Annotated in this window: 55 protein-coding genes; 42 read left to right on the top strand and 13 right to left on the bottom strand. The window is 45.7% G+C overall.

All coding sequences use genetic code 11. The annotated features are described in order from the left end of the window. Window positions 1-61: 61 nt before the first annotated feature. Window positions 62-997 (bottom strand): bile acid:sodium symporter family protein, encoded by a 936-nt coding sequence (locus NLX67_RS11195; protein WP_254311801.1) that lies wholly within the window; start codon window positions 995-997, stop codon window positions 62-64. A gap of 236 nt (window positions 998-1233) precedes the next feature. Here NLX67_RS11195 and NLX67_RS11190 point away from each other — a divergent pair, with 236 nt between their 5' ends. The 5 genes from NLX67_RS11190 (at window position 1234) to NLX67_RS11170 (ending at window position 5488) form a co-directional block, all read left to right on the top strand. Continuing rightward, window positions 1234-2010: a glycerol-3-phosphate acyltransferase gene (locus tag NLX67_RS11190; RefSeq protein WP_254311800.1), complete on the top strand. Its 777-nt coding sequence runs from the start codon at window positions 1234-1236 to the stop codon at window positions 2008-2010. Next, on the top strand, window positions 2007-2504 hold the full coding sequence (locus tag NLX67_RS11185) for a pyridoxal-phosphate-dependent aminotransferase family protein (protein WP_254311799.1): 498 nt from the start codon (window positions 2007-2009) through the stop codon (window positions 2502-2504). Before NLX67_RS11190 ends, NLX67_RS11185 begins: the two co-directional genes overlap by 4 nt. A gap of 846 nt (window positions 2505-3350) precedes the next feature. Then, window positions 3351-3806 (top strand): GNAT family N-acetyltransferase, encoded by a 456-nt coding sequence (locus NLX67_RS11180; protein WP_254311798.1) that lies wholly within the window; start codon window positions 3351-3353, stop codon window positions 3804-3806. An 86-nt stretch (window positions 3807-3892) separates the two neighbouring features. Beyond that, a complete protein-coding gene (pduL, locus tag NLX67_RS11175; RefSeq protein ID WP_254311797.1) occupies window positions 3893-4477 on the top strand; it encodes a phosphate propanoyltransferase in 585 nt (194 codons plus the stop codon). 210 nt (window positions 4478-4687) lie between these two features. Then, entirely contained in the window at window positions 4688-5488 is an 801-nt protein-coding gene (locus tag NLX67_RS11170) for a YihY/virulence factor BrkB family protein (protein ID WP_254311796.1), read from the top strand. A gap of 175 nt (window positions 5489-5663) precedes the next feature. On the opposite strand, the gene NLX67_RS11165 is transcribed toward NLX67_RS11170, so the two are convergent. Further along, the gene (locus NLX67_RS11165; protein ID WP_254311795.1) at window positions 5664-6221 is read right to left on the bottom strand and encodes a hypothetical protein; all 558 of its coding nucleotides are present in this window, start codon (window positions 6219-6221) and stop codon (window positions 5664-5666) included. Between the two features lie 47 nt (window positions 6222-6268). Here NLX67_RS11165 and NLX67_RS11160 point away from each other — a divergent pair, with 47 nt between their 5' ends. The 3 genes from NLX67_RS11160 to NLX67_RS11150 all read left to right on the top strand — a co-directional run bounded on the left by NLX67_RS11160 (window position 6269) and on the right by NLX67_RS11150 (window position 8666). Then, entirely contained in the window at window positions 6269-6778 is a 510-nt protein-coding gene (locus NLX67_RS11160) for a dihydrofolate reductase family protein (RefSeq protein ID WP_309143126.1), read from the top strand. Between the two features lie 4 nt (window positions 6779-6782). After that, window positions 6783-7784 carry a PQQ-dependent sugar dehydrogenase gene (locus NLX67_RS11155; protein WP_254311793.1) on the top strand — a complete coding sequence of 334 codons (1002 nt, stop codon included), beginning with the start codon at window positions 6783-6785 and terminating at the stop codon, window positions 7782-7784. A gap of 186 nt (window positions 7785-7970) precedes the next feature. Next, window positions 7971-8666 (top strand): DsbA family oxidoreductase, encoded by a 696-nt coding sequence (locus NLX67_RS11150; protein ID WP_254311792.1) that lies wholly within the window; start codon window positions 7971-7973, stop codon window positions 8664-8666. Between the two features lie 111 nt (window positions 8667-8777). Here the strand turns inward: NLX67_RS11150 and NLX67_RS23440 are convergent, their stop codons facing one another. After that, window positions 8778-9056, bottom strand: a complete 279-nt coding sequence (locus NLX67_RS23440) for an FAD-dependent oxidoreductase (protein ID WP_309143129.1) — start codon at window positions 9054-9056, stop codon at window positions 8778-8780. Window positions 9057-9131: 75 nt separating this feature from the next. Here NLX67_RS23440 and NLX67_RS11140 point away from each other — a divergent pair, with 75 nt between their 5' ends. Then, window positions 9132-9713, top strand: coding sequence for a metallophosphoesterase family protein (locus NLX67_RS11140; protein ID WP_254311791.1), 582 nt, complete (start codon window positions 9132-9134; stop codon window positions 9711-9713). 188 nt (window positions 9714-9901) lie between these two features. On the opposite strand, the gene NLX67_RS11135 is transcribed toward NLX67_RS11140, so the two are convergent. Continuing rightward, on the bottom strand, window positions 9902-11332 hold the full coding sequence (locus tag NLX67_RS11135; protein ID WP_254311790.1) for an amino acid permease: 1431 nt from the start codon (window positions 11330-11332) through the stop codon (window positions 9902-9904). Window positions 11333-11526: 194 nt separating this feature from the next. Beyond that, window positions 11527-12432 (bottom strand): AEC family transporter, encoded by a 906-nt coding sequence (locus tag NLX67_RS11130; RefSeq protein WP_046180143.1) that lies wholly within the window; start codon window positions 12430-12432, stop codon window positions 11527-11529. Window positions 12433-12631: 199 nt separating this feature from the next. On the opposite strand from NLX67_RS11130, the gene NLX67_RS11125 reads away from it, so the two are divergent. The 5 genes from NLX67_RS11125 (at window position 12632) to NLX67_RS11105 (ending at window position 16585) form a co-directional block, all read left to right on the top strand. Beyond that, window positions 12632-13246 carry an acetate uptake transporter gene (locus NLX67_RS11125; protein WP_254311789.1) on the top strand — a complete coding sequence of 205 codons (615 nt, stop codon included), beginning with the start codon at window positions 12632-12634 and terminating at the stop codon, window positions 13244-13246. Window positions 13247-13337: 91 nt separating this feature from the next. Further along, window positions 13338-14099 (top strand): threonine/serine exporter family protein, encoded by a 762-nt coding sequence (locus NLX67_RS11120; protein WP_375143373.1) that lies wholly within the window; start codon window positions 13338-13340, stop codon window positions 14097-14099. Between the two features lie 12 nt (window positions 14100-14111). Then, entirely contained in the window at window positions 14112-14555 is a 444-nt protein-coding gene (locus tag NLX67_RS11115; protein WP_046180145.1) for a threonine/serine exporter family protein, read from the top strand. A 24-nt stretch (window positions 14556-14579) separates the two neighbouring features. Continuing rightward, window positions 14580-15494, top strand: a complete 915-nt coding sequence (locus NLX67_RS11110; protein ID WP_046180146.1) for a DMT family transporter — start codon at window positions 14580-14582, stop codon at window positions 15492-15494. Window positions 15495-15760: 266 nt separating this feature from the next. After that, on the top strand, window positions 15761-16585 hold the full coding sequence (locus tag NLX67_RS11105) for an alpha/beta hydrolase (protein ID WP_254311788.1): 825 nt from the start codon (window positions 15761-15763) through the stop codon (window positions 16583-16585). 55 nt (window positions 16586-16640) lie between these two features. Here NLX67_RS11105 and NLX67_RS11100 read toward each other — a convergent pair whose 3' ends face one another. After that, the gene (locus NLX67_RS11100) at window positions 16641-17273 is read right to left on the bottom strand and encodes a hypothetical protein (protein ID WP_254311787.1); all 633 of its coding nucleotides are present in this window, start codon (window positions 17271-17273) and stop codon (window positions 16641-16643) included. 671 nt (window positions 17274-17944) lie between these two features. Here NLX67_RS11100 and NLX67_RS11095 point away from each other — a divergent pair. The 5 genes from NLX67_RS11095 (at window position 17945) to NLX67_RS11075 (ending at window position 25957) form a co-directional block, all read left to right on the top strand. After that, a complete protein-coding gene (locus NLX67_RS11095; RefSeq protein WP_254311786.1) occupies window positions 17945-20842 on the top strand; it encodes a DEAD/DEAH box helicase in 2898 nt (965 codons plus the stop codon). Between the two features lies 1 nt (window position 20843). Further along, entirely contained in the window at window positions 20844-21233 is a 390-nt protein-coding gene (mutT, locus tag NLX67_RS11090; protein ID WP_254311785.1) for an 8-oxo-dGTP diphosphatase MutT, read from the top strand. Window positions 21234-21451: 218 nt separating this feature from the next. Then, window positions 21452-21871: a VOC family protein gene (locus tag NLX67_RS11085; protein WP_254311784.1), complete on the top strand. Its 420-nt coding sequence runs from the start codon at window positions 21452-21454 to the stop codon at window positions 21869-21871. A gap of 625 nt (window positions 21872-22496) precedes the next feature. After that, on the top strand, window positions 22497-25595 hold the full coding sequence (locus NLX67_RS11080; RefSeq protein ID WP_254311783.1) for a PAS domain S-box protein: 3099 nt from the start codon (window positions 22497-22499) through the stop codon (window positions 25593-25595). Between the two features lie 197 nt (window positions 25596-25792). Next, entirely contained in the window at window positions 25793-25957 is a 165-nt protein-coding gene (locus NLX67_RS11075) for a hypothetical protein (protein WP_254311782.1), read from the top strand. Here NLX67_RS11075 and helD read toward each other — a convergent pair. Then, the gene (helD, locus tag NLX67_RS11070) at window positions 25936-28263 is read right to left on the bottom strand and encodes an RNA polymerase recycling motor HelD (RefSeq protein ID WP_254311781.1); all 2328 of its coding nucleotides are present in this window, start codon (window positions 28261-28263) and stop codon (window positions 25936-25938) included. The genes NLX67_RS11075 and helD overlap by 22 nt on opposite strands. 188 nt (window positions 28264-28451) lie before the next feature. Between helD and NLX67_RS11065 the strand changes: the two genes are divergently transcribed. Both NLX67_RS11065 and yidA read left to right on the top strand, forming a co-directional pair. Then, window positions 28452-29429 (top strand): aldo/keto reductase, encoded by a 978-nt coding sequence (locus NLX67_RS11065; protein WP_254311780.1) that lies wholly within the window; start codon window positions 28452-28454, stop codon window positions 29427-29429. 77 nt (window positions 29430-29506) lie between these two features. Beyond that, window positions 29507-30316 (top strand): sugar-phosphatase, encoded by an 810-nt coding sequence (yidA, locus tag NLX67_RS11060; RefSeq protein WP_046180153.1) that lies wholly within the window; start codon window positions 29507-29509, stop codon window positions 30314-30316. A 116-nt stretch (window positions 30317-30432) separates the two neighbouring features. On the opposite strand, the gene NLX67_RS11055 is transcribed toward yidA, so the two are convergent. After that, entirely contained in the window at window positions 30433-31299 is an 867-nt protein-coding gene (locus NLX67_RS11055; RefSeq protein WP_254311779.1) for an NAD(P)-dependent oxidoreductase, read from the bottom strand. A 121-nt stretch (window positions 31300-31420) separates the two neighbouring features. On the opposite strand from NLX67_RS11055, the gene NLX67_RS11050 reads away from it, so the two are divergent. The 6 genes from NLX67_RS11050 to NLX67_RS11025 all read left to right on the top strand — a co-directional run bounded on the left by NLX67_RS11050 (window position 31421) and on the right by NLX67_RS11025 (window position 39033). Beyond that, entirely contained in the window at window positions 31421-31765 is a 345-nt protein-coding gene (locus NLX67_RS11050) for a Na-translocating system protein MpsC family protein (protein ID WP_254311891.1), read from the top strand. 29 nt (window positions 31766-31794) lie between these two features. Then, window positions 31795-32571: a formate dehydrogenase accessory sulfurtransferase FdhD gene (gene fdhD / locus NLX67_RS11045; protein ID WP_375143372.1), complete on the top strand. Its 777-nt coding sequence runs from the start codon at window positions 31795-31797 to the stop codon at window positions 32569-32571. Between the two features lie 279 nt (window positions 32572-32850). Further along, window positions 32851-35808 (top strand): formate dehydrogenase subunit alpha, encoded by a 2958-nt coding sequence (gene fdhF / locus NLX67_RS11040; protein ID WP_256519785.1) that lies wholly within the window; start codon window positions 32851-32853, stop codon window positions 35806-35808. Next, complete coding sequence (locus NLX67_RS11035) at window positions 35801-36283, top strand: DUF1641 domain-containing protein (RefSeq protein ID WP_254311777.1); 483 nt, start codon at window positions 35801-35803, stop codon at window positions 36281-36283. The genes fdhF and NLX67_RS11035 overlap by 8 nt, the downstream gene beginning before the upstream one ends. Before the next feature lie 89 nt (window positions 36284-36372). Next, entirely contained in the window at window positions 36373-37638 is a 1266-nt protein-coding gene (locus NLX67_RS11030) for an L-lactate MFS transporter (RefSeq protein WP_254311776.1), read from the top strand. A 213-nt stretch (window positions 37639-37851) separates the two neighbouring features. Beyond that, window positions 37852-39033 (top strand): YeeE/YedE family protein, encoded by a 1182-nt coding sequence (locus NLX67_RS11025; RefSeq protein ID WP_309143128.1) that lies wholly within the window; start codon window positions 37852-37854, stop codon window positions 39031-39033. A gap of 49 nt (window positions 39034-39082) precedes the next feature. Here the strand turns inward: NLX67_RS11025 and NLX67_RS11020 are convergent, their stop codons facing one another. Beyond that, on the bottom strand, window positions 39083-39862 hold the full coding sequence (locus NLX67_RS11020; RefSeq protein ID WP_254311774.1) for a Cof-type HAD-IIB family hydrolase: 780 nt from the start codon (window positions 39860-39862) through the stop codon (window positions 39083-39085). 205 nt (window positions 39863-40067) lie between these two features. Between NLX67_RS11020 and NLX67_RS11015 the strand changes: the two genes are divergently transcribed. Further along, window positions 40068-40400 (top strand): bh protein, encoded by a 333-nt coding sequence (locus NLX67_RS11015; RefSeq protein ID WP_254311773.1) that lies wholly within the window; start codon window positions 40068-40070, stop codon window positions 40398-40400. A gap of 62 nt (window positions 40401-40462) precedes the next feature. Here NLX67_RS11015 and NLX67_RS11010 read toward each other — a convergent pair whose 3' ends face one another. Beyond that, complete coding sequence (locus NLX67_RS11010; protein ID WP_254311772.1) at window positions 40463-41335, bottom strand: cation diffusion facilitator family transporter; 873 nt, start codon at window positions 41333-41335, stop codon at window positions 40463-40465. 174 nt (window positions 41336-41509) lie between these two features. Between NLX67_RS11010 and NLX67_RS11005 the strand changes: the two genes are divergently transcribed. Continuing rightward, complete coding sequence (locus NLX67_RS11005) at window positions 41510-42316, top strand: ZIP family metal transporter (RefSeq protein WP_254311771.1); 807 nt, start codon at window positions 41510-41512, stop codon at window positions 42314-42316. A 345-nt stretch (window positions 42317-42661) separates the two neighbouring features. On the opposite strand, the gene NLX67_RS11000 is transcribed toward NLX67_RS11005, so the two are convergent. Beyond that, on the bottom strand, window positions 42662-43129 hold the full coding sequence (locus NLX67_RS11000) for a GyrI-like domain-containing protein (protein WP_046179115.1): 468 nt from the start codon (window positions 43127-43129) through the stop codon (window positions 42662-42664). 112 nt (window positions 43130-43241) lie between these two features. Here NLX67_RS11000 and NLX67_RS10995 point away from each other — a divergent pair, with 112 nt between their 5' ends. The 6 genes from NLX67_RS10995 to NLX67_RS10970 all read left to right on the top strand — a co-directional run bounded on the left by NLX67_RS10995 (window position 43242) and on the right by NLX67_RS10970 (window position 48666). Next, window positions 43242-44537, top strand: a complete 1296-nt coding sequence (locus NLX67_RS10995; protein ID WP_254311770.1) for an FAD-dependent oxidoreductase — start codon at window positions 43242-43244, stop codon at window positions 44535-44537. Between the two features lie 20 nt (window positions 44538-44557). After that, window positions 44558-45556 carry a class I SAM-dependent methyltransferase gene (locus tag NLX67_RS10990; protein WP_254311769.1) on the top strand — a complete coding sequence of 333 codons (999 nt, stop codon included), beginning with the start codon at window positions 44558-44560 and terminating at the stop codon, window positions 45554-45556. Window positions 45557-45594: 38 nt separating this feature from the next. Then, on the top strand, window positions 45595-46425 hold the full coding sequence (dat, locus tag NLX67_RS10985) for a D-amino-acid transaminase (protein ID WP_254311768.1): 831 nt from the start codon (window positions 45595-45597) through the stop codon (window positions 46423-46425). A 71-nt stretch (window positions 46426-46496) separates the two neighbouring features. After that, window positions 46497-46730 carry a hypothetical protein gene (locus NLX67_RS10980; protein ID WP_046179111.1) on the top strand — a complete coding sequence of 78 codons (234 nt, stop codon included), beginning with the start codon at window positions 46497-46499 and terminating at the stop codon, window positions 46728-46730. Continuing rightward, window positions 46717-47283 (top strand): hypothetical protein, encoded by a 567-nt coding sequence (locus NLX67_RS10975; RefSeq protein WP_254311767.1) that lies wholly within the window; start codon window positions 46717-46719, stop codon window positions 47281-47283. Before NLX67_RS10980 ends, NLX67_RS10975 begins: the two co-directional genes overlap by 14 nt. A 156-nt stretch (window positions 47284-47439) precedes the next feature. Further along, window positions 47440-48666: a Zn-dependent hydrolase gene (locus NLX67_RS10970; RefSeq protein WP_254311766.1), complete on the top strand. Its 1227-nt coding sequence runs from the start codon at window positions 47440-47442 to the stop codon at window positions 48664-48666. 121 nt (window positions 48667-48787) lie between these two features. Here the strand turns inward: NLX67_RS10970 and NLX67_RS10965 are convergent, their stop codons facing one another. Together NLX67_RS10965 and NLX67_RS10960 are read right to left on the bottom strand one after the other, a co-directional pair. Then, complete coding sequence (locus NLX67_RS10965; protein ID WP_046179108.1) at window positions 48788-49165, bottom strand: hypothetical protein; 378 nt, start codon at window positions 49163-49165, stop codon at window positions 48788-48790. Beyond that, on the bottom strand, window positions 49149-49658 hold the full coding sequence (locus NLX67_RS10960; RefSeq protein ID WP_254311765.1) for a hypothetical protein: 510 nt from the start codon (window positions 49656-49658) through the stop codon (window positions 49149-49151). Before NLX67_RS10960 ends, NLX67_RS10965 begins: the two co-directional genes overlap by 17 nt. A gap of 174 nt (window positions 49659-49832) precedes the next feature. Between NLX67_RS10960 and NLX67_RS10955 the strand changes: the two genes are divergently transcribed. The 7 genes from NLX67_RS10955 to NLX67_RS10925 all read left to right on the top strand — a co-directional run. Then, the gene (locus NLX67_RS10955; protein WP_254311889.1) at window positions 49833-51209 is read left to right on the top strand and encodes an NAD(P)-dependent oxidoreductase; all 1377 of its coding nucleotides are present in this window, start codon (window positions 49833-49835) and stop codon (window positions 51207-51209) included. A gap of 15 nt (window positions 51210-51224) precedes the next feature. Continuing rightward, window positions 51225-52487, top strand: coding sequence for an NAD-dependent dihydropyrimidine dehydrogenase subunit PreA (preA, locus tag NLX67_RS10950; RefSeq protein WP_254311764.1), 1263 nt, complete (start codon window positions 51225-51227; stop codon window positions 52485-52487). A gap of 19 nt (window positions 52488-52506) precedes the next feature. Then, on the top strand, window positions 52507-53919 hold the full coding sequence (gene hydA, locus NLX67_RS10945) for a dihydropyrimidinase (RefSeq protein WP_254311763.1): 1413 nt from the start codon (window positions 52507-52509) through the stop codon (window positions 53917-53919). A 26-nt stretch (window positions 53920-53945) separates the two neighbouring features. After that, the gene (locus NLX67_RS10940) at window positions 53946-55424 is read left to right on the top strand and encodes an NCS1 family transporter (protein ID WP_254311762.1); all 1479 of its coding nucleotides are present in this window, start codon (window positions 53946-53948) and stop codon (window positions 55422-55424) included. A 16-nt stretch (window positions 55425-55440) separates the two neighbouring features. Then, window positions 55441-55701 (top strand): hypothetical protein, encoded by a 261-nt coding sequence (locus NLX67_RS10935; protein WP_254311761.1) that lies wholly within the window; start codon window positions 55441-55443, stop codon window positions 55699-55701. After that, window positions 55655-56998, top strand: a complete 1344-nt coding sequence (locus NLX67_RS10930; RefSeq protein ID WP_254311888.1) for an aminotransferase — start codon at window positions 55655-55657, stop codon at window positions 56996-56998. The genes NLX67_RS10935 and NLX67_RS10930 overlap by 47 nt, the downstream gene beginning before the upstream one ends. A gap of 254 nt (window positions 56999-57252) precedes the next feature. After that, window positions 57253-57671 (top strand): beta/alpha barrel domain-containing protein (locus tag NLX67_RS10925; RefSeq protein WP_483863874.1); only part of this gene is annotated, 419 nt, incomplete at its 3' end.

Genomic DNA, 57671 nt, shown 5'->3' with positions numbered 1-57671 from the left:
GTTGACTTTGTCTACAAGCTGAAAGGGAGTTCTCAAAAATGAGAACTCCCTTTTTGGCATATTATCCTTTTCGGTCTGCTTTTCGCGCCCAGTAGGTTGCCAAAAGCGGGCCGGAAATGTTGTGCCAGAAGCTGAAAATCGCGCTTGGCACAGCAGCAAGCGGACTGAAGTGTGCTGCTGCAAGTGCTGCACCAAGTCCAGAGTTTTGCATGCCGACTTCGATAGCTAGTGCTTTTTTATCTTCATAAGGCAGTTTGAATAGTTTTCCTGCTAAGTACCCTAACAAATAGCCAAGACCATTATGTAAGATGACGACACCGAAAATAAGCAAGCCTGATTCAACAATTTTGTCTTTGCTGCCGGATACAACGGCTGCTACGATCAGTACAATTGCGATAACTGAAATAAGCGGCAGTACATCGACACTCTTTTTGACTTGTTCTTTAAAGAACATTTGCACAATTAAACCGAGGATAATTGGCAAAAGAACGATTTTGACAACTGACATGAACATAGCAGAAGCCGATACTTCCAGCCATTCGCTCGCAAGTAAGTAGATAAGCGCCGGCGTTAAAATCGGTGCGAGCAATGTTGAAACAGACGTAATCGCAACAGACAGGGCCGTATTCCCTTTGGCAAGAAAGGTCATAACATTCGATGCCGTACCGCCCGGGCAGCAGCCGACCAAAATCACACCTATCGCAATTTCGGGTTCTAGACGAAGCCCTTTTGCCAGAGCGAATGCAAGAGCAGGCATGACGATAAACTGTGCCATAACCCCGATTAATACTTTCAGCGGATGACGGCCGACTTCTTTAAAATCTTCCGCTGAAATGGTCATTCCCATCCCGAACATAATCACGCCGAGTAAAATAGAAATATAGGGCGCAATCCACGTGAACTGTGCGGGAAGAAAAAACGCGAATGCCGCAAAAACAAGCACCCAGATGGCGAATGTTTTACCGGCAAATTGACTGACCTTAATTAATGAATTCAATTTCATTTCACCTCCATTATAGTAGAATAGCATAAAATAAAACATATTTTCAGATTTTTTTGATTTGAGAGTATTTTTCTTCTGATTTAGAAAAAAATTTAGTCAAAGCTGGATGAAAATTGTCAAGGCGGTCATGCATGAAATCAAGTCAATATCATCGTGAAGTGCTAATATTGCATGATGGGTAAAAGAGGAAATTTAGTTATTAGATTCCAATTTGTTAAAGGAGATGAGATATGCTCATTGTTCTATTAAGCTATTTCGTCGGCAGTATACTTGGCGGAAAAATATACGGTCTCCTAATCCATCGTGACTTAGCAAAAGAAGGATCAGGGAATACGGGTGCACGTAACGCGATGCGTGCCAATCGTCCTTTTTCACTTGAACAAAAAGGAGTGTCACTGCCAGCAGGAGACTGGATTGAAGTGCGGCTGCTTGCGGTCAAGCCCGAGCACCGGAATACAAGGATATTCGCTGGTCTGATGCGGGCTGTTTTATTTGAGTCGGATGAACAAGGATTTCATGGCGTTTTAATCAGCGGAACGACGAGAGAACAAAAATTATACAGCCGTTTTGAGTTCTTGCAGTTTGCGGAGGCAATTGGTACAGAAGCCGCACGTTATATTCCGATGCAGTTGACCCGCGAGGTGTTTAAGCAATCACCTGTAGAAAAAATACTTAGGCCGAAGCTTTTACTTGCCGGACCGGTCGAGTTGTCTGATGCGGTCGCCGGTCAGCTCAGTGGAAAAGGCCTCGTTATTGAAGGGGGACATTTTGGAAAGCGCTTGGTGGATCATGCCAAACGGGAAAAACTGCATTTTGACGTCCTTACTGTAAAACCAGGAGAAGGTATTGATTGGACGTCGGTTAACTTTAAACAGATTGATTGGGTTTGGCTCGTTCATTGTGAAACATCGACAGGGGTACTGTACGATTTGGCTCCCCTGTACACGCTGAAAAAAAGTACGGTTTTACACTTGCTATTGATGCGATTAGTGCGGTTGGAACGATGATCCATAAGTACGAGGCTGACTATGTCACTTTTGTATCCGGGAAGGCACTGCGCGAAGTGACGGGTCTTGCTTTCGTTGGGACGAGCCGCCCGGCAGAGCGAAATGAACAGGTAGCGCGTGACCTCGACTTATCCCTGTACACACCGATTGCCTTCTCCCAGGCGTATCCGCTTATAAAGGCAATGGATGCGGCATTAACCGAGTTAACGGATGAACAGATTAAACTGCATGAAGAGAAAGTGATGGCCTTACTGGATGTGTTCCATGAAGCAGGAATTTCGTTAGTGGCTGAAAGTTCCGTACAGGCGCCTGGAATACTGAGTATCCAGCTGCGGAAGCATCTATTTAGTAGAAGAAAATATGATTCAAATATCAACGATGGGATGGACAACAAAAAAAGAATTGCGGCGGGCTGCGCGCTGCATTTCAGAATGGATCAAACAAAAACAAGTCTCTCGTGTATGAGAGACTTGTTTCAGAGTGTAGACAAATAAAGCCTTTTGTCAGCACATTTTATTTTTCTTCTTCATCCTTGTTCTTTGGTGATGGCGGTGTATAGCTTTCTGATTGGAGCCGAAATGCGGCGGGCTCGCGACTTCGCGTTCCGCGGGCATGCGCTGAGCTCGTTTCCGGCGCTGCGCGTCTCCACCGATCTCATCTGGCCTGCTAGTCCCGCAGGAGTCTTCGTCGCGAGCCCGACGCCGCTGTTTTTATAAGAGCAGCGCCGGTTCATGCGGGCATGCTCCGCTGGAGGCAGCGCCGAAACGGGACCGTTACGATGCCCAATCGTTTTTCACGAATAAACGCCAGCCAAAAAACGGCATGAAAGTTTGCTGCTCTTCCAAAAAACGGGGTGAAGCAAAACGGACGCAGACTCCTGCGGGAAGAGCAGTGAACGTGAGACCCCGCAGGAGCGGAAGCGACGAGGAGGCTCACGCACTGCCCGCGGAAAGCGAAGTCCTTTTTGCTTCACCTATCGGCCCTTTCAAAAAAAGACTGACGACTTTTTCGACAGTCTCAAACAAGTCTCTCGTGTATGAGAGACTTGTTTGAGACACCGATATTTCCCGAGAAATGTATAGTGAAACTCATGAATAATCCCGGTTATAGTACCGCTCACAAAATTAATTAAAAATAAATACCCCCAAACTTTGCTGATTTTTTATAGCGCTGGTGCCCTTTCAAAAATTAAAATCTATAGGGATGACGGGAAAATTAGAAGTCTTTTACCGTTTATTACGAACTATATTTCGCTGTTTAAAAAAGAGAGTAAATTCTGAAATTATCGGGAAAAGTGTGTATAATCGTTGTACAAAGAAGTTTGAAAGGGGTTACGGGGGATGATTGAACGGCTGCATCATGAAGAAGAAGCGACAGCGGCAGAAATTTTGGCTCTGCAAATTCCTGCTTATAAAGTGGAAGCGTCATTAATTGGATTTGACGGCATTCCACATTTAAACGACACAGTTGAAATGATTAAGAAAAGTGATGAAACGTTTATCGGGTTTTTAACAGAAGGCGAGCTGTGCGGATTTCTTTCCTATAAAGACGAAGGCGCCGCCGCTTTTATTCACCGGCTTGTTGTCCATCCGGGCCACTTCCACGAAGGCATCGCTTCGAAGCTGATCACGTTCTTTTTGCAGGAAGAATCGGCGGGGCGGGATGTAAAAGTGACAACTGGGGCGAAAAATGAGCCCGCACGCAATTTATACAAAAAATTTGGGTTTGAAGAATTGGACATGTTTTCGCCGGAGCCGGGCATTGATCTCGTTTTGTTGGAAAAAAATCATAATTAAACGTGTATTGCTCGTATTTTCACAATGAAATGGTGTAAAATAAAGCCGTATGAAATCTTTGTGATCAGAAAGGCTGGAAGATATAGATGTCATTAACCAATCATGGAACGATCCCTGTTGCTGTTTCCGCACGCCACGTGCACTTGTCACAGGAACATTTAGAAATTTTATTTGGAGCAGGCCACGAGCTTACAAAACGCGCTGACTTGTCACAGCCGGGCCAGTTTGCGGCGGAAGAAACCGTCACAATTGCCGGCAAAAAAAGTGAAATCGCCCGCGTCCGTGTTCTTGGCCCTTGCCGTCCGGCGACTCAAGTAGAAGTAAGCTGGACAGACGCAATGAAGCTGGGCGTCCGTCCGCCGCTCCGTGAATCAGGTGACATTAAAGGATCCGAAGCGGTAACAATCACAGGTCCTGCCGGTACGGTTGAACTTGAAGAAGGACTAATCATCGCACAGGCACATGTCCACATGACAACAGCTGACGCAAAAGAATACAACGTTGAAAGCGGCCAAATCGTTACTGTTGAAGTAGGCGGCGACCGCCCGATCGCATTCCGCAACGTTGTCATTCGTGTATCCGACAGCTACGCGCTTGAAATGCACATCGACACAGACGAAGCCAACGCCGGCTTTATTTCTCAAGGTGCAAAAGGTGACATTTGGGCATAAGTGTTAAAAAAGAAAGATGTCTTCCATGAGATGGGAGGCATCTTTTTTTCATTGGTTTAATGGATTCATGTACTAGAATGGCTGTACGCACATACTTCTTCATAGTATGAAATAAAATGAAGAGTTCTTTCTTCGTATGTATGCCGAATGTGCAGTGAAAGGCTTATATATTTGCAACAGCGGGGAAAATAACAAGAGGGAGGTGAAGTGATGGGTGCAGCCAAACAAATGCTGACCCGTTTTTTTGGGGAGCGTTTTTACGACCAGGCGGCGCAGACAGCGTACTACTTGCTGCTGTCCGCTATTCCATTTATTATTTTCATGCTTTCATTAATCAGCTTTTTTCCAGTCGATCAAGAAGCCATTCTGGAGTTTGTCCGCCCATATGCACCAGGGGAATCGTTCACGTTAATCGAAAAAAATGTGAATGCTGTACTGTCTGCGGGAAAAGGACAGGTGCTCTCGCTTAGTTTAGTGTCGACATTCTGGCTGTCATCAATGGCGGTACAGTCACTGGGCCGGTCATTAAATGATGCAAACGGCATTGAGCGGAATCTGCCTTTTTGGAAAGGGCTTTTGCGCGACTTTGGTGTGACGCTCATTTTTATGGTCATGGTGCCGCTGTCGCTCGTAATCCCACTAGTAGAAAGGGTTTTGCGGTGGGTTGCTGCCCATTCTGTTGCGATTGAGCATTGGTCCGAGTGGCTGGATATTTGGACGATCGCCCAATGGGGAATTGGTTCACTGTTTTTGTTTGTCTTTTTTATCGCCTTTTATAAAATCATTCCAAATGAGCGGCAAACGATTCAATTTGTCCTGCCGGGTGCTGTTTTTGCGGCGCTTGGCTGGCAGATTGTCTCCTGGCTGTTTGGCACATATGCGTCAGCATTCAGCTACACGCGTCTGTACGGCCAGCTCTCGGGGATTATCGTGCTGGTCCTTTGGTTTTACTTAACGGCTGTTGTCATATTGCTGGGTGGGCTGCTGAATGCGGAAAAAGGCCGGAAGTAGAAAGGGCTCTTGCCGCTGGCAGGAGCGGAAAATAAAATTTTGGGGCGGTTTCTACTTCGCCTGGGGCGGAAAATATTTATATCGGCCCAGGCACACAACATTCCGCCCCAAACTGCAATATTGCGGCCGGAAAATGAAAAAGGGCGGTCTCAAATGATAGTGAGACCGTCCTTCTTTACGTATTGTCGCTCAAAAATGAAATACACGTTAAGTAATTTCGATTCAAATACGTTTGCCTCATCATTTCTTTGCTCTCCGCAAATCCTTCTTTAAGCAGTTCCTCAAATTCTAAATCCGTTTCAAACGAATGAACGAGAAGCACGGACTGATCCGTCATGGGCAGCGCAATCCCCATTACATGCACGGTGCTCTCTTTTTCAACATGCCACTTCGACTGATCGCTCCAGCATGTATATAAACCATCCGGCGTCTGGTGCCCGGCGAAAACAAACGGCTGCTTCCATTTTTCTAGTGTATCACGGACAAAGGGTTTCGCTGTAAGGGTGAGCTGTTCTTCGATATAATGAAGCCATAAAGAATCGTTTTGAATGAAGGCATACCATTCGTCAATCGCGGATTCGACCGCATCGTGTGTTACATACGTGCTGAGAAGCGGAATCCACATATGGTAAAGCTGTTCGCGTTCATTCTGGTCCGCGTGCTGATCCATAAATCCCGCAAAGCCGCCGAGAATCGCAGCTAGTTCGCGTTCATGAAGAGAGGTAACAGTCAACGTAAAAATCCCCTTTTAGATTGATTATACGGGAGGCGATGAGGGAAATGGGCAAAAATGTTTTATATATTGCGGCGAGCCTTGATGGATATATCGCAAGAGAAGATGGCTCGGTCGACTGGCTGGATGATGTGGAAGGTGACGGGACCGACAACGGCTATCTCGCTTTCTATGAAACGATTGATTCGCTCCTAATGGGGCGGGGCACGTATGAAAAAGTACTGGAGCTGACCGATGATTTTCCGTATTCCGGGAAAAAGTGCTATGTGCTGTCACGAACGATGAAAGGCCGGACCGAAGAAATAGTGTTTACGGATGAACCGCTGCCGGATGTATTGGAGAAAGCGGAAGGAACGGTTTGGGTTGTTGGCGGCGGCCAGATCGTGAAAGAATGTCTTGCGTATGATCTGCTTGATGATGTACATATTGCCGTCATTCCGAAAGTCTTGGGCAGAGGCATCCCCTTATTTCCACCGGGAACAGAAGCGTCGTTCTCACTCGTTGATGTTGAAAAAATCGGGGACATTGTATCCATTCACTACAAACGAAAGGACTGACACGATGGTGAAAAAGTGGCTGGCAGCACTCGTATTATTGACAGGATGCGGTGTACAGGAGCCGGAACAGCCGGAAAGTGAAAGCATTCAAGCAAAGGCAGAAAATTTGGATATTCCATGGTCCATCGAGCAGAATGAAAACACTTTTTATATTTCTGAACGAACCGGTAAGATTGCCAAAGTGGAGGACGGCGAAGTGGAGCATCAGCCCGTTGATTTGACCGCTCCACTGTCAGAAGCGGCAGAAGCCGGGCTGCTTGGTTTTGTGTTAAAGCCGGATTTTAAAGAGTCCAATCAAGCGTATGCGTATTATATGTACGATAAAGAAGGGGAGCCATTTAATCGAATTGTTGTGCTGGAACTGAACGGAGATGAATGGCGTGAAACGAACATTATCTTAGACGGCATTCAATCCGGCAATGTCCACCATGGCGGCCGTCTGGAAATCGGGCCGGACAATAATCTGTATGCCACGATTGGTGATGCCTCCGATCCAGAAACAGCGCAGGAACCAGATTTATTAAACGGGAAAATTGTCCGGATTGATGAAGCAGGTAAGGCTTCTGTTTACAGTCTTGGCCACCGGAATCCGCAGGGCATTGCCTGGTCAGATGACGGAATGATGTATGCAGCTGAACATGGACAGTCCGCTAATGATGAAATCAATATCATTGAAGAAGGAAACAACTACGGCTGGCCGGACATTGAAGGGATGGAAGAAGCGGAAGGGCTTGTAGCACCGCTTGCCACATCCGGCAGCGACGAGACGTGGGCTCCGTCGGGCATGGCCTGGCATAAAGGGGAGTTGTACGCAGCGTCACTCCGAGGAGAAGCAGTGCTGAACATTGATCCCCAAACAGGTGAGGTCACAAAAGAAATAGAAGGCTATGGCCGCATCCGCGATGTATTTTCCGACGGAGACAGCTTATATTTTGTCACGAACAATACGGACGGACGCGGGAATCCAGCTGATGACGATGACAAACTGTACCGGATTGTAGAGTAAAAATCGCACCGGTTCGGGGCAGAGTTGCACGAAAATCGGCTGAAATTGCATGAAACAGAGAAACTCGCACCAAGCTGGGCCAAAATCACACGACATCACAAAAAGTCGCACTCGGTCCTCTTCATAGGCAGAATAGTTGCGGCTTGTCCTTTTTCCTCCTACTCTTAAAGAAAAGGAGTGGGGAAGATGAAAGTAGAAATTTGGTCAGATTTTGCGTGCCCGTTTTGCTACATCGGCAAGCGCCGGTTTGAAGAAGCCGCGGCGCAATTTGATGAGAATATTAAGGTGGAATTCCGCAGCTTTGAGCTAGATCCGCAAGCACCGAAAAAAGCGGATGAAGACGTTCACAGCATGCTGGCGAAAAAATATGGAATGACCCGCGAAAAAGCGAAAGCGATGAATGACCAGCTGACGGCGCAGGCAAAAGAAGTGGGCCTTGAATACAATATGGATACACTTATTTTGGCAAATACACACGATGCACACCGCTTGTCTCATTTTGCGAAAGAAAAAGGGAAAATGAATGAATTTACCGAGCGTGTATTAAAAGCCTATTTCACCGAATCGAAACACATTGCGGACTTTGATTTGCTGGCTGGCTGGGCGGAAGAGGCTGGACTTGTTAAGGAAGAAGCAATGGATGTCCTTAAAAGCGGCAAATACAGCGATCGCGTCCGTGCCGATCAAGAAGAAGCACGTGAAATCGGGGTAGAGGGCGTGCCATTTTTTGTTTTTAACGAAAAGTATGCAGTCTCCGGTGCGCAGTCTGTTGAAGCATTTAGCCAAGTGCTGGAAAAAGTTGCAGCAGACGAGCAGGTGACAGCCGGGAAAACAGAGTGGTGCCAGGAAGATGACTGTACGGATGTTGACAGCAAAGATTGAATTTGATAAAAAAAGAGTAACTGTTTCCAAAATGAACGTAAAACAGGATTGTTACTGGTAGGCAGGCAAAACCTGAATTTGTGCTGGGGTGTATATTACCAGCGGACAAATTCAGGTTTTTTTGTTTTGATAAGGCGGAGGTGTAGTGGGCCTGATGGAGATTAAAAAGGCATTTAACAATAATGTTGTGCTGATGCAAAATAACGAGGGACAGGAAATGGTTGCAATGGACTGTGCACAATGAATGCCGCTTGCCGTTGCGCCAATTGTGCCGCCGCCCCACTCTAAAGACGCCTCCAGTAATGTCACATCATGGCCGGTTTTTGCTAAAAGCGCTGCTGCTGTTAAACCGCCAATGCCGCCGCCGATAATAAGTGTGTGCACAAAAATCACCTCTTTTCTTTATTTTGTGAAAAGAACGATCGTTGTGCAATTTTGAATTTGTTTTGAAAGGAAGAACTTTAAATGAAATATGCGTTGCTAGGGGATCTGCATTCAAACGTGGAGGATACAAAAGCGGTGCTCGATCAGATCAATTGTTACGCACCAGATGCAAAAATAATCGGGCTTGGTGATTTATACGAATGCAACATTGGAAAACGGAAAGCGGAAACAGCGAGGGATCTTCCAATGAAAAAAGCAGCACATATGCCGAGAGGTTTTGCTTCATTATTAACATTTCCGTCTGTGCGAGGAAATCAGGAAGAGCGGATTATGCTCGTCACCGGCCGCGAAGACTTCGAGCATTTGCCGGAGAAAATGATCATTGATGGGGCGGTCATTATGCACGGCCATCAATGGAAATGGACGAAGGGCTGGCTTCCGGTTCTGCCGAAAACAGACCCGCCGCTCCTGATTTTCGGGCACAGCCATGTGGCAGGGCTGTACCGGAAAAAGAAGCGGCTGCCCATGGAATATGGGGAGCCGGTTTTGTTAAAGAAAAAACGATACGGTATTAACGCTGGCGCCGTCTGGGGCGCACGCGAATGGGTGCTGTATGATTCTGCTGCGCGGACCGTTACATTTATGAAAGCAGGATTAGCTTAATTGACTAGTATTTCAAAGGGCATTCATTTCTGAGCAGCCAATGAAGCTCATAAGAAAAGCTTTATCGTTTCGTTTGGTTTTGGCAGAAAGCTTTTCTAAATAACAAAAAAACACGCCAAAAGGTTTGGCGTGTTTTTTTGTTATGTGTCAATAAATCTTTTAAATTTCTGTGTTCATCCTGCAGGAAATTATAGCAGCATTCTTCTGTCAGAATTCAGCTGAATTTCTTGCTTTTCTTCCTCATTTTGCTTCCTTTTCTTAATTTTTAAATGATAGGCAGCATAACAAAGCAGCATAAACGGAATCCCGCAATAAAGTGCCATCCGTTGTTCGGCATTAAAAGCCATGCTTATCAAAACCGTACAATTTAACAGCAGGCCTAACAGCGGCAAAAATGGATAGAGAGGGGCTTTGAATTTTAAATCTTCTACTTTTCCGCCTTCACGAATATATTTTCTTCGAAAGGCAAGCTGTGAAGCACTAATCGCAATCCAGCCTACCTGCGCACCAAGCCCGGCGATAGAAAGAAGCCAGACAAACACGGTTTCCGCTGCAAAAAAGCCGGAAAGCAAAGACAAAAGGGCGATACCAAGTGTTAAAAGCAATGAATTCATAGGGACGCCCTTTTTATTGACTTTAGCCAAAGAAGAAACAGCCATTCCTTCTTTTGAAAGAGCATAAAGCGTACGGGATGCTGCATAAAGACCAGAATTTCCAACAGACAAAAGGGCGGTTAAAATAACAAAATTCATAATATCAGCAGCATAAGGAATACCGATGCTGTCAAACACTACTACAAAGGGGCTTTCCAGCACACCTGCCTTATCTGATGGGATCATGCCCGCCAATACAAAAATAGATAAAATAAAAAAGACAAGTGTACGCCAAACCGACTGCCTGATTGATCGTGGAATGGTTTTTTCCGGATTTTCGCTTTCCCCGGCTGCAATCCCGATTAATTCGGTTCCTTGAAAAGAAAAGTTGACGGCGATCATCGTAATAAGCAGCGCAGAAAGACCATTGGGCAGCAATCCATCTGACATGTAGTTAGAGAACAAAGGCGCTTCCTGGCCGTCTTTCATATCAATCAAGCCAAACATCGCGGCACCGCCAAGAATAATAAAGAGAATAATAGCCACAATTTTAATGCTGGAGAACCAAAATTCTGCTTCTCCAAACGCTTTAGCGGACAAAGCATTTAAGATAAATAAAATTCCGGCAAAAAGAGCGCACCAAATCCAGGTTGGTGTATCAGGAAACCATCTGCCCATTAATTGGCCAGCTGACAAAAATTCCAACGCTACGGTTACAGCCCATCCCAGCCAGTATATCCATCCAACTGTAAAGCCAGCAGCCGGCCCGATGAACTTAGTCGTATATGTTTGAAATGAGCCGGAAACCGGCATGGCAACAGCAAGCTCTCCTAAGCACACCATCGTTAAGTACATGACAAAGCCGCCGACCATAAAAGATAGGACAGCCCCTCCAGCTCCAGCTTGGCTGATCGTATAGCCGGATCCAAGAAAAAGTCCTGTCCCAATCACGCCGCCAAGCGAGATCATGAATAAATGCCTTGTTTTCATCGTTCGTTGAAGATCTTGATTACTAGGTCCTTGCATAAGATGTCCTCCTTTTATTTTTTGTATGAAATCGCTTTCAACCTAAACTTCCATTATATTTATCCTTGCAATTTTGATGCCAACTGATTATCTTCTTTTAAAAACCTAAGTTACAGGACTTGTCCTTTTTTGTAAATAAAAAAAGCAAAAAAAATTTGCTTTTTTAAAAAAAATTTTGCATTCATATGAAGAAATTAAATGCCGAGCCAAAACAAAACAAGCGGAATCGTCACAATGCTTAAAAGAGTTGTGATCAGCGTGGTAAACGAGACAAGATCGGGTTCTGTGCCGTATTGAATCGCAAACATGGTCGTATTTGCCGCGGCAGGCATCGCCGCCAAAAGGATCATAACGTCTTTTAGTAAATCATTCACCGGTATAAAGGCTACGATTGCTACAGCGAGAAGGGGCGACACAATCATCCGGATAACCGCAACCGCATTCACGTATTTATAAGCAACCCGTTTTGTCGCGATAACAGCCAGCTGCATGCCAAGAACAAGCATCACTGTTGGAATCGATGCATCGGCAACGAGACTGATCGCATCCATAAATGTAGGTGGGATATGAACGTTTAACAGCTGAAGCACAACCCCAAGGATCGCGCCATGCAAAACCGGCATGCGGGCTACACGGCGCAGCGACTGCTGGAGTGATGTTTCTTCTTCGCCGCCGAATGACGCCGCAAACAAGCCGATCGTGTTCATTAAAAAAGCTTGAAAGACCATAATAATAACGGCATAATCAAAACCGGCCGCACCAAATGCGAACAGTACTACCGGCGCTCCATAATTGCCGCTGTTCATAAACACGCCGCCGAGAATCATGGCGGACATCTTTTGACGCGTCGCTTTCATGAAAAAGCCGGTAATCAGCACAACAATGATCAACGCAAACGATAAAATAAGGCAAAAAACGGTTATGTATACATATTCCATCGTTAATTCATTTGCGTAGAACGTACGAAAAGCAAGAAAAGGCGACATTAAATAAAGCGCAGCCATGGAAATCGACTTAATATCGAACCCAATCCATTTTTGGCCAATATAACCGGTTAAAAAAATAAGAAATGCCGGTAAAACAATCATTAATAAATCCAAATCGAGGTCATCTCCGTCCTGCTTTTAACTATCTTTCTATCATACCAAAACTATTTTACACAAAACAGGTAGATTTCCAGGGGTTTCTATAGGTGAATGAAATAGATTCGTGTACAATCAATGTATGGATTTTCATAAACAGGATAAAATCGTTTGAACAAACCGACTAGTCGGTAAAAAATAAGTAGTGGAGGCATATATGAGTGAAACAAAAGAAGTAAAAGTTGTAACGGCGGATCCGTCGGCAATCGGGCTCTTTGGGTTAGCCATGGTCACACTCGTCGCTTCATCTCAAAAACTCGGCTGGACAGACGGCTTGTCCCTTGTTATTCCGTGGGCGATTTTTCTTGGCGGCATCGCCCAATTTTACGCGTCAATCTTGGATGCGAAGCTGAATAATACATTTGGTGCGTCCGCGTTTGCGGCGTATGGCTTGTTTTGGATGGGCGTCAGCTTGTCGTGGCTCATGAACCTGGGTGTGTTTGGCTCGATTCTGCAGGAGAACGCAGATATGCACCAGCTCGGTTTTGCGTTTGTTGGCTATCTTATTTTTACTCTGTTCATGACGATCGGCGCACTTGAAACGAATAAAGTGCTGTTTATCATTTTCTTTTTGATCGATTTTTTGTTTATCGGGCTGTCGCTCAGTTCGTTTGGCATTATGGAACACGCGATGCATCAGCTGGCGGCGTATTCAGAACTGCTGATTTCCCTTTTTTCTTTTTACGGTGCAGGCGCTGCTGTGCTGAACCAGCATTTCGGACGCGAATTTATTCCCGTCGGCAAACCGTTTGGTATTATCAGAAAAGGGTAAAGAATGACTCGCCGGTGTTTGGGCCGGCGGGCTTTTTTTTATGGAAAGAAACGGCTATAATGGGGGCATTGACAACGATTGGGGTGATTCGGTGGATGCCTTGCTTGAAAGACAGTATGACATCATGGACGTCAGCCTGCTCGCAGGGAAAATTATGTTAGAGAGCGGAGCGGAAACGTACCGGGTAGAGGATACGATGATGCGGATTGCGCTGTCGTATGGCATCGAAGAGTCACACAGCTTTGTGACACCAACCGGTATTATGTTTTCGATCGAAACAAAAGAACCGACGAAAACGAAGTTGATGCGGATTTCCAGCCGGACGACGGATTTATATAAAGTAAGCGCGGTTAACGCGGTCTCACGCCGAATCAGTGCAGGGGAGTTAACCGTTTCAGAGGCGTATAAAGAGCTGAAGTCCATTCAAAAAGCGCCGATGTTTTTTTCATTTTTGATCCAGATAGCGGCGGCGGCTTCAACGAGCGGCTGTTTTGTTATTTTACTGAAAGGGTCATGGGACAACGTTCTTCCAGCGATGCTGGCTGGGGCGCTTGCTTATTTTCTTGTTTTAAAAGTGGCGGAGATTGTGCCAACCATGTTTTTCTCGGAATTTATCGCAGCCCTCGCCGGCGGGACAGCTGCCTATTTTCTTTTTCAAATGGGGCTTGGAAGCGACTTGGACCGGATTATCGTTGGAACGCTCATTCCACTCGTACCAGGCTTGTTAATCACAAATGCTGTCCGCGATTTAATGGCGGGCCACTTTCTCTCAGGCCTCGCAAAAGGAGCAGAAGCGTTATTGACGTCCCTTGCGATCGGGACAGGGATCGCGGTTGTGATGACGCTTATTTAAGGGGGTGCACGCGTGACCATTTTAACGAATATGCTATTCAGCTTTTTGGCTGCCGCGAGCTTCGGTATCATGTTTAATGTGCCAAAAGACTTGTTGATCAAGTGCGGAACCGTTGGCATGGCTGGATGGATGATGTATTATTTTTTGTCCGAAAACAACGTGGATCCGCTCCCCTCGACCGTAGCGGCAGCTTTTACGATTGCATTGATCGGCCACGTGTACGCGAGAGTGTACAAAACACCGGTCATCATTTTTACAATCGCGGGCATTATTCCGCTCGTACCCGGCGGCACCGCTTACCGGGCGATGCGCTCTTTTGTGCAAAACGATTACAATACCGCGATCAATCTCGCGGCAAAAGCATTTATGATTTCGGGATCAATAGCGCTTGGGCTTATTTTATCCGACGTATTTTATCAATTGATTCTCCGAAGAAAAGCGCCTGCGGGAAAATAAGCAGGCAAAGAAAGAAGGGGCATTTTGCAAAAAATAAAGCCATATATTTTGCTGATTTTGGTGATGATGATTTGGGGCTTTAATGTGCCGCTGATCAAAATACTAGTCAGCACATTTGAACCGGTCACAATTACTGCATTTCGGATTTTTACCGCATCACTTGTTATTTTTCTGATTTTAGGAAAAATGGGAAAAGTACACTGGCCGGCTGTTTATCATTGGAAATATATTTTGGGCGGCGGGCTGTTTAACGTCTTTTTCCATCATTTATTTTTAGGATTGGGAGCCGCTGGAACAAGCGCTGTACACATGGGTATTATTCTTGGGCTTGGTCCGATTTTAACAGCGTTAATGTCTGTTGTGTTTTTCCGCCGGGGATTGTCCCTTCTTCGAGTTCTCGGTTTTGTTACTGGAACAGCGGGTGTTTTGGTCACTGTGCTTGGCGGCGGGGCTGGGTTAAGCGGATTTGTGCTCGGTGATTTATATATATTCTTATCGATTTCCGCGCAGGCATTCAGCTTTATTTTAGTCAGCCGGGCGGCACGCGACATGGACCCGCTCCTGTTAACGGGCTACATGCAGCTGTTTGGCTCATTTGGCTTGTTTCTTGCGAGCCTCATTACGGAACCGGCCGGCCTTGCGTCACTTGAAAACATAAATGTATATATGGTGATCGTTTTTATGCTGTCAGCTGTTGGCGCCACAGCCATCGGCCACTTAGTGTACAACAATACGATTACAAAAATCGGACCGGCTGAAGCAGCCATTTTTTTGAATTTAAGTACCTTTTTCTCGCTTGTTGGCTCAGCGGTTATTTTGGGTGAACCGATTTATTATTATCATTGGCTGGGGCTGCTGCTTATTGTGCCTGGTGTTTTGATGGGATCTGGGGCTTTAGAAGAAATGATTCGGAAGCGTCGACAGAAGACAGGCGTTTAGCCTGTCCAACCGTTTAGCGCATTTCCAAGATTTAGGCATATTTCCTGAAAGCAACGGCGTAATAAGCTGTTCAGATGGCGCGATTCAACTAGAATCGCGCATTCGCTAAAGAAATTTCTTTGTGAGATTATCTAAAAAAGGTTTTGTCTTAGAAAAATAGCCATGTTAAATTGTTTGCGTACTATGATGAAACAAAAAATGAGAGCGCTATTATTAAAGGGGTGTATATGTTAAAATTTAACTATAAACAGACGGGAGGGGTTTAGATGAAAAAAGAAATGATTATCCATTCATTTGATGGAACTGAACTGTACATGCAAAGAAATACACCTCAAAATCCGCACGCGGTGATGGTCATTGTTCACGGGCTGGGTGAGCATTCAGGCCGGTATGAGTATGTAACGGAAAAATTGAATGGATATGGCTACGCCGTCTACCGTTTTGACAACCGCGGTCATGGAAAATCCGGCGGCGCACGGGGCTATGTGGAGGATGCGTCCAAATTCGTTGATGATGCACATGAAGTCGTAAAGGCGGCCCGTCATGACTATCCGGGATTGCCGATTTTTATGCTTGGCCACAGCATGGGCGGATTTATTGCGGCGTCTTACGGTGTTCAATACAAAGAAACACTCGCCGGCCAAATTTTCTCGGGGCCTGTCATTCTGGAACTCCCGGCATTCGATGAGTTGAAAAAACTGGATATGGAAAAAGAGGCGCTGACGCGGATTCCGAACGGACTGGCTCACCTGATCTGCCGCAGTCCGGCTGTCGTCCAAGATTACGAGAACGACCCCTACAATTTAAAGGAATTCACGGCAAAACTGCTGACAGCTGTTTTTCACGATGGTGCACAAAATTTGCTCGAAAAGCTGCCTCAATACACATATCCTTGTTACATTTTACACGGTGAAGATGATCAAATCGTTCCAGCTGATTCAGGGCGTTACTTATATGATCACATCGCATCTGAAGATAAATCCATCTGTGTCATTCCACAGCTCTACCATGAAATTTTGAATGAAGAAAAAGAAAAAGACGAGATTTTACAAGAGATTTTTGAATGGGCAGAAGAACGCATTGATAAATAAATCGTTTTGCAGGCAGAATAGTCACCCGTTTTTGCTGAAAAGGCGGCTGTTCTGCCTATAATGTTTTAGCCGTTTCACAATGCTTTTCTTTTAAAAGCGGGCAGTACGGACATTTATCGCATCCGGGCACCTCTTTATAGAGGCAGCACGTGAGCCGACTAAAGTTCGCCATCGCATCTTCCGGCGTCTGTTTTTGCAAAAAGCGTTGGTACTGTTTCAAAAGCGGCAGATCACGCGTATCTTTTAGCACATGCACATACATCCAGAGCGCATAGCCAAAAATGTTTTCCCGGGAAATAATGGTTGGAAGTTTTGCGTTTTTCGTCATCAATGCAACAACTGGATCAACAAGACGCTGCAGAATTTTTTCTGCCCCTTCATCTCCGCAAGGCTCCCAATGATCATGTTTCAGCTGAAACAAAATCGGCCACGGTTCCCCGTCACTCATCACGATTTCTATCTCTTCCGGGCTGCCAGTCCATACACGCCGTTCCTTTGAAAAAATGGCCAAATGACCGGTGATAAAAAGTCCATACCGGCGCATAAACATTGAAGCGGCTGCCGGAAGAGATGCGGTGCCCAGTTCTTTTTCCGCTGAATGCGCCAGTAATTGTATATCCTCTGACCACTCCAAAACAGTTCCTATCGCTTCTTTTCCATCAGTAAACTTAAACATCGCCCGGTCCAATCCGACCACCTCCATAATTATTTATTATAAATGAAAATGATTATCAAAACCAACATAAGCATCAAGCCGTGCCTTGATGGTTTTTTTGTACATATTCTGAAAGAGAGTGGAGGTGGATACAGATGAAAAAAGGTGGATGCGGATGCAAAAAACAAGCCGGTTTTAATCCTGGTCAAAAGTCTGATAAGAAAAAGTCGACGAATTCAGCGACCCGGCCTGTGAAGCGGAAAGGGTAATAGAAGCGATAAAGAAAATGATGAAATAGTTGGTGTCAGTCCTCCGTTGTTTTAACGCAGTAAGGATTGGGGGACTGACACTTTTTTGAATGGACAAAAATTTGAATAAATAGGGATAAGCGGCGACGATTGGACACAAATTCTGGTGAGTGAACATAAATCAGGCTAAGTGGACATAAACTCTACACGTTTCTTTAAGAAGAAGTAATCTTATAGCTGTCTGTTCATTTTGTTACTTTTTTATCTTTGTTCTGATTTGCTTAGAAAAAGTGTCTGTCTTTTTCCTTTATGATAGGAAGAGAGAAATAGCAAAATATCGAACAAGCCCTACTCACCGATGTGAGAAATAGGCGATTTTTATGCAAATTTGCATGAATAAAGGCCTATCTTTATTAAAAGTGGTAATATGGTGGAAAAGAGAAATTTGGTGATAACATGGAAAACTTTATCGAAAACCTGCAAGGTTCTTTATACAAAGGCTTTATCAATCAAAATGAATTAAAGCCGGGCAACTTCAAGCCACAGCTCCTCATTAACAATGCGAAACGAAACGAAAATGTCCTTACCACTATTTTAGAAGAATTGGACAAAAGTCAGTCATTCCTTTTTTCAGTGGCGTTTATTACCGAAAGCGGGCTCGCAACATTAAAAGCGAAACTATTGGATTTGCATCAAAAAGGCATTCGTGGACGTATTTTAACATCGACTTTTTTGAATTTCAACCAGCCAAAAGTATTTAGCGAATTAATGAAAATCGAAAATATTGAAGTTCGAACGACCGATATAAAAGGATTTCATGCCAAAGGCTACATTTTCGACCATGGCCGTTCATTTTCGCTGATCGTTGGCAGTTCAAATTTAACAGCACACGCTTTAAAAGTAAATTATGAGTGGAACGTCAAGCTCACTTCACACGAAAATGGTGAAATCGTCCATCACTTTAAAGACCAATTTGAAAATGTGTGGGAAAAAGCGGAGACGTTAACTCAAGAATGGATTGACCGCTATGAAGTGACATACAGCGCAACGCATGAGCAGCGTGCGATGCAGCAAGTCATCGATCCGCCAACGAATTATGAGACAAATTCGATTCAAAAAGCGTTAGAAATTAAGCCGAATAAAATGCAGGAAACAGCTCTTCAACAAATTCAATCGCTTCGAAATGAACAAAAAAAAAAAGCATTAGTCATTTCTGCAACCGGTACAGGGAAAACGTATTTGTCGGCTTTCGACGTGCGCGCTTTTCGACCAAAGCGAATGCTGTTTGTGGTACACCGTGAACAAATTTTGCAAAAAGCGATGAAGGACTTCCAAACCATTTTAGGCGGAGCAGAAGACGACTTTGGAATTTTATCTGGTACATCAAAACAAGTTCAAGCGCGGTATTTATTTGCGACGATTCAAACAATATCGAAACGAGACGTCTTACAGCAATTTGATCGAGAAGCCTTTGATTACATTTTAATTGATGAAGTACATAAAGCGGGGGCTGAGTCGTACCTTCGTGTTATTAACCACTTCCAACCAGCTTTTTTAATGGGGATGACGGCGACACCGGAACGGACCGATGACTTTAATATTTACGAGTTGTTTGACTATAACATTGCATATGAAATTCGGTTGCAGGAAGCACTTGAAGAAGACATGCTTTGTCCGTTTCACTATTTCGGCGTCACGGATTTAGAGATCAATGGAGAAGTGATTGACGAAACGACGACGTTTATGCAACTCGTTTCTGAAAACCGAATCAATCATATTATTGATAAAATTGGTTACTATGGCTATTCGGGTAAAACAGTAAAAGGCCTTATGTTTTGCAGTCGAAAAGAAGAAGCGAAAGAATTGTCAGTGAAACTAAACGAGCGAGGGTATCGAACAGTTGCGTTGACTGGAGATGACGGGCAAGAAGAGCGCCTTCGCCGAGTAGAAGATCTTGAAAATGGGAAATTGGATTATATCTTAACCGTTGATATCTTCAATGAAGGAATCGACATTCCGTGTATTAATCAAGTTGTAATGCTTCGTCAAACGCAGTCTAGCATTGTCTTTATTCAGCAGCTCGGCCGCGGCTTGCGTAAGCACGACTCAAAAGAATTCGTCACGATTATAGATTTTATCGGCAATTACAAGAACAATTACATGATTCCAGTGGCACTTTCAGGGGATCAGTCTCAAAATAAAGATAACATCCGTCGGAAAACTGCTGAAACGAATTATATTAGCGGTGCTTCAACCATTAACTTTGAAGAAATCGCCCGGAAGCAGATTTTTAAAGCGATTAATAATAGCACATTAAACACTGCTAAATTATTAAAAGAGGCTTTTGTTAATTTGAAAAATAAAATAGGTCACGTACCACTTTTACATGATTTTGTAGCAAATCACTCCATTGATCCGATTGTGATCGCAGAAAAATACAATACGTATTACCATTTTTTAATCAGCATAAAAGAAAAAACACCTGTATTGTCTTTACACGAACAGCACGTATTAACGATGTTGTCACTTGAAGTGTTGAACGGAAAACGGCGACATGAAGTTCTTTTGTTGGATCAATTACTAGGGCAAAAACAAGTGAGCCATGATACATATTTGAGTATCTTACGTGAAAATGAGTGTACAGTAGACGACCAAACGATTGAATCCGTTCAGCGTATCGTTGATTTATCGTTCTTTAATCAAGCGACACAAAAAAAGTATGGTGATGAACCGATTGTAGTAGTTAAAGGCGATATTTATAAGCTGAATGAAAAAATTCAACAAAGCCTATCTGAGAATTTATTTTTTGAAACACTCATAAAAGATGTTATTGAAACAGCAAAAGAAAAAAATAAAGCTTATCTATGTGAGGAATCATTAACACTTTATCAAAAGTATTCCCGTAAAGATGTGTGTAAATTGTTGAATTGGAAAAGTGATGAAAGCTCTACAATTTATGGATATAAACCGAAATACGGTGCTTGTCCGATTTTTATTACGTATCATAAAAACGAAGAAGTAGAAGCCAGCGTCAATTATGGAGATGAATTTATTAGCCCAGAATTGTTAAAGTGGTTTACACGTAGTAATAGAACGCTAAAATCGACTGAAGTACAAAAAATTGTAGAAGCCAAGCAAGGTGGAATAGATATTCATATTTTCGTGAAAAAAGATGATGATGAAGGTACAGATTTTTATTATTTGGGCAAAGCACTTCCCGATCGAAAAACAGTTGAGCAAACGACCATGCAAGACAAACATCAAAAAGATATCCCTGTTGTTACAATGAGCATGGTCATGGAAAAGCCGATTGAGCATTCTCTTTATCATTATTTAACCGAAGGAGCCAATTAAGATGAAGAAAACAGTCCGCGTTGTTGGCGCAGTAATTGAAAATGAAAATAATGAGATTCTGTGCGCGTTACGTTCACCTGAAATGACGCTGCCGAACTTGTGGGAGTTTCCTGGTGGGAAAATTGAAGCAGGTGAAACACCGGAGCAAAGTTTAAAAAGAGAGATTCAAGAAGAGTTAGCTTGCGAGATTGAAGTTGGAAGTAAAATTGAAGAAGTGACGCATGAGTATGAGACGGTTATTGTTAATTTATTAACGTATCATTCTCGAATTATAAAAGGAGTTCCAACCGCTGAAGAACATGCGGAATTGCGATGGGTTCCGCGTGATCAATTAGATGAGTTAGAATGGGCTCCTGCAGACATTCCAACAATCCGCAAAATTTATTACTGAGTTTTTTATTTGAAGAATGACGAAGAAGAGAGGGCTAGCTGCACATATACTAGGAAAGCAGATGGCGAAATCGAAAAAGGTTTAAAAAGGTAAAAGCGCTCCAAACGGCGAATACTTTTCTACATAGATATTCAGATGTATCGAAATAATAGTGTATTTGCTGTTCCTGATTTTTTTGCAGGGATGTGACGAATAATAGAGAAGCAGGAGTGATGAAAATGGCTATTCAACCGTACCTTGTATTCGACGGAAATTGTGGAGACGTATTAGATTTTTATGAAAAGGTATTCCAGACGGGGCCTGCCAATCGGACGCGCTTTGGTGATTCACCGCCAAACCCGGATTATCCTCTGCCGGAAGAAGCGAAAGACCTCATGATGCATGCGAATCTAGAGGTGGAAGGCACGACACTGATGTTTTCGGATACGTTTCCAGGCATGCCGTATCAGCCGGGCAGTGCCATCACCCTGGCGCTGATCAGTTCGGATGCGGAAAAGCTTCGTGCTTACTTTGAGGGGCTGTCTGAGAACGGTGAAGTAATCATGCCGCTCCAAGAAACGTTTTGGAGCAAAGTGTATGGCCAGGTACGCGACCAGTTCGGCATCCAGTGGCAAATTAGCCACGAAGGACAGCAATAATAAACCAAAAAAGGTGCTTCGCTCAGGCGGACGCCTTTTTTAGTGTAATAAAGGCGAAAAATGAGATGGGACGTTGAAGTGGATGTATGGTCTTGAACGGAAGCCGCATCAAAGTGCCAAAAACCTTGAGAAAGCGTTAATGCGGCTGGAAGAAGCTTTAGCGGAGGATCAAGAGAATAGAAGATGAAGCAGAAACGCTTTTGAAGATCGACGTCGTTCGGTGGGAATCCGCAACCGATCAGCTGAAATCGGAAGTAAATCAGCGTCACGAGATTATCTGTACGAGTAACTTTAGCTGAAAATTCAATCTAAACCGTCCCAATCGCATTCCGAGCGGTTTTATGCTGTAATAGACACGTCGTCGGTTAGTCTAACGTTATGAAGACCGCTGCGATACTCATTCTGCGTTATTCCTTCGAATCACGCTTTTTACGGTACCTTTCAGCTATAAATTGTTGGTTTGTTTCCATTTTATTCATCAAATTATGTTATAATTAGCCTAATAAGATACCAAAAGGGTATGTATGTAAGCGTTTCCTTTTTATTCGGTAAAGTAGTGTAAGGATTCTGACCAATGTAATAAAGGGGATTCAATTGCCAGCCATTATTTCAAAGGAGGGACATTATGAAGGAATGGAGTAATAACAATAACAATGCGAAGACACACTCCGTCTCAACGGATGAAATGGCGTCTATCGTAAACTTACATACATCTATGATCAAATTGCTTGCAAGTGGGGATTCATTGCACACCGCCATGAGAACCCTGACAGTGAAACTGGAAGAGCACTTTAAACGGAAAACATACTGTGCCCTTATGATGACTGTTGAGGGAAATAGGCTTGCTGTAGAACATGCGCCGAATCTTCCTTCTGAATATCAGCAGGCGATTCATCTCATTAAATCAGGTCCAAAAGCCGGCTCGTGCGGGACAGCCGTTTATCGAAAAGAAACGGTTATTTCGTCTAATATTGAAAATGATCCGCTCTGGGACGATTTTCGTCAGGATGCCCTGCGTTTTGGACTGAGAGCTTGCTGGTCCATTCCTATTTTAACAAGTGGGCGTGTCGTCGGCACCTTTGCGGTTTATCATACAGAGATTTGTACGCCTGCAGCTCATGAAATCGAGGTGCTGGAAACATGTGCAAGTCTGGCTGGGCTTGCGATTGAACGGGACTTGCGAATAAAGCTGGAGCAGCAGCTGCAAGAAAGCGAACAGCGATTTAAATCACTGTTTGATTATTACCCTCATTCGATTTATGTCTTTTCATTAGAAGGGCATTTTATTGGATTCAATCAAGCAACGGAGCCGGTATCCGGATATAAAAAAGAGGAACTGCTTGGAAAAAGCTTTCTTCCGTTAATTGCCCATGAGGATAGAAAAAAAGTATTGCATCATTTTAATCAGGCAAAAAAGGGAATCGTCCAGCGTTACGAATGTAAAGTTAAACATAGAAGAGGGAATAATTTAATTATAAGCCTCACCAATATACCTATCACTGTGAATGATGAGATTGTGGGGGTGTATGGAATTGGCCGTGATATGACCCATGAGAAACAAGTGGAACAGGAACTGCATGCCCTCCATAAGGAAACGGAGCATGTATTTAAAAATCATCAGGGGTTCATTTTTAAGTATAAAAAAGAAAAGGACCAGTTTATTCATACATTTGGAGACGGCCAATTAGTTGAGAAATTCGGGTTGAAGATGGAAGAGATCACTGGGAAGTCGCTAAAGGGATTTTTGCCGGCGGAGATCGCTTCTCGAAAGGAAATCTATTATGAACAGGCATGGAATGGGAATGAGACGGGCTATGAAGGGGAGTTAAACGGTGTCCATTACATGGCAATGATGAAGCCGATTTTGATGGATGGACAAGTAGTCGAAGTGATCGTCACATGCAATGATATTACGGAACTGAAGAAAGCCCATGAAGAGCTGCGGGAGACGAAGGAGCTTCTTGAGTCTTTTGTGAACAACACAGCGGATGCGATCGCTACGATGAACGTCCACGGCGAGATAACGTATGTCAACCAAGCGTATGTGGATCTATTTGGCTGGCGGGAAGACGAGCTAATCGGCAAAGAGATTCCGAATGTGCCAGAGAATCAAAAGAAAGAATTCGACCGTTCTGTCCAGCTTACTTTTGCAGAAAAAAAGGTAAGCCGGTTCGATACGGAGCGGCTAAGTAAAGATGGACGATTCATTCCTGTTAGTGTGACGCAATCTCCGCTAAAAGATAAAAATGGTGCAGTAAATGGGGCATCCGCGATTATTCGTGATATTACTGAAAAAAAACGAATTGAACAAGAGCTGGAGGAAAACAAGCAGCGTTATGAGTCCCTTTACAGCGTCAATCCGGATATCGTCTGCAGTATGGATGTAGACGGTGCACTGCTAAATGCGAACCTTTCATTTTATAAGACATTAGGCTATACACCCGAGCAGGTGAAAGGGGCAAGCGGGGAAGTTTTCATAGAAGAGCATTTTCATAACAAAACAAAGCAATATTTTAAAAAGGCGTTACAGGGAAACCCGCAAACATACGAAACGACTGGTATTCATCAAAACGGCCAGGGAGTCATGCTGCAGGTAACCAATATGCCTATTGTCGTGAATGATCAAATTGTCGGTGTTCATGGGGTTGCCAAAGACATTACCGAAAGCAAGAAAGTGCAGCAGGAAATTCTGTCTTTAAAACAACAAATGGAACTGGTGCTAAATTCAATAGGGGATGGTATTTACGCCATAAATGTGAACCGGGAAATTACCATGATCAACCCGGCGGGAGCCAAAATGCTTGGTTATGACGTAAAGGAACTCATGGGGAAAAAACCAAAAGACACGTTCCGGCTCCGTAATGAGACCGAAATTTGTACGCTGCATCAAACGCTGCTTGATGGAAAGGCCCGGTATGTAACAGACGAAGTCTTTTTTAGAAGAGACGGAACAAATTTCCCTGCTGAGTTTATATCGTCCCCTATATGGGAAAATGGGGACATTTCGGGGGTAGTTGTGGCGTTTAGAGATATTTCTGAGAAAAAAATGGCTGAGGAATACGTCCTTAAATCAGTGAAATTAGAAATGGCCGGACAGCTTGCGGCGGGGGTGGCTCATGAAATTCGCAATCCGCTCACCTCCATTCAAGGGTTTATTCAATTACTGGAAGAAACGAAATTAAGTGAACCAGAATATTTCGCGATTATACGATCAGAATTCGAGCGGATTGAAGGGATTATTGGTGAATTCCTGACACTAGCCAAACCGCAGGCAGTGAACTTTCAAGGAAATGACGTCGGACATATTCTAAAACAAACCATCCATTTGATGAATGCACAAGCCATTATGCATGGTATTGAGGTCGTCTCCGTTATTGAGCCAGGGCTTCCTCTTTTTCAATCTGATCAACATCAGCTCAAACAGGTTTTTATTAATGTCATCAAAAATGCAATCGAGGCCACTACATCCAAAGGGCAATTGATGATTACCTGTAAAAAAACCAGCTCTCATCTTCACATCGAATTTCAAGATCAGGGAGAGGGAATCCCGCCGGAAAGGATCAAGCATCTCTTTGAACCCTTTTACTCCACGAAAGAAAAAGGGACGGGCTTAGGGCTGATGGTCAGCTACAAAATCATTGAAGAACATAAAGGAGTCATGCGGGTTGAAAGCGAGGAAGGAAAAGGAACCACTGTTCATATCCTTCTTCCTCTTTCAAGCTAGAAGCAAATCAGCCTGGATCATAAAGAAATGGCGCGTTTTCATTTGAAAACGCGCCATTTCAGCAGGCTAATACGCGGTTTTTTAAGTGAATTGAGCTGTCTCAAGGAGCTGTCTTTTAAGTAAGGAAGCTCCTGATTTAATTTTCCGGAAAATTAGTCTTTTAACTTGCGCTTCGTTCTTATTTTGAAGGGCTTTCTATGGGCGGTACGGTCACGATGCCGCTCCAGAAAACGTTTTGGAGCAAGCTGTATGGGATCTGTTTGGCATCGACTGGCAGATCAACTGCAGTGAACAATAAGGAAAAAGCGTGTCCCGGCCAGCAATGGCCGGGACACGCTTTTTATTTTTCAATCACCGTATAAGTTTCCGGCTGAGCAGGCTGCAGCAGGCGGGTTTCTTTTCCAAGCGAAAACAGATGAAGCTCATGCATGGCGCGGGTGCAGGCGGTATAAAACAAGTTTCGCTCTGACTCCCGGCTGTATACGTCTTCGGATACGTTGAAAAGGATCACGGCATCAAACTCGATCCCTTTCGCTAAATAAGCAGGAATAACGACGAGTCCCTGCTCAAACGTATATGTTTCTTGATCCAGTAATTGCGCAGAAATGTGTGGTGTCAGCCAGGCATGCACGTTTTGACTTTCCTGCATCGTTTTGCAGATGACGGCGATCGTTTGGCGACCGTCTGCTTCGAGCAATGATTTAATACGTTCCAACAGCTTCTGATGGAGGTCTTCTGTATGATCCGCATACGTTAGGGTAGGTTTTGAGCCTTCCCGGTTAAATGGTTCTATTTGGCTGCCACCTTCGATCAATTGCCGGGTAAATTCGACGATCGGGCGGGTGGAGCGGTAGCTGCGTGTGAGCGTAATTTTTTCGAATGATTCCTTTTGGCTTGGCGTGTCCGATAAAACGGATGACTCATTCGAGGACTGAACAAAGATGGATTGGTTCACGTCACCGAGCAGCGTCATTTTACTGTACGGAAACAGCGTTTTTAAATAAGCAAGCTGAAAAAGCGAGTAATCCTGTGCTTCATCAATAAAAACGTGGCGGATACGCGAAAAAGACTTTTTCCCTTTAAGCTGGTCTAGAAAATACAAATAAGCGGTTGCGTCTTCCCAGCAGAGTATATGCTGGTCCAAGGTTTTGAGTGTACTTTCGCAAACATAGGCCCATATATCGGAGGCAGGCTGTGTGTGTGTTTCAAATATCTTCCGGAAATTCGCTTTTTCATCCACAAAGCCGAGCCGCTTCATTTTGCTTCTTAACGGCTGAAAATATTTTCTGGCGACGCTTTGGCTTAAGATGCGCCATTCCAGGTCTGCATCGTTGAAGGTATCCTCTTTTTTTGCCTGCTTTTTCTGGCTTGCCCGGTACGCGTTTAAAAAATCTTCTTTATCTAAAAGCTCTACTTCATCACGCACCCATTCTTCGTTTTGTTCCAAACGTTCCAGTTTTTTAAGCTTTTTCAGCAGCCATTCCGAGACAAGCTCTAACCGGTTTGGCAGGAGAATAGAACGTTCTAATGTATAAAAGTACTGCCCGATTTCTTCGGAAGAAACGAGTATTTTATTCCGAAACACAATATCGTGAAAAACGAGGCCTTCCTGCGAAAGGGAAGCGAGAAAATCATCAATGCGTTTCTTAAAGTCCAGACCGCCTTTGAACTGAATGGCTGCTGTTCTAACAGAATCCTCAGGTTCTATACCTTTTAAAAGGAACTGTTCCAGCTGTTCAAACGGGCTTTGAACGGTGAAGGCATCACCGATCCGGTCCTCTACATATTCCTTGTACGTCGTCTGGAGAATATTTTCTTCTCCGAGCTCCGGAAGTACAGTGGATACGTAGCTGTTGAATAGGGGATTGGGCGAAAACAGGAGCATATTTTCCGCCTGCAGCGTCCGGCGGTTGGCGTACAGCAAAAAAGCAATCCGCTGAAGTGCCGCTGATGTTTTCCCGCTCCCAGCCGCACCTTGAACAATCAGCGTCTGGCTTCTTTGATTGCGGATAATTTGATTTTGTTCCCTTTGAATGGTGGCAACAATATTTTTCATTTGCGCACTTGATTTCCCGCCTAAGACTGCCTGCAAAATATGATCACCGATTGTTAAACTCGTGTCGAATTGACCGGTAATCTCGCCGTTTTGAATGATAAACTGCCTTTTTAAGGAAATATCTCCTTCTATCTGGCCTTCCATTGTATGATAAGCAGCAGGACCGGTTGTGTAATCGTAATACATGCTTGAAATAGGGGCCCGCCAGTCATAAATTAAAAAGTTCTCCTGCTCTTGGTCCATTAGAGATGCGATGCCAATATAAATTGGTTCCGGTTTCGGTTCACCGGATTCCTGAAAATCAATTCGGCCAAAATAAGGGGAACGGCGCAGCCGGTCAAGCTTTTTCAGTTCATTAAACAGCTGCCCATGGCTTCGTTCTCTTTCTTGAAGTAATTCGGCCTGCTGCTTGATGCCTGCTTGTGTTTCAATAACGTCATCGGGCTCATCCATATTGACCGTTACGTCTTCCCAAAAGTTATTGCGAAGACCAATAATACCTTCTTTTAAAGAGCCTGTTTTTTCTTTGATCTCTACTTGTTTTCGATCGATGATGTCAATCACTTCATTCACGCGCAGCTGTTCCTTTTGCTGTTCTGTTTCTTGATTCATGCTCCAAACACATCCTGTTTTTCAAAGTTTGGTATTCTATCCTTGTATATCACCTTTTAACGCTATACTCAAACAACGTATGCCCGAATCAAACATAGTATTTCCTAAAAAACCGTCCTAATCGCATTTAGGGCGTTTTTGTGATGTAATGGAAGAGAATGTACATACTGAATAAAGGAGAGGTTTTTTTGAAAACGTTACCGATTCAAAAACATGGATTAAACGCGAGCAGGCTTGTACTTGGCTGTATGGGGTTTGGCGGCGGTTGGAGCCGTGATGTGATTACAGAGGAGCAGGTGAAACAGGCGCACTGGGCGGTCGATGCGGCGATTGAGTCAGGCATCAATTTGTTTGACCATGCGGATATTTATGCGTATGGAAAAGCGGAGGAAGTGTTCGGGCGCGTGCTAAAAGAGCGGCCGTCGCTGCGGAATGAAATTTTGATCCAGTCGAAAACGGGGATTACGTTCCCGGATAAGGAAGCGGGCATGCCGACGCGGTACAATTTTTCAAAAGAATATATTTTAGCTGGGGTCGACGGCATTTTATCACGGCTCGGTGTGGAGCATTTAGATACGCTTTTGCTGCACCGTCCGGATGCCTTGATGGAGCCAGATGAAGTGGCGGAAGCATTTCATGAGCTGAAATCATCCGGGAAAGTACGTTATTTTGGGGTGTCGAATATGAGCGCGGGACAAATCAAGATGCTGCAAAGCGCGATCAGCGACCGGCTTGTCGTCAATCAGCTGGAGATGAGCCTGCATAAAATCGGCTGGCTCGAGTCCGGCGTGCATGTGAATCAGCCGGCGTTTCGCGAAACTGTCTTTCCAGAAGGAACGCTTGAATATTGCCGAATGGAAAATATTCAAATCCAAGCGTGGGGACCGCTTGCACAAGGCATCTATTCCGGCGCACCGCTTGAAGAACAGCCAGAGTCGGTGAAAGAAACGGCGGCACTTGTTAAAAGGATGGCGCAGGAAAAAGGGACAACGACCGAAGCCATTGTTCTGGCGTGGCTGATGAAGCACCCGGCAATGATTCAGCCGGTGATTGGCACGACCAGTCCAGACCGGATTCGCGCTTCCGCTAAAGCGGTAAACGTGGAGATGAGCCGTGATGAATGGTATACGCTTTATGTGTCATCGCGTGGTGTGAATTTGCCTTAAGCAGTCAGGACCATTTGCCGCTGTTCTGCTGTTCGTTTATGATAAGGAGTAGATTGGACAGACAGGAGAGTAGATGCATGTACAAACTAATTGCGATTGATATGGATGGAACACTTTTAAATGATCACCATGAAGTAACAGACGAGGTCCGGAATGCGCTGGATGAGGCACGGGACCGTGGTGTGAAAATTGTACTTTGTACGGGGCGGCCGCTTGCCGGAGTGCGCCGTTATTTGAAAGATCTTCGTCTTGAGGATGAAGAGGATTATGTGATTGCGTATAACGGTGCGATTGTACAAAATACGCATACGAACGAAGTAGTGTTTAAGCAGTCGCTTGGCTATGACGACTTTCGTTCCTTGCATGAACTAAGCTTGACGCTTGATACGCCGATGCACTTTTTTGATGCGGAGTATTTATATACAACGAATAAATTGATCAGCCCCTATACGGTACACGAGGCGTTTATTACGCAAATTCCGTTCCGCCACTGTACGGTAGATGAAGTGCCGGCGGATATTGCGATGCCGAAATTGATGTACATCGATGAACCGGAGCGTCTGGACCGGACGATTGCGGCCATTCCGGCTGAGATTAATGACAAATATATGATGGTGAAAAGCGCACCGTTTTATTTGGAAATTTTGCATAGAGAAGTAAGCAAAGGCAATGCAGTGAAACGGTTGTCTGAGAAGCTTGGCATTAAGCGCGAAGAAGTCATGACGATCGGCGACAACGGCAATGACTTGTCGATGATTCAATTTGCGGGCTGCGGCGTGGCAATGGAAAATGCGATTCCGATGGTGAAAGAAGCGGCGGATTATCATACAAAGTCGAATAATGAACACGGCGTGGCGCACGTGATTCGGGAATTGGTGCTTGTTTAAGGTCGAATAAAATAAGTGGACGGTCGAATTCTCGCATGTGACGGTCGGAAAAAAATTTTTTTCGACCATCATGCGCCGGAATTCGACCCTCCTTTCGTTTTTTTCGACCGTTAGCTTTAACCTTTCAGCAATAAGTAAATCGCCTGCGTGCCTTTGTCATCGTGGCCCTGCTCAGACAATTTTTCATAAAGGGATTTGGCAAGGGTAAGCCCCGGTGTGTTCATGCCCATTGCTTCCGCGGACTCGATAGCGATGTTCATGTCTTTAATAAAATGCTTAATGTAAAAACCGGGTTCAAAGTCGCCTTTGATCATGCGCGGAGCAAGGTTTGCGAGCGACCAGCTGCCAGCGGCGCCGCTGGCGATGCTGCCGAGTACCTGCTCCGGATCAAGACCCGCTTTTTCCGCATACACGATCGCTTCCGCTACACCCATCATATTGGACGCAATCGCGATTTGGTTACACATTTTCGTATGCTGGCCGGCGCCTGCTCTTCCCTGCAAAATAATGTTTCCGCCCATGACCTCAAGGATCGGCTTTACCGCATCAAAATCCTCTTTGGTGCCACCCGCCATAATCGTAAGCGTGCCGTTTTTCGCGCCGACATCACCGCCGGAAACCGGGGCATCCAGTACATGAATGTCCTTCTTTTTGCCTTCTTCGTAAAGCTTTTTCGCTAAAATCGGGCTGGATGTTGTCATGTCAATGGCGTAGGAGCCCGGCTTGGCGTTTGCGAGAATGCCTTTTTCGCCAAGGTATACGGCTTCAACATCACTCGGATAGCCGACGATCGTAATGATCACATCCGCTTCTTTTGCGACGTCTGCCGGTGTTTCTTTCCAAACGGCACCCGCCGCCAGTAAGTCTTCCGCTTTTGCTTTCGTCCGATTGTAGACGATGACCGGATAGCCCGCATACATCAAATGGCCGGCCATGCTTTTGCCCATGACACCTGTGCCGATAAATCCAACTGTTCTGCTCATATGTACCCGCCCCTTCCAAAGATTACTTGCTATTTAATTGTATCAAAAAATGTTTTCTCTTGTTTTTACTGCGTAATAATAGTGATACAATGCAAGTGTTGAGAGGGAAAAGGGGATGTCGATGTCTGCACAAGTGAATCGGTTTAATGATATTATTAGAAAGCTCAGAAAGCAGTTGTTTGGCAAAGGGCCCGACCGGCTGGAAACGGTGTTTATGCAAAATATGGCGGTGACGACACTGTATGGCAATTTGACTCCGACGGAAAAGTTCATTGCTGAAACAAATGAAGGAAAAGAGATGGTGCACACCGCCAGGACGCGATTAATTCAGGATGTGTATGCCAAATCGCTGCCGGAAGGGCTGGAAGAAGTCGTAGGGGCAAAATTTGTTTATTTATTTTCAGACATAAAAGTAGACGAAGATATCGCTGTGTCAGTGTTTGTGTTTGACCGGCCGATTGTGTGAAAGGAAGAATGACAGTGAAAGACGTACAGATTAAACGGAGTGTCATCCGTTTTCAAAATGGAAAAGCAAAGCCGGTGGAGGATCATATTGTGACCGAGCAGCCGGTGACAGTGAAAATAAATGGAGAAGAATTTGTGACGATGGTGTGCACGCCGGAGTACATAGAAGATATGGTTATTGGCTATTTGGCGTCTGAGGGGGTTATTCGCCGATATGAAGACATCCGCTATCTTCGGACAGATGACGAAGGGTTCGTTCACGTCGAACTGTCGCACATCAACCCATTTTTTCAAAAGCTTCAAAACAAGCGGTACATTACGTCGTGCTGCGGCATGAGCCGGCAGGGGTTTGTATTTGCGAACGACGCGCTGACAGCAAAAAAAATGCATGATATTCATGTTCGTATCACACCGGACGATTGTTTTTCGCTTATGTCGTCGATGCAGGACGAAGCGGCTGTTTTTCAGCGGACCGGTGGCGTTCATAATGCAGCATTATGTGATGAATCGGGTATTTTACTGAGCAGGATGGACATTGGCCGGCACAATGCGCTTGATAAATTATATGGGCATTGTTTGAAAAATGGGCTGTCGACAAAAGGAAAGATTATCGTATTCAGCGGCCGGATTTCGTCTGAGATTTTGCTGAAAGTGGCCAAAATCGGCTGTGAAATCGTTCTGTCGAAATCGGCGCCAACTGAATTTGCGCTTCAATCCGCCGAGGAGCTTGGCATTACAACAGTTGGATTTATACGGAACGGTTCGATGAATGTTTACACATGTCCAGAACGGATTGTATTGCCTTAAATGCACTATTCTGATAAAATAGGTAGCGCTTACATGAAAAGCAAAAAGGATGGAAAGAAAGCACGGCCTGTTTTCTTTTTATCAGTCATACTAATGGTGTTTGACATTTCTGCAAGTGATGCAGAAGGATTAGACAGCATTTAAAAAGCTTATGGGTATAAGCTTTTTAAATGCTGTCCTTTTTTGTTTCCTAAAAGAAGGAAAAGGGTAATGTGAAAAAGATATTTGCTAAAGTGTGAATATTCGACTTTTTATCCGAACAAGAAAGGGGTTTTTGCGTTGACGGAATACGTGGGGATTAAAGTGAATGGGCACAGCATGAGCATTCCTGGCGGCGTGTCAGTTATGCAGGCGTTGAAGGAGCAGGCGATTGATATTCCAAGCGTGTGCTATCATCCGGCGCTTGGAGCAATTGAAACGTGCGACACATGTATCGTACAGGTAAACGGGGAATTTGTCCGGTCGTGCTCAACGACCATTCAAGATGGGGATGTCATTGATGCTGCGTCACCGGATGTAAAGCAGGCGCAGGACATTGCGATGGACCGGATTTTATACAATCATGAGCTGTATTGTACGGTGTGTGATTACAATAATGGCCGCTGTGAAGTACATAACACGGTCAAACAAATGAAAATTGAGCATCAGAGCGAGCCGTTTACACCGAAGCCTCATGAAATTGACAATTCGAATCCGTTTTACCGGTATGATCCGGACCAGTGTATTTTATGCGGACGCTGCGTCGAAGCGTGCCAGGACGTGCAAGTAACAGAAACGCTGTCGATTGACTGGAGCTTAAAACGTCCTCGCGTCATTTGGGACAAGCATTCACCAATTAATGAATCTTCATGCGTATCATGCGGCCATTGCTCAACAGTCTGCCCATGTAACGCGATGATGGAAAAAGGCATGGAAGGCGAAGCAGGCTTTTTAACAGGAATTAAGAAACCGACGCTTCGGCCAATGATTGAACTGACCAAAAATATTGAAACCGGTTACAGTTCGATTTTAGCCATTTCAGATGTGGAAGCAGCCATGCGGGAATCACGCATTAAGAAAACAAAAACAGTCTGCACATATTGCGGCGTCGGCTGCAGCTTTGACGTTTGGACGAAAGACCGGAAAATTTTAAAAGTCGAACCGCAAATGGAAGCACCGGCAAACGGTATTTCCACGTGCATAAAAGGCAAGTTCGGCTGGGATTTCGTCAACAGCGAAGAGCGCCTGACGAAGCCGCTTATCCGGGAAGGCGATTCTTTCCGTGAAGCGGAATGGGAAGAAGCGCTCGCGTTGATTGAGGGGAAATTCAAAGAGGCGAAAGACACATACGGACCGGATTCAATGGCCTTTATTTCTTCGTCAAAATGTACAAATGAAGAATCCTATTTAATGCAAAAACTCGCCCGCGGCGTGATCGGCACGAATAATGTCGATAACTGCTCGCGTTATTGCCAGACACCGGCGACGGTAGGCTTATTCCGCACAGTCGGCTATGGCGGTGATTCCGGCTCGATTACGGATATTGAACAGGCAGGACTGATTATTGTAGTCGGATCAAATACATCGGAGTCCCATCCGGTACTAGCGACAAGAGTAAAACGGTCGCATAAATTAAATGGCCAAAAACTGATCGTGTCTGATTTGCGAAAGCATGAAATGGCGGACCGCGCTGATTTGTTTATTCAGCCAAAATCTGGAACCGACCTTGTCTGGCTGTCAGCAGTCACAAAATACATCATCGACCAAGGGTGGGCAGACGAGCAATTTTTAGCGAGCCGCGTGAATGGCGTCGATGATTACGCGAAAAGCCTCCAAAAGTACACGCTGGATTATGCTGAGAAAGTCACCGGGCTGCCGAAAGCAACGATGATTCGCGTGGCAGAAGCGGTACACGAATCACCGACTACGTGTGTTCTCTGGGCAATGGGTGTCACACAGCATTTAGGCGGCAGTGATACGAGTACAGCTATCTCCAACCTGCTGCTGGTTACCGGCAACTACGGGAAACCGGGGGCGGGCAGTTATCCGCTTCGTGGCCATAACAACGTACAGGGTGCGAGTGATTTTGGCAGCATGCCGGATCGGTTCCCAGGCTATGAAAAAGTGGCGGATGATGCGGTACGGGCTAAATATGAAAAGAGCTGGGGTGGGAAAATTCCGGCGGAACCAGGCTTAAACAACCACGAAATGGTATCCGGCATTCATGCGGGAGACGTGAAAGTGATGTACTTAAAAGGCGAAGACATGGGCTTAGTTGATTCGAACTTAAACTATGTTCAGGCTGCTTTTGAAAAACTTGATTTCTTTGTGGTTCAGGATATTTTCTTATCAAAAACAGCTCAATTTGCCGATGTGGTACTGCCGGCTTCCCCGTCGTTTGAAAAAGAAGGAACATTTACAAATACAGAGCGCCGCATTCAACGTTTGTATCAAGTGTTCGAGCCGCTTGGTGATTCAAAACCCGATTGGCAGATTATTATGGAAGTCGCCAACCGTCTTGGTGCCGGCTGGACATACAGTCATCCCGGCGAGATTATGGAAGAAGCGGTCAGCTTGATGCCATTGTACGCCGGTGTTACGTACGACCGTTTAGAAGGCTATAACAGCTTGCAATGGCCGGTTGCTCCGGATGGTACGGATTCACCGCTTCTGTTCCTGGATGAATTCCCGTTCCCGGACGGCAAAGCGCGCCTATTCCCGGTCGAATGGACAAAGCCGCTAGAATACGAGGAAGAATATGATCTTCACATAAACAACGGGCGTTTGCTCGAGCATTTCCATGAAGGCAACATGACATATAAATCAAAAGGTATTACTTCCAAAACACCAAGTGTCTTTTTGGAAGTCTCGCCGGAGCTTGCGGCAGAGCGCGGCTTAGAGGACGGCACTGTCGTACGGCTGACGTCACCATATGGAAGTGTCAAAGTGCCATGCCTTGTCACGGACCGGGTGAAAGGAAAAGAAGTATACTTGCCGATGAATGACTCGGATGAGGGTGCGATCAATTATTTGACGAGCAGCCATGCCGATAAAGATACGGATACACCGGCATACAAAGAAATCAGCGCCAAAATGGAAATTTTAAAAGCAAAAGGCGAAAGTCCACTGCCGCGTATTAACTCTCGTAACGGTGATCCGCAGCCGCAGATCGGCGTACAGGTCGAGAAAAAATGGGCGCGTCCTGACTACATTTTCCCTGGCGATCTTGTAAAGAAAGGGGCGGGTCAGCGTGGCTAAAGCGATAACAATGATCGATCGGCTGCAGTTGAGTGAAGAGGAACAGCATCTTCGTGATTTAGAAGAAATTAAAACACTTCTTGTCGAACATAAAGATACACTGAAAGAGTTTCTTCATATGTTAGGAGAAATAAACAAGCGGGGCGGCTTAGAAATGGCCGCCAGCTTGTTTAGTGAAGGCGATCGTGTGCTAGATGTACTTGTTAAAGCGGTGGACAAGCCGGAAGCAGCCTCGATTTTGAAAAATGGGCTGCTGATGCTTGGTACACTTGGAAAATTGAATGTTTCCGAGCTGGGTCCACTAATGCACAAATTAAACGGCGTCATTTCGATCGCAGCGAAAATCAGCCGGGCGGAATCATCTGCCGTTCAATTGATAAAAGGGAATGCAATGTCATCTAAAGGCTGGTTAATCGCTGCAGCGGGGGCGTCGCTGGCAGGTATGGCATATATGGCGAAGAAACCTGACCGGTAAAGCGGGGGATCCGACCGATAAAAGAATTTTATCGGTCGGATCCCCACAATGATCAGTTAGATCGTTTAAAAATGAAAGGGGTATAGCTGATGGGAAAAGTCAAAAATCGGTGGCTCATCGCGGCATCGGCCGTAGGTATTCACTTATCGATCGGGTCTGTTTATTCATGGAGCGTATTTACAAATCCACTCAATGAAGACCATGGATGGGGATTAACAGAAATTTCATTAACGTTTAGTATCGCTATTTTCTTTCTCGGCTTATCCGCCGCGTTTATGGGGCATTTTGTGGAAAAGCATGGTCCAAGAAAAGCGGGAATCATTGCCTCGATCTTTTTCGGAATCGGCTTAATTGGTGCTGGTTTTGCGAACAGCATTGGTTCCCTGTATTTGCTTTATTTCTTCTACGGGGCAATGGGCGGCATCGGTCTTGGGATCGGCTACATTACACCGGTATCATCACTTGTCAAATGGTTTCCGGACCGGCGCGGACTCGCCACAGGTCTTGCGATCATGGGCTTTGGCTTCGCTTCATTGATTGCGAGTCCGATCATTGCCCGCTTAATTAACAGCATTGGCATCAGTAATACGTTTTATTTGCTTGGCACCGTTTATTTTTTTGTCATGATTCTGTCTTCTTTATACCTTGCACCGCCGCCAAAAGGCTGGCTGCCGGCCGGGATGAAGGAAGGTCAGGGTGGAAAAGAAACGAAGAAAGCCGATTTGTCTGAACTGACAGCGAATGAAGCGGTCAAAACAGTCCGGTTTTGGGCGCTTTGGTTTATGTTATTTATTAACGTGACATGCGGCATTGCCATTATTTCCGTTGCCTCACCAATGGCACAGGATATTGCCGGATTATCAGCTGCCGCCGCTGCGACAATGGTTGGGATTATGGGCTTATTTAACGGCTTTGGCCGAATCGGCTGGGCATCGATTTCTGACTATATCGGACGCCCGAATGTATACACGGCTTTCTTTGTTATTCAAATCGTTGCGTTTATGCTTTTGCCGAATTTAACAAATGCCATTTTATTTCAAATTACGGTTTTTATCATTTTATCCTGCTACGGAGGCGGGTTTGCGTCAATTCCCGCGTACATTGGCGACTTGTTCGGAACGAAGCAGCTCGGTGCGATCCACGGCTATATTTTAACGGCCTGGGCCGCAGCCGGTCTTGTAGGTCCAATCGTTGCCTCTAATATTCGAGAAGCGACGAACAGCTACTCGCTTACGCTGTATATCTTTACCGCCGCCTTCGTTGTGGCGCTTGTCATCTCAATGCTTGTCCGTGTGAACATCCGTAAAGTACGGGAGGCGAATGAACTGACCGCCGGGAAGATGAGGAAAGCATAACTCCCAAAAACTCGCTGATACATGTCAGCGGGTTTTTTTGTGGACAGGCAAAAGCCGAGCAAAATACTTTACTTTCAACTTGAAAATGATTATCCTTTTTAAAGTTGATTAATTCAATCAGAAAGGAAGGTTTTTTTGTTGGCACAACATGCTATCACGTCATCCGACAACGTTCCGTATAAGCGGACAACGGTTGTCACAGAATTAAGTCCAATGCAAAAACCATTGGTCGCAGCAGGTATTATAGCTGCTGTGGTGCTGTTTATTGCGATTGTCAGTACAACAAACTGGACACAGGGTGTTTTATATATCATTGGTCTTGCGCTCGGCATGACGCTTTTGTACGCGCGTTTTGGTTTTACATCCGCATTCCGCCGGCTTATGTCTGTCGGAAATGTACAGGGATTGCAGGCGCATATGCTTATGCTCGCGGTAGCGACGACGCTTTTTGCGATTATTTTAAGTACAGGATTTAGTTTTACGGGCGTCACGCCTGTTGGATATGTTTCACCGGTGGGGGTCAGCGTCATTTTTGGAGCGTTTATTTTTGGGATTGGCATGCAGCTTGGAAATGGCTGTGCATCCGGTACACTTTATTCAATAGGCGGCGGTTCATCGTCTATGATTTTGACGCTGATTGCGTTCATTGCCGGCTCTTTGCTCGGGGCGTATCATTTTACGTTTTGGATGGAAGACACACCGTCCCTTCCGCCAATTTCATTGGCTGAATCAACGGGGCTTGGTTATTTTGGGGCATGGGTGCTGCAGCTTGCTCTCTTTGCTCTCATCTATTGGATCACGATTCAAATTGCGAAAAAGAAAAATCCTCCAATGATGAAGCCGCTTCCGACCACAGTTGGCTGGAGAAAAGTCATTCGCGGTTCTTGGCCGCTTTTTGCAGCAGCGATTGTTCTTGCATTGCTGAATGCCCTCACATTGACAGTGCGCGGGAACCCGTGGGGCATTACGTCCGCATTTGCGCTATGGGGCGGTAAAGCATTGACCGCTGTTGGGATTGATGTGTCTACTTGGGGTTATTTTTCAGGACCTGCCGGCGAAGCACTGACACAATCGGTGCTGGCCGATTCTACAAGTGTGATGAATTTCGGCATCATTCTCGGCGCCTTTATTTCCGCGGCGTTTCAAGGCACATTTAAGCCGGGCAAAATTAAGCCTGGCGTCGCTGGTGCAGCCATTGTCGGCGGATTAATGATGGGTTACGGCGCCCGCTTGGCTTTTGGGTGCAACATCGGTGCTTATTTTGGCGGTATTGCCTCTTTCAGCCTGCACGGCTGGGTATGGATGATCATGGCGATGCTCGGAACGTTCTTGGCGTTATGGATCCGGCCGCTGTTCGGCTTGAAAAACCCGAAATCGACCGATTCCGTCTGCTAAAAAACAAAAAAGGGAGTCTCAATATCGATTGAGACTCCCCTTTTTCGTTTTAATTGAGCAAGCCGACCATTTTTAAGCCATTTAAAATGCCGTCTTCATGTACATTCGTTGTCACATGCTTGGCGGCATTTTTAGCATCTTCATGCCCGTCGCCCATTGCCACGCTGTTGGCCACAGTCTTCAGCATTTCCACATCATTTAAGCCGTCTCCAAACGCGTAAATATTTTCAGGTGAAATGCCAAGCTGATCGATAATTTTCTGAATTCCTTTTGCTTTAGAGCCGCCCGCTGGGACAATATCGACAGAAAAAGGGTGCCAGCGGACAAAATCAAATTCCGGAAACTGCTTTTCGTATTCTTTGTCTTCCGGGTCCTGGCAAAACAATAAGGATTGATATAAATCGCGCCCTTCATGGTACGTCGGGTCATGTTCCGGGAAGTAATTAATTTTTAATGAATTAATCCCGGCCGTTACATGTTCGTGGTCCGGTGTATTTGCTTTCATGTCCTCATGATCCATAAAAACGACCGGATGATTGTGCTCAACCGCAATATCGGTTAAGCGGAGCAGCGCTTCTTTATTAAGTGGATTTTGATACAGAGGTTCACCTTTAAATACGACATATTGCCCGTTATAGCTGACAAATGTTTCAATGCCAAGCTCCGCGCGTAAGTCCTTAAACATAAACGGTGCGCGGCCTGTTGCGATCGCCACTTCATGTCCTCGTTCCTGAAGGTCACGAATGGCCTGACGAGTTGAATCAGGCAGCTGTTTATCATGATCGTACAATGTGCCGTCAATATCGAAAAAAATGATTTTTTGACTCATAAAAATCTCCTTCACGTTTTATTTTCCTTTATATACTAGCAAATGCCAGCTCATTGAACAAATGAATCAATGATTTGGAGGATGCGCACTCTTCGGGCGAAAAGCTTTTAAGAAAGCCGATAAGCAGGCGGGGGGTGTCTATAGACCAGCTGATTAGCATATAATAAAGAGGAAGCACGGAAATAGGTATGAGGGAGTGGGCTGAATGAAAATTTCCGAAATGGAAGCCGGCCTCTATTGCACGCGTTGTCACGATGAAGCCATTCACCGGGTTGTGTACGTGAACAATAAAATTCAAAGTATTGAATGCGAAGAATGCCACCGATTGACCGGTGTGAAAATTAATGCTAAAAAAGAATTGTATGAAGAAGTATATGACCGAATTTCAACAAAACCGTCACGAATAACTCAGGAATACAATCAGGATTTAAGCAAGTTTATTTCCGGTATGCCGCTGCGGGTCATCAGCAAGCCGTACAGACTTATAAAATACGTTAATGAAACAAGAAAAGTATTAAAACAATCAAAACTTTCCTAGTATAAGCGGTATGCTTTTTTAAAAGGCAGCCACTTTTTTTTGTGAAAAAAACGGCGCACTTTTCAGTGGCCGTTTGGTTCGATATGAATGTGGGTAATATGGATGTCGTGTTCCTGCAGCAATGCTTCTTCTACATATTCGGTAATGTCGTGGCTTTCGATGACATTTAAATCAGGGTCCACCAGCAGAACGACATCTACAAAGGTGACGTTGCCGTGTGAGCGGGCTTTAATACTTGGCACGCCGCGGACACCCGGCACTTTTTCCACCGTTATTTGCATGCCTTTCAGCTTGCCGAGGTCAAACGCATCCGTTAAGGTAAGTGACGCTTCGGCGAAAATAGACCAGGCCGTTTTTAAAATAATGAGACCGACAACAAACGCCGTCAGCGTATCAAGCCACTCCAGGCCAAACCGTGCTCCGATAATCCCGATAAACGCTCCGATACTGACTAAGGCGTCGGAACGGTTGTCTTGAGCCGCCGCCATAATGGATGGGCTTTTAATTTTTTTCGCGAGACGCGCATTGTACATATACACACCGTACATGATGAACGCAGCAGCTAGTGCGGTCCAGGCTGTGAACATGTCAGGGACTTCATGGTCTGCCTGAAAGAGAGAAGTTCCAGCTGAGATGAGTACCTGAATCCCGACAGATGCCATAATAAAAGCCGCTAGAAGAGAGGCGACCGTCTCCGCGCGAAAATGCCCGTAGCGATGGTTTTCGTCCGGCGGCTTGCGGGCAATCTTTAAGCCGATGAGAATCGCGATCGACGCGATAATGTCGGTTGAATTATTTAATCCGTCAGCTTTTAGTGCTTGTGACGCGCCGATCCAGCCAACGGTCAGTTTTAATGTGGAAAGGAACAGGTAGGCGATAATGCTGATCCATGCGCCGCGTTCTCCCTTTTTTAAATCTTCGTATGCTGTTTCCACCTATATTTCCTCCAAAAAGTTAATGTTTTTACTATACCAGTCCGCATTCGGGTGGGTCTATGGCAACATGATTGCCGTTGCCTTAACAAGTTGCCTGGGCGCTACAATTGTTCTTTTTGACAAAAAAGCCAGACAGGCGCAAAATAACCGAGTAGAGAAAGGAAGATGTTAGACATGATGAGTACATTTAGCAGTCTGCACCCTGCACTGCAAGCCCTGATTGGTGGCCTGATCAGCTGGGGAATGACAGCACTTGGTGCAGCAGTGGTATTTTTCTTTCGCGACATAAAAGAATCGGTCATGAAAATGATGATGGGATTTGCGGCAGGTGTCATGATTGCTGCTTCGTTTTGGTCACTGTTGGCACCGGCGATTGAATTTAGTGAAGAAAATGGGCAGATTGCCTGGCTGCCGCCGGTCATCGGCTTTTTGCTTGGCGGCGTCTTTTTGCGCCAGCTTGACGTCGTTGTACCACACGTGCACGTCGGACGGACAAAAGGAGAAGGTCCTTCCACGCAGCTTAAAAAAACAACGCTCTTATTTTTAGCGATTACGCTTCATAATATTCCGGAAGGGCTGGCGATTGGAGTCGCATTTGGTGCGGCGGCGCTGGATATGAATGGGGCAACAGTAGCGGCGGCCCTGGCGCTTGCATTTGGAATTGGTATTCAAAATATGCCGGAAGGTGCAGCGGTGTCGGTACCGCTTCGTGGAGAAGGAATGTCGCGGACAAAAGCATTCAACTACGGGCAAATGTCTGCAATTGTCGAACCGATCGCTGCTGTAATCGGAGCGGCTGCCGTGCTGTTTATTCAGCCGATTTTGCCATATGCCCTCGCGTTTGCGGCAGGTGCGATGATTTTCGTTGTGGTCGAAGAACTCATTCCCGAATCACAGTCATCCCGTAATACGGACCTTGCCACGATGGGAGTCATGGTCGGCTTTGCACTTATGATGGTACTTGATGTTGCGCTCGGGTAAAGGATCAAAGGCTAAGAGCGCAGCGTCCTGCTGCAACGCCTTTGTGACCCACATCATGTGGGCCCAAGAGCGCAGCGTCCTGCTGCCGCGCTGACAGTATAGAAAAACAAAAAACAGCCTCAATGCACAATTGAGGCTGTTTTTTGTGCCATATAAATGGTTTGCAGCTGATAAAAGAAAATAAGGCTCAAGCCAGGTAAATAAATAGAAGGTTTTCGTTCCACGTGCTCATCCATCACTGCTTGTTCCTCCCTTATCCGTTCAAGTTCATACCTGTAGGTTCTTTTATTATGAAAGAATGAATTTGGCTTGTCATTTTTTATGATAGAAATTCTCACATATTTTTCACACTGCTTCTTCTATTGCTTCGCTGCGCTTATCGGCCAGACGCCAATACAAATCATGATGTCTGTCACTTACTGTTACATGAATCCGAAATTCGTTTGCATCGAGCCTTACTTTATGATCGCGAGCCCACGTCAAAATCGACCGAAAACCATATTTCACTTCTTCCGCTTCGCCGTGAAATTCAAGCAGTGCATATGAGCCTGCTGGAATCGTCAAGCTTGACATGCCAGCGGGAATAATATCGATATGGTTTACTTCCATGGCAATACAGTGCGTATAAAGCTGGCCGGCCCGCTTGAGGCAAATATCCATAAGATTGCCGTCGGTCTGTTCCGAAATCTGGCTGGCTGCCTCTAAAAAACGCTCTTTCCATTCAGGGCGCAGTGCTGCAATTTCTTCTTCTGTTCCGCTCATTTCATACCCAACAACTGTAACGGCACGAACGTCTACGAGTTTCGGATTCATGCTCTCAGCTCCTTTTCTCTTCTTTTCCCGCTTTTACGTGTTTTCACACCGGTTGAACAGGGAATAGTGATTGTAAAAAGTATAAACAAAAGTTATACAGGGAGGACTCCTTGTGAAAACAAATGTGTTTATCTCAGGCGGCGGTATTTCCGGTCTCATGCTTGGGCTGATGCTGGCAGGCAATGGCATTGATGTAGTCGTGGCTGAAAAAGATGCAAAGCCGTCCATTAAATATAAAGGAGAATTACTTCAGCCAAAAAGCTTAGACATGATGAACCGTCTTGGCATTTATGAAGCCGTTCGGACAGCCGGTTTTCCGATTCATACAACGTCGATTACCGAGTATGACGGCAGCCGCGTGATGAAAAAAATTCAATATCATTACAACGTGATCGATCACCCATTTAATGAAGCGCTCATGGTGCCTCATGAAAAGCTGAAAGAAATCATCCGAAACCATGCGGAGCAGCATCCGTCTTTTCACTTTTTAAATCCGGCGAAATTTATTGAATTTCGTGAGCCGGGTGATATAAAAAAAACGGCGGTTGTTATGCATAAAGAGCGGGGTGAAATCGAGATTGCGGCCGACTTTCATATCGGAGCGGAAGGACGGGTGTCACCAATCCGTAAAAGCATCGGCATTGAATTAACAGAAACAGAGTACAATCATTATTTTTTAACGGTTACATTTCCCCGTCCCTCGAATTTGACAGAAGGAGAAATGATTGTGCGCGGGCATTATTTTCTTGGCTTGTTTCCATTGCCAGATTTACAGGTGCGTACTGTACTGCTTATTAAAAAAGAGGAATACAAGGAAATGAAGAATGAGGGACTTGGATCGTTTTACAGATGCTATACTCGTTTGAAGCCGGAGCTTGACGGGTACGTGCAAAACATCACAACATGGAAAGATATTCAACTGATGGTGCCCACGCGTCATAATGCGGACCGTTACATAAGCGGCAACTGCGCGCTCATGGGTGATGCGGTGCATACCGTTCATCCGATGGCGGGGGAAGGCATGAATTTAGCCATTCAAGATGCGTATACACTTGGAGAGCTGCTGAGCTCTATGTATGAAACCGGCAATCTTGATGTCGCACAATTAAAGCGATATGAGCGGGTGCGTAAGCCACGGGCAGAATTTTTGTCTTCGCTCTCGAATTTATCGGCCCTGGCGTATTCGTATTGGCAGGGGCCATGGCCGAATGTGAGGTCACACATACTGAAGCGAATTGAGTGCGTTCCGGCACTTCACTATAAACATATGCTGAATATTTCGGGGCTTGGCATGTGGAAAGATACACTGCTTGACAGATTTGTGCAAATCGGGCTTTTGCCCGGCGGTATTTTGCCGAAAGTGAAAGGCACGGAGCATCAATATACGGAAGATGATGATCATCCGTAGACAATGAAGGAGGAAAAGGAATGATTGCAGAATACCGGAAAATGTGGGAAGCCCGTAATTGGATGAAAAAAAATGAGCCGTTTTTGCCAACGTGGCAGGCGTATGTCGGCTACCGGCTTGATTTATTTGAAAAAATTTCCCGAGGGGCGACAATTGAGTCACTCGTTGATGAATATGGATACGAAGAAAACCTGCTTCGCTCTTGGGCGGACACAGGTGTTGTCCTTGGCCATTTAAAAAAAGAGGGGGACAAGCTCGTTCCATCGAAAAAAATGCTTAGATTTTTCTCGCAAAAAAGCGATGATACGGTTGGCGAGCTAGTAAAGGAATTATTTGAAATGCATATGCCGGCGCTTATGAATTATCCGGAGATGATCGAATCAAATCGAAAAGAGAGCTTTAACGGAGATGATTTCGGTAAAACGGTTGCAGCGACATCCGCCTTAATTGAAAAAAGAGCATTCGGGCACGTGGCAGCTGAGATTGATGCACAAAAGGCGAACTGGGTACTCGACATCGGCTGTGGAACAGGCGGTTATTTAATGAAGCTTGCAAAAAGAACGAATCCCGGCACATTTGTGGGCGTAGATATTAGCAAAGAATGTATAGATGAAGCCCGTGAAAAAGCATCGAAGCAAGGACTCGATGACAAAGTGAAATTTTATTATGCAGATATTAACACCTGGGATGTGCCCAACGGTTTATTTGACGTGGTTATGATGAACAACCTTCTTCATTACTATTCACCAGACGCGCGGGAGGGCTTATTCAGCCGTGTTGCTGAACTGGTCAGTAAAAAAGCGACGGTTATTGTGATTACACCGCTTTATTTAGAAAAAGGCGGCCAGCGCTTTTCGGCAGCCTTTAATTCTTTTATGGAGGCGCATGAGAATTTATATCCGTTGCCGCGCAAAGAGGAACTCATTCACGATGCGGCGGCGGCAGGCTTCAAGCTGAAGTCCGTTAAAACGGTTGTCCGCGAAGGAAGCTGGTATTGTATGAGTTTTTCAAAAAAATGAGTATAATGGAGGTAAACAACTGAAGCGAGGCGGATAAGATGGCAATTGGCTATTTAAATGGAAAAGTGATCAGTTCAAGCGATCCGGTGCTGCCGATTGACGAGCGCGGGCATCAGTTCGGGGATGGCGTCTATGAGTACATTCGCATTTATAACGGGCGTGTGTTTATGATGGATGAGCACATGGACCGCTTTTTTAAGAGTGCGGAAGCGATCAAGCTGAATCTCGGCCAGCCGCGTGAAGAAATTATCGCGGTTGTGGATGATTTAATCGGGCGCAGCGGCTTATCCGATTGTGATGTGTATATGCAGGCGACCCGAGGTATTGCTCCGCGCAATCATTTGTTTCCGAACGTCCCGGCATCTATTTCGATGACTGTGAAGCCTTTTCGGGCGATGGATGAAACGCTGCGCGAAAATGGAGCGAAAGTGAAGCTGCTGCCGGATGAACGGTGGCAAAATTGCTGGATTAAAACGTTGAATCTTTTGCCGAATTTGCTTGCAAAGCAAGAAGCTTTCGAAGCTGGCGCGTTTGAAGCGGTGCTCGTCCGCGATGGCATCGTCACGGAAGGATCAAGCTCAAATATTTTCCTTGTGAAAGACGGAAAGCTGATCACGCCGCCGGCAACGAAACACATTTTACATGGGATCACCCGCATCGCCGTGCTCTCCATTGCGGCGGAACTTGACATTCCCGTTGAAGAAAAAGAATTCGCACCTGACTTTATTTTCGAAGCGGATGAAGCCTTTTTAACAAGCACTGGAATCGAAATCGTACCAGTTACATCAGCCGATGATCGTGCAATCGGCGACAGCAAGCCGGGAGCCGTGACCACTAAAATTTACGAAGCCTTTATGAAACGTGTATGAGGAAGCAGCTGTCCTGTGAAGGGGATGGGTGTTCTTGTGTATAATGAAAGAAAAAGCGCGGAGGTGCCTGCATGCGTGAAATGAATTTGACAGACGTAACGAAACGTATTGCTGATCGGCGTCCGGCGGTGGACCAACAGATTTTGAAAGACCGCGGCCAGGAGCGTTTAATTAAGCGGCGCCCGAGAGATCCGAATGAAGCGGCTGTGCTCGATCAGTTATGCATAGAGCGCTGGAAAAAGGCTGAGGCAGCTGGGAAAATCAAATATTTAAGCAAGCGGGAATGGTACTATGAGCTCGATTGAAAAAGCACGCCAGCGACTTGATTCTCTTGAAGATTGTTCTTCCTTTGAAAAAATGATTGAAACGACTGCTCTTTTAACAGAACTTCTAGAGCCTTACCGCATTCAGCCAACGGTAGTAGGCGGGCTTGCTGTAGAAATTTACACACGGAGTGATTATACGACTGTTGATATTGATGTAATCATTAGCGACAGGAAAACAGCTGGGAATATTCTTGAGCAGCTGGGTTTTTTAGTGAACGAAAAACATTGGTACCATCCTCGGTTATTGATTAGTAATGAAATTCCGAATGACATTTTAGAAGATGCGGATCTTGAGCGTGTCATCAAGATGAATATTGGAGAAGGAAAAAACATTTATGCAATAGGGATAGAGGATATTATTTTAGATCGTATGCGTCCCTGTGTACACTGGAAATCGACCTCCGATTGTGAGTGGGGAAGAAGGATGTTTTTGCTTCACTTTGACCACCTTGATTTGAAATATATGCAAGAAACAGCCACGACCGATGGAACTCTTTCTTTGTTAGAAAATTGGCTGAACACTTTTACATGAGTACACTTGTCCGTGAATCGGGCGGGTGTTTTTTTTGTTATTTAAAAATTGAATTTTCAGAAAATAGACTGGTCAATTTTTAAAGTGTGTGCAATAATACTAAATATATTTTATTGATTGCTTTTATTTAAAAAATATTAAAAGGGGATTAGCAATATGAATGATCAAAAATTAAAAATTAATAGAGCGCGTTTGCAGGAATCACTGGAGGCCTTTGCCGACTTTGGGAGAACGGAGCGAAATGGTGTAACGCGCCTGGCTCTTTCGGAAGAAGACCGGCTGGCGCGTGATTATTTCCGTTCGTGCTGCGAAGACATTGGTCTGGATGTAAACGTGGATGACATGGGCAACATGTACGCGATGCTTGCCGGACGTGAAGAAAGGCCGCCGGTTGTCATGGGTTCGCATTTAGATTCGGTGAAAAAAGGCGGGCGTTTTGATGGAGTGCTTGGTGTAGCCGCAGGACTTGAAGTGATACGTACACTCGTTGAAAACAATGTCACACCTCCCATACCAGTTGTTGTCATGAACGTGACAAATGAAGAAGGGGCGCGGTTTGAACCGTCGATGATGGCATCCGGGGTCTTGTCTGGGAAATTCGACAAAGAAACGATGCTTGCGAAAAAAGATGTGGAGGGCGTGACGTTTCATGAAGCGCTGCGATCAATCGGTTATGCGGGATCGATTGAAAATAGGCTAAAAGAAGCATCGGCGTTTTTAGAGTTACATATTGAGCAAGGCCCTATTTTAGAAAAAGAACAGCTGTCAATTGGTGTCGTAGAATGTGTGCTTGGTATGGTGTGCTATGAGATCGAGGTAACCGGTGAATCCGATCACGCCGGCACGACGCCAATGTCAATGCGAAACGACGCGCTGTTTGCGGCGATGGATTTAATGAAAGAAGCACGAGAGAAGCTTTCGGTGATCGATGATGATCTTGTGTATACGATTGGCCGGGTCAATGTGCTGCCGAATATTCATACCGTGATTCCGAATAAAGTGATTTTTTCGCTGGAAGCGCGCCATACGTCGGCTGATGTGATCAGCGAAGTGGAAAAAGTCATTCATGGCATGACGGCTTCATCGCAAAAAGCTGAATGTGACGTATCAGCGAAAAAGCTATGGGAACGCGACACGGTCTGGTTTGAGCCGGCGCTTTGTGACGCGTTTGAACAGGCAGCGGTTTCACTTGGCTATTCCCAGAAGCGAATGGTAAGCGGAGCGGGGCATGATGCACAGTTTATTGCCTCCTACGTTCCGTCCGCTATGATTTTTGTGCCGAGTGTAAATGGAAAAAGCCATGATGAAGACGAATTGACGTTATGGGAAGACTGTGAAAAAGGCGTAAACGTGCTGCTTGAAACAGTGCTTTCGCTCACATAATCGCACCAGAAGCCACGGTTTTCGCACCAATCGGGCAGGTGTCGCACGAGAAGCCGCGAAAATCTCACGAAACGAACAAAGTCGCACGCAAATAAATGAGATCGCACCAAAAAAGGCCTGATTATTTGAAGTGGTCGAGCCCTTTTTTAAAGATTTCCAAAATAATGTCGTGCTGTGTTTTACTCATGACGTGCTGGCGAATGTCGTTCAGTTCGGCAACGAGGCCGGCGTCCAGGTGAAGGTTGACCGTTTTTCCTTTGTCAGCCGGCTGAATGTCATAACCGCCATCACGCATTTTGCTTTGGCCGTCTACTACGGCAATAATGTCAAATGGAACGCTGTCCGGAATCCGGATCAAGTCGCCTTCGAAACAGATTTCCGCTGCATCTTCAGAAAAAGAAATCGTAACTGGATAGCCGCTGCTGCGGTTTTCATTTCGGATGAGACGGGCTTTTTCCTGGTTATCCAACGTATTTTGAATGTTAATTTTCGCTTTCATTTCCCGCGTCTCCTTTCACCAATTGCGATTCTTTTACTCCTTTTTTCACCTTGAATGACGTTTCCATCTGTATTGTATAGTGAAACTCGCCTTTTCGGAGCGCCGCATCCATTACCATTGCGCGCTCCGTTTCAAGCCAAACTTGATCGAGCACATCAAAAGCCGGTACCAGGTAGCCTTTTTCATATAAAAAGCTGTATACCTCTTTTTTCGGGTATAAAAACCGTTTTTTTCCCTGTTTTGTGCGAAGGGCCGGGAATGCCTGCTTTTCATCGATCACCTCACCAAGATATCCTTCATCCGCCCATCGTTTAATCGTTGACATATTTAGTTCACGGCCGGTGTGATGCCGGATAAGCTCAATGATTTCTTTGGACGACAAAAACTGTTTACGCCTTTCTTCCTGTTCAGCGACAACGGCCAGCTGGCCGCGCAGCTGCTCCAGTTCCATCTCATATTCGGTTATTCTCTGTTCCAATTCATTTTTTTTCACGCCTGTCACTTCTCCCGTTGTTAGTCTCTTCATCGTACAACAAATGAATATCGTTTGTCAGAAAATATACCAAAAATGATGTTAAGTATTTTTGTTTGCTGTATAAATATTTTAAGATGCAATCAATATATAATCAATAGATATAAAAAATGCAAGGGGGAATGAACGATGCATATGAATCGAATGAAAGACCGTTCTGTTTCATTAACAGACCTGACAAAAAACTTTCTGGAAATGGAGCCGGATTTAACCGCCAAGGAAGCGATGGATGAAGCAAACCGCTGCTTGTATTGCTATGACGCACCGTGCATTACAGCGTGTCCGACTTCGATCAATATTCCATCGTTTATTAAAAAAATCGCGTCCGGAAATTTAAAAGGATCTGCCAAAGTAATCATGGACGCCAACCCAGTCGGTGCAAGCTGCGCGCGTGTATGTCCGACAGAAGAGTTGTGTGAGGGGGCGTGCGTCCTAAATGACGCATCGCAGCCGATTATGATTGGCAACTTGCAGCGGCATGCAACAAATTGGGCCATACATAATAATGCGCAGCTGTTTAAAGCGGGAGCGAAAAATGGCAAGTCGGTCGCTGTTATCGGTGGCGGGCCTGCTGGATTGTCATCAGCACGTGAACTGGCTCGGCTAGGGTTTGATGTGACGATTTTTGAAGCGAAAGATAAAGCAGGCGGCCTTGATACACATGGCATCGTTTCATTTCGGCTTCCGCAGCGTGTTTCGATGTGGGAAGTGGAGCAGGTGGAAAGCCTGGGCGTCATGATCCGGACGAATACAATAGTTGGCCGCGACATTGGGCCGGAGGAAATTTTAACAGCGTACGATGCTGTTGTACTGGCGATTGGGATGGCGAGTGTTCCGCCGCTTGGCATTGAAGGAGAAACATCCAGAGGTGTTTATGATGCGATTGAATTTGTGGAATCGACGAAAACGCCGCCGATGGATACACATTTGACCGGCAAAAAGGTGGTTGTGATTGGTGCCGGCAACACGGCGATTGACGCGGCGACGTGCTCAGTAAGACTGGGCGCCGCCGATGTGAAAATGCTGTATCGCCGGACGGAAGCGGAAATGACCGCCTACGAATTTGAATATGAATTTGCGAAGCAGGAAGGTGTGGAATTCCGCTGGCTGACACAGCCGATTGGTATTATCCAAGACGAAGAAGGGGCGGTAAAAGGCGTAAAGTGTCTTCAAATGGAGCTTGGAGCTGCGGACGAATCCGGCCGCCGCCGGCCGATTCCAGTCGAAGGATCGGAATTTACCATTGAAGCAGATGCTGTCATTCGGGCAATTGGCCAGGCACGTTATGTGAAATTGATTGAAGCATTTGGCTTAACGCATAAATGGGGGACGGTCAAAGTCGACTTAAACACGTATCAAACATCAAACGCAAAAGTGTATGCGGCGGGAGATGTCATTTTTGGAGACGGACAAGGCGATGCCATGGTTGTGACAGCGGCTGAGCAAGGAAAACAGACCGCGTATTCTATCTACAAGCAGCTTGTCGGTCTCGGCATGGCGCAAACATCTTAAAGGAGGAGATTGGCAATGGCAGATTTACGTGTGAATTTTGCGGGAATTAAAGCGCCGAATCCATTTTGGCTCGCATCCGCACCGCCAACCAATTCCGGCTATCAAGTGCAGCGGGCATTTGAAGCGGGATGGGGCGGAGCGGTTTGGAAAACACTTGGCGATCCCGTTATTAATACCTCTTCCCGGTTTGCGGCCATGCATTTTAACGGCCAGCGGGTAGCAGGATTTAACAACATTGAATTAATTACGGATCGTCCGCTTGAAGTGAATTTAAAAGAAATTTACGAAACGAAAAAACGATTTCCGAATCACGCGGTGATCGTGTCACTTATGGTGGAGCCAAAGCAGGAAAAGTGGCATGAAATCGTGAAAAAAGTGGAGGCAGCCGGGGTAGATGGGCTTGAATTAAACTTTGGCTGCCCGCACGGCATGGCAGAACGCGGCATGGGTGCAGCATCCGGACAGGTGCCGGAACTTGTGGAAAAACAGACAAGATGGGCAAAAGAAGCAGCCAATATACCGGTGATTGTGAAACTGACGCCGAACATTACCGATATTACTGCAACGGCCTGGGCAGCGGTGCAGGGCGGCGCGGATGCGATCAGTATGATTAATACAATTAACAGTCTTGCCGGCGTGGATCTTGATTCGTGGAATACGGTGCCGCATGTGGCCGGAAAAGGAGCGCACGGCGGCTACTGCGGTCCAGCCGTCAAGCCGATTGCGTTAAACATGGTCGCGGAATGCGCGCGCAACCCGGAAATTAATATCCCAATTTCAGGTATTGGCGGTATTTCCAATTGGAAAGATGCTGCTGAGTTTATCTTAATGGGGGCCGGAAGCGTGCAGGTTTGTACAGCGGCGATGCACCATGGATTCAGCATCGTGGAAGACATGATCGACGGCTTAAACAACTATTTGGACGACAAGCAGCTGGCGTCCGTTGAAGAGTTAATTGGCCGTACCGTGCCGCGCTACTCAGACTGGGGCAATCTTGACTTAAATTATAAAATTGTCGCCAATATTAACACAGATACGTGCATTAACTGCAACAAATGCCATATCGCCTGTGAAGACACGGCGCATCAGTGCATCGATATGCTGACGTCGCCGGATGGCAATAAATACTTGCAGGTGCGCACGGAAGACTGCGTTGGCTGCAACCTTTGCTCGATCGTCTGTCCGGTGGATGGTGCGATCGACATGATTGAAATTCCAAACGGCCCGCCGATGACATGGAACGAACGCCAGGCAGCCATTAAACAGCCAATCGCTTAATGAAAAGGAGCGGATCAACATGAAAAAGATGATTAAAAACGGTGTGATTGTGACAGCGGCGGATCAATATGAAGCGGACCTTTTAATTGAAAATGGAAAAATTACTAAAATCGGTGTTCATCTTGATGATGCGGCGGATGAAGTGATTGATGCGGAAGGCGCATATCTTTTCCCTGGCGGCATTGACCCGCACACGCACCTTGATATGCCATTTGGCGGCACAGTGACCGCAGACGATTTTGAAACGGGCACCATTGCAGCAGCGTTTGGCGGCACGACAACGGTCATCGACTTTTGCTTGACGAATAAAGGAGAGCCGCTTCAAAACGCGATAAATGCGTGGCACGACAAGTCAAAGAACAAAGCAGTCATTGACTATGGCTTTCATTTAATGATTGGGGAAGTGAACGACGCGGTGCTGGAGGAGATTCCAAATGTGATTGAAAAAGAGGGGATCACCTCGTTTAAAGTGTTTATGGCATATAAAAATGTATTCCAGGCAGACGATGCGACGCTGTTTCGTACACTGTTAACGGCAAAAGAGCACGGCGCCCTCGTGATGGTTCATGCGGAAAACGGCGACGTCATTGATTACCTCGTCACCGATGCGCTCCAAAAAGGCCATACGGATCCAATTTATCACGCACTGACCCGGCCGCCGGAAGTGGAAGGAGAAGCAACCGGACGCGCTGCCGCCCTTACAGGTCTCGCTAATTCACAGCTGTACGTCGTTCACGTATCCTGTGCGGAAGCGGCTCATAAAATTGCCGAAGCGCGCCAGAAGGGTTTTCAAGTATGGGGTGAAACGTGCCCGCAATATTTGCTTTTGGATCAAAATGATTTAGAAAAACCGGATTTTGAAGGCGCAAAATACGTCTGGTCCCCGCCGCTGCGCGAAAAATGGAACCAGGACGTTTTATGGGATGCATTGAAAAACGGACAGCTGCAAACGATCGGCTCCGATCAATGCTCGTTTAATTTCAACGGCCAAAAAGACCTCGGAAAAGACGACTTTACGAAAATTCCAAACGGCGGGCCAATCATTGAAGACCGGTTCAGCCTGTTATTTTCCGAAGGTGTGAAAAAAGGGCGTATATCCATTCACCAGTTTGTAGATCTCGTGTCAACGCGTTCAGCCAAGTTATTCGGCTTGTTTCCGCAAAAAGGAACGATCGCCGTCGGCAGTGATGCAGACATCGTCATTTTTGATCCGGACAAAGAACGGACCATTTCTGCCGAAACGCATCATATGAATGTTGATTACAGCGCATTTGAAGGGATGAGAGTGACCGGCGAACCGGTCTCCGTACTTTCACGCGGTGAATTTGTTATCCGGGACCGGAGATTTACCGGCAAGCCGGGCAGTGGACAGTATATAAAACGAAGCCGCTACAACAGCACGCAGACCCGCCAGGCGATCAGTGTTCAATAACAACTAAATACGAGGAGGAATGACAAGTGAAAAAGTCCAGCCGTTATTTAAAGTCTCCGGATTTATTGCCGATTGCTCATGGCGACCGTAAAATTGGCACCTTTGGTTTTGCGTTAATGTGGATCGGGATGGCGGTTGTTTTAGCTGCTTTTGCAATTGGGGGAGCAGCCGTCCAACAGATGCCGCTTTCCTGGGTGCTCGCCGCGTCCTTTATCGGCTGTGTGTTGATCGGCCTTTTCATCTCGGTCATTGCTGATATCGGCATCGAACATGGATTGTCATTCCCCGTATATATGCGGGCACCGTTTGGGACAGTTGGGACACATATCCCATCCGCTATCCGCGGCACTGCAGCGTCAATGTGGTTTGGTATCAACACGTATTTCGGCGCGATGGCCATTAACGGTATTGTAAATATTTTATTCGGCTTTGATAACTGGTTTGTCTGCTTCCTTGCCTTTGTCGCCGTACAGGTCGCAAATACGATTATCGGAATTAAGTCGATTGAAAAATTCGCGGATTTAGCTGCGCCAGTCATTATTTTAATTTCGCTTTGGATGTATGTGACATTGGCCGATCAAGCGGCCGCAGCCGATAAAAACGTCTGGTCGTGGGTGGAAAATCCCCTGACTGGCGGGTTGTTGTTTAACGCATTCATGGTCGTCATTCTTGGAAACATGGGTTATTGGTCCACCCTTGCAGCGGATATTGCCTCTATCTCACGCTTTATTAAAGCGCCGCAGTTTGAACGGAGCTGGGTGAAGCGTAATAAAAGTGTGCTTGTCGGCAGCTTGATTGCTATGCCGCTTACACAGACGTTTGTGGTCGCTATTGGCGGCGTTTCTTTTATTGCAGTTGGCAATTATGATCCGGTGGCGGCGCTCCAGGAAACATCGAGCGGCATTGTCCTCGCTGTGTTGCTTCTTATGATCGTGTTTGCCCAGTGGTCGACAAATACAGCAGCTAACCTTGTTCCGGCAGCAACGGTATTTTCAAACATTGGCGGGCCGAAAGTGCCGTTTTATGTGGGTGTGCTGGCAGCAGGTGTTATCGGTATGGTGACGCAGCCGTGGAATTTGTTCAACGTGCTCATGCCGTTTTTGCTCGTTGTTGGCGGTATACTTGCCTCCATTGTCGGCATTTTATTTGCTGATTACTATTTAATCCGCAAACGCCGTGTGAATGTACCAGATTTATACGAAATGGATGGACAGTACCGTTACCATTACGGCGTCAACTGGGCTGGCATTATTTCCTGGGTAATCGGCGGTGCGCTCGCCGTCACATTTTCAACATATTCCTTTTTTATCGGCTTTGCGGTCGGAGCCGCAGCATATTATGTACTGGCGAAGTTTTGGTGGTTTAACAAATACCCACAGGCTGAGCTTGAAGACCCAAGCGATGACAAATTCCTCGGCGTGACCGTTGGGCGCGACTGGACCATTCCGTTAGAAGGCGAACCGGCTGCAGAAGAGCTTCCGGCTGCCGCAGGCGAAAAACTGTAAAAAGGGGGTTGTTTTCATGTCAGATTACAAAGGGTTTATGAAAGAAAAAACAGCTATTGATGCACTTATTCAAGATGGTTACCGCATCATTGCGGTGAAAGAAACGCTTGAAGGGGATTTCATCGAATTTGAACGGCATCTCGAACGAAAAGAGCTGCATTTGCTGACGGCGGACGCGCGCAAATACATCGGGACGATTATTGTCGAGGCGAAAAGAGGTGGACATATTGATTCATACGGCGGAGCATTCGAGCAAGCTGGCGCAGCAGGATCGTGACCATCTTTGGCACGCGATGGTCAAGTTTAATGAGCAGGCATCACCACTCATGGCGGTCAGTGGAGACGGTGCCTGGTTTACCGCTGCAGATGGAAATCGGTATATGGACGGCGTATCAGGCCTTTGGTGCTTAAACTTAGGTCATGGCCGAAAAGAAATTGCGCAGGCTGTGTATGATCAACTGATGAATGTTTCCTATTTCCCGCTGACAATGAGTCATGAGCCAGCAATTGAACTATCGGCTAAATTAAGTGAGCTGCTCGGAGCGCCGTACACAACCTTTTTTACGTGCAGCGGCTCGGAAGCGAATGAGGCGGCGTTTAAAATTGCCCGGCAGTATCATGCACAAACCGGCAAGCCGGAAAAGATAAAGATCATTTCCCGCTACCGGGCGTATCACGGCTCAACGCTTGGTGCATTAAGCGCTACGGCACAGGCGAACCGGAAGCTGAAATACGGAGCGGAGGCGCCGGGTTTTCTTCACGTGCCGCCTCCCTATGCCTACCGGCCGTCATTTGAAGATGATCTTGCTGCCGCTAATCACATTGAAAACGTGATCGAATGGGAGGGAGCCGACACAATCGCCGCTGTTATTATCGAGCCGTTTATTTCCGGCGGCGGTGTGCTAATCCCATTTCCCTCTTATTTGCAGCGGGTATCAGAAATTTGCCAAAAACACGATGTACTGTTGATCACGGATGAAGTTGTGTCCGGCTTTGGCCGTACCGGAAAAATGTTTGGCTTTATGCATTCGGAAGGGGTGCAGCCGGACATTGTGACGATGGCGAAAGGCTTGACCGCCGGCTGTATGCCGCTCGGTGCGACAGCCGTTCAGACGTATATTTACGACGCATTTAAGCAAGCAGAAACGGGCTCCCATTTCCGTCACGTCTCTACATTCGGCGGCCATCCCGCTTCCTGCGCTGCTGCTTTAAAAACGATTGATATTTTGGAAGAAGAACAAATTCCGGACCGGGTGGCGCGGCTTAGCGAGAATATGATGAACGAATTGCACGAACTCGAATCGTGCCCCATTGTTGGTGAAGTGCGCGGTGTCGGTTTCTTGTATGGTATTGAAGTAGTGACAGATAAAGAAACGAAAGAACCGGCCTCTGAAGACACGATGCTTGCGATTGTCGGCGCGTGTAAAGAAAAAGGATTGATTATCGGGCGCAACGGCGATACAGTCCCGGGCTATCAAAATATTCTGATCATCGCCCCGCCGCTTTCTTCCGCAGATGAGGATTTACGCTTTTTAATCGACACGTTGAAACAAGCTGTTACAGATATTTGTTAAAAAGGTTTGCTCCCTGCAAGCCTTTTTTTTGTGCGTTTTCATCCGGCTGTAAAGGGAGTATGGTAAAATACAACTATTAATCAGGAAGCGAAATAAGATTTTTCATTTTTTTCTGAAAATAGATTGACGATGCTTAGGGAATCATGATATAAACGTAATAAGATACTTTATTGCATAAAAGCATAAAAGCATAAAAGCGCGAAAGTGAAAATAAATTGGCTGACAAGCAAAAGAAATAGGAGGAAGTGATTGTTATGGGAAATCGCAGCAAAATTATAGACTGTACGATCCGTGACGGGGGCTTAGTAAACAATTGGGATTTCAGCGTTGAATTTGTTCAGGACTTATACAACGGCTTAAGTGAAGCTGGTGTTGAATATATGGAAATTGGCTACAAAAATTCGGCGAAACTTTTAAACGCGACGGAGCCTAATCCGTGGAGATTTCTTGACGATAATTTCCTAAAAGAAATCATCCCGGAGAAAAAGTTCACAAAGCTGTCTGCGCTCGTCGATATCGGCCGTGTAGACCCGAATGACATTCTGCCGCGTGAGGAAAGTGTCCTCGATATGATCCGTGTGGCGTGTTACATCCGGGAAGTGGATAAGGGCCTGGAGCTTGTACAGATGTTCCATGACTTAGGCTACGAAACGTCTCTTAATATCATGGCTTT

Origin of the sequence: Domibacillus sp. A3M-37 (assembly GCF_024213455.1) — a bacterium.
GTDB classification, from domain to species: Bacteria; Bacillota; Bacilli; order Bacillales; family Domibacillaceae; genus Domibacillus; species Domibacillus tundrae.
The sequence above is the reverse complement of the archived record's forward strand: the minus strand, read 5'-3'. Positions and strand labels throughout refer to the sequence as shown.

Bases quoted from the DNA above. Each gene is read 5' to 3' on its own strand.
- NLX67_RS11180 (WP_254311798.1), top strand. From the start codon at position 3,351: ATGATTGAACGGCTGCATCATGAAGAAGAAGCGACAGCGGCAGAAATT.
- NLX67_RS10955 (WP_254311889.1), top strand. From the start codon at position 49,833: ATGAATCGAATGAAAGACCGTTCTGTTTCATTAACAGACCTGACAAAA.
- NLX67_RS10975 (WP_254311767.1), top strand. From the start codon at position 46,717: ATGAGCTCGATTGAAAAAGCACGCCAGCGACTTGATTCTCTTGAAGAT.
- dat (WP_254311768.1), top strand. From the start codon at position 45,595: ATGGCAATTGGCTATTTAAATGGAAAAGTGATCAGTTCAAGCGATCCG.
- mutT (WP_254311785.1), top strand. From the start codon at position 20,844: ATGAAGAAAACAGTCCGCGTTGTTGGCGCAGTAATTGAAAATGAAAAT.
- NLX67_RS10980 (WP_046179111.1), top strand. From the start codon at position 46,497: ATGCGTGAAATGAATTTGACAGACGTAACGAAACGTATTGCTGATCGG.
- NLX67_RS11025 (WP_309143128.1), top strand. From the start codon at position 37,852: ATGCAAAAACCATTGGTCGCAGCAGGTATTATAGCTGCTGTGGTGCTG.
- NLX67_RS10935 (WP_254311761.1), top strand. From the start codon at position 55,441: ATGTCAGATTACAAAGGGTTTATGAAAGAAAAAACAGCTATTGATGCA.
- NLX67_RS10965 (WP_046179108.1), bottom strand. From the start codon at position 49,165: ATGAAAGCGAAAATTAACATTCAAAATACGTTGGATAACCAGGAAAAA.
- NLX67_RS10990 (WP_254311769.1), top strand. From the start codon at position 44,558: ATGATTGCAGAATACCGGAAAATGTGGGAAGCCCGTAATTGGATGAAA.
- NLX67_RS11135 (WP_254311790.1), bottom strand. From the start codon at position 11,332: ATGCAAGGACCTAGTAATCAAGATCTTCAACGAACGATGAAAACAAGG.
- NLX67_RS11075 (WP_254311782.1), top strand. From the start codon at position 25,793: ATGGGCGGTACGGTCACGATGCCGCTCCAGAAAACGTTTTGGAGCAAG.
- hydA (WP_254311763.1), top strand. From the start codon at position 52,507: ATGAAAAAGATGATTAAAAACGGTGTGATTGTGACAGCGGCGGATCAA.
- NLX67_RS11030 (WP_254311776.1), top strand. From the start codon at position 36,373: ATGGGAAAAGTCAAAAATCGGTGGCTCATCGCGGCATCGGCCGTAGGT.
- yidA (WP_046180153.1), top strand. From the start codon at position 29,507: ATGTACAAACTAATTGCGATTGATATGGATGGAACACTTTTAAATGAT.
- pduL (WP_254311797.1), top strand. From the start codon at position 3,893: ATGTCATTAACCAATCATGGAACGATCCCTGTTGCTGTTTCCGCACGC.
- helD (WP_254311781.1), bottom strand. From the start codon at position 28,263: ATGAATCAAGAAACAGAACAGCAAAAGGAACAGCTGCGCGTGAATGAA.
- NLX67_RS11020 (WP_254311774.1), bottom strand. From the start codon at position 39,862: ATGAGTCAAAAAATCATTTTTTTCGATATTGACGGCACATTGTACGAT.
- NLX67_RS11155 (WP_254311793.1), top strand. From the start codon at position 6,783: ATGGTGAAAAAGTGGCTGGCAGCACTCGTATTATTGACAGGATGCGGT.
- NLX67_RS11185 (WP_254311799.1), top strand. From the start codon at position 2,007: ATGATCCATAAGTACGAGGCTGACTATGTCACTTTTGTATCCGGGAAG.
- NLX67_RS11105 (WP_254311788.1), top strand. From the start codon at position 15,761: ATGAAAAAAGAAATGATTATCCATTCATTTGATGGAACTGAACTGTAC.
- NLX67_RS11190 (WP_254311800.1), top strand. From the start codon at position 1,234: ATGCTCATTGTTCTATTAAGCTATTTCGTCGGCAGTATACTTGGCGGA.
- NLX67_RS11140 (WP_254311791.1), top strand. From the start codon at position 9,132: ATGAAATATGCGTTGCTAGGGGATCTGCATTCAAACGTGGAGGATACA.
- NLX67_RS11080 (WP_254311783.1), top strand. From the start codon at position 22,497: ATGAAGGAATGGAGTAATAACAATAACAATGCGAAGACACACTCCGTC.
- NLX67_RS11055 (WP_254311779.1), bottom strand. From the start codon at position 31,299: ATGAGCAGAACAGTTGGATTTATCGGCACAGGTGTCATGGGCAAAAGC.
- NLX67_RS11000 (WP_046179115.1), bottom strand. From the start codon at position 43,129: ATGAATCCGAAACTCGTAGACGTTCGTGCCGTTACAGTTGTTGGGTAT.
- NLX67_RS11095 (WP_254311786.1), top strand. From the start codon at position 17,945: ATGGAAAACTTTATCGAAAACCTGCAAGGTTCTTTATACAAAGGCTTT.
- NLX67_RS11050 (WP_254311891.1), top strand. From the start codon at position 31,421: ATGTCTGCACAAGTGAATCGGTTTAATGATATTATTAGAAAGCTCAGA.
- NLX67_RS11150 (WP_254311792.1), top strand. From the start codon at position 7,971: ATGAAAGTAGAAATTTGGTCAGATTTTGCGTGCCCGTTTTGCTACATC.
- NLX67_RS11005 (WP_254311771.1), top strand. From the start codon at position 41,510: ATGATGAGTACATTTAGCAGTCTGCACCCTGCACTGCAAGCCCTGATT.
- NLX67_RS11125 (WP_254311789.1), top strand. From the start codon at position 12,632: ATGAGTGAAACAAAAGAAGTAAAAGTTGTAACGGCGGATCCGTCGGCA.
- NLX67_RS11170 (WP_254311796.1), top strand. From the start codon at position 4,688: ATGGGTGCAGCCAAACAAATGCTGACCCGTTTTTTTGGGGAGCGTTTT.
- NLX67_RS11085 (WP_254311784.1), top strand. From the start codon at position 21,452: ATGGCTATTCAACCGTACCTTGTATTCGACGGAAATTGTGGAGACGTA.
- NLX67_RS11160 (WP_309143126.1), top strand. From the start codon at position 6,269: ATGGGCAAAAATGTTTTATATATTGCGGCGAGCCTTGATGGATATATC.
- NLX67_RS11015 (WP_254311773.1), top strand. From the start codon at position 40,068: ATGAAAATTTCCGAAATGGAAGCCGGCCTCTATTGCACGCGTTGTCAC.
- preA (WP_254311764.1), top strand. From the start codon at position 51,225: ATGGCAGATTTACGTGTGAATTTTGCGGGAATTAAAGCGCCGAATCCA.
- NLX67_RS10970 (WP_254311766.1), top strand. From the start codon at position 47,440: ATGAATGATCAAAAATTAAAAATTAATAGAGCGCGTTTGCAGGAATCA.